Below are 57,671 nucleotides of genomic sequence, written 5' to 3'. Positions count from 1 at the left end.
GTCGCCCAGCCGGGCCGGCGGATCGGCCTGGTCGGCGAGAACGGCGCCGGCAAGTCCACCCTCCTGCGCGCCGTCGCCGGACGACTGCCGGGCCGGGCCCGCACCTCCGGCAGCATCGTCGCGCCCACCGACCTCGTGCTCCTGGGCCAGGAGCCGCCGTTCCGCGACGAGGCGACGGTCGCCGAGGTGCTCGCCCTCACGCTCGCGCCGCTGCGCCAGGCGGTCGCCGACGTCGAGCGCCTCGCCGCCCACCTCGACAGCGCGGAGGGCGCCGCGGCGTACGAGCGGGCGCTCGAGCTCGCGGTCGTCCACGACGCCTGGGACGCCGACCGTCGCGCCACCGTCGCGGCCGCGCGCCTGGGCCTCGACCACCTCGACCAAGGGCGACGGGTCCGGACGCTGTCCGGCGGCCAGCGCACCCGGCTCGCGCTCGCCACGATCATGACCACCCGACCCGGCTGCCTGCTGCTGGACGAGCCGACCAACCACCTCGACGACGACGCGATCGAGGTGCTCACCGGCTTCCTGCGCGACCTGCCCGGCGTCGTGCTGCTGGCCAGCCACGACCGGGTGCTGCTCGACGACGTGTGCACCGACCTCGTGGACCTCGATGCCGGCGAGCTCGGCACGGACGGCAGCGGCGGGCGACGGTTCGGCGGAGGTTGGAGCGCGTACGAGGCCGCCCGCAGCGACGCGCGAAGGCGCTGGCAGGAGACGTACGAGGCGCAGCAGGAGGAGATCGCCCGGCTCCGCGCGGCGACGAGGATCGGCACGGGCGCGATCGCCCACGACCGGGGGCCGACCGACGGGGACAAGTACATCTACGGGTTCAAGGGTGCGCGCGTCGAGCAGACGCTGTCGCGGCGCAAGAAGGACGCGCAGCGCCGCTTGGACGTCGCCGAGCGCGAGCAGGTGCGCAGGCCGCCGGTGCCCCTGCGCTTCCGGGGCGACCTCACGGGAACGGCGGCGGGCCGGCTCGTGCAGGCCCGCGACGTGGTGGTGGAGAGCCGGCTCCGCGTCGACCGGCTCGACCTCGCGGCGGGGGAGCACCTCCTGGTCACCGCGGCGAACGGCGCCGGGAAGTCGACACTGCTCGGCGTGCTCTCGGGCCGGCTGGCCCCGACCTCGGGCTCGGTCGACGTCACCGCGCGCACCGTGCGCGAGCTGACCCAGGACCCCGAGGTGGCCGACCCGACGCGCTCCGCGCTGGCGACGTACGACGACGCGGTGCGCGACCTGCCCGGGGCGCCGCCCCTGCGTGACCTCGGCCTGCTCCACCCGCGCGACCACCGCACGGCCGTGCGGAGCCTGTCGGTGGGCCAGCGGCGCCGGCTGCTGCTCGCCGTCGCGATCGCGGCCGCGCCCGACCTGCTGCTGCTCGACGAGCCGACCAACCACGTCTCGCTGGCCCTCGCCGGCGAGCTCGAGGAGGCCCTGGCCACGTCGCCCGGCGGCGTCGTGCTGGCCTCGCACGACCGGTGGCTGCGCCGACGCTGGGAGGGCCCGGAGCTGGCCCTCGCGCCGTGGTCGTGAGCGGTCGTAGGGTCGGCGGGTGGCCACCCCCTACGACGTCGTCCCCGGTGAGCGTGCCGGCACCGCGACCTTCCGCCTGATGCCCTCCGACGACCCGGCGTCCGGCCCGTCGACCGGCACGGTCGAGGTCGCGGCCGGCGGGCGCGCGCTCACCGTGACCTACACCTGGACCCACCCCGACGACGGCGAGCAGACCGGAACGCTGCTGCTCGGCGTGGCGGACGCCGGCGGCGACGTGACGGCCGGCTGGGTCGACACCTGGCACCAGCCCGACGTGGTGGCGCTCCGGGGCCACGCCACGCCCGTGGGCGCCGTCGTCGGCTACGAGTACGGCGACGGCTGGCGCTGGGAGGTCGAGCTCGAGGTCGCCGACGGCGTGCCGCAGCTCGTGATGCGCAACCTGGTGCCCAGCCACGACGGCGGCCCGGCGACGGCGTACGAGGTGTCGCGCACGAGCTGGGCGTGAGCGTCCGCGACGCGTCTCGACAGGCGTCATGCGATGCCGGGCACGGGCTGCTGCGCTGGTAGTGTCGCCGTCGGCTCGAACATCCTTTAACGATCCGTCCCGTGAGGCGGAGAAGGAGGTACGGCATGGCTCTGCCTGCCCACGCCCAGACCCGATCTGGCCCCCGACCGGCGCTGCTGGTCCTCGAGGACGGTCGCGCGTTCCGCGGCGAGTCCTTCGGCGCCGAGGGTGAGACCTTCGGCGAGGCGGTGTTCTCCACCGGCATGTCCGGCTACCAGGAGACGCTGACCGACCCCAGCTACCACCGGCAGGTCGTCGTGATGACCGCCCCGCACGTCGGCAACACCGGGATGAACGACGAGGACCCCGAGTCCTCGCGCATCTGGGTCGCCGGCTACGTCGTGCGCGACCCCGCACGCGTGCCGAGCAGCTGGCGCAGCACCCGCACCCTGGACGACGCGCTGCGCGAGCAGGGCGTGGTCGGGATCAGCGGCGTCGACACCCGCGCCCTGACCCGTCACCTGCGCGAGCGCGGCGCGATGCGGGTGGGCATCTCCACCACCGAGACCGACGCCGAGCGCCTGCTGGGGCGGGTGCGCGAGTCCGGCGAGATGGCCGGGGCCAACCTGAGCGAGGCGGTCACCACGACCGAGGCCTACGTCGTCCCGGCGGTCGGCGAGAAGCGGTTCACCGTCGCGGCCGTCGACCTCGGCATCAAGGCCAACACCCCGCGGATGATGAGCGAGCGCGGCATCGAGGTGCACGTGCTGCCCGCGACCGCCAGCCTCGACGACGTCCGCGAGACGGGCGCCGACGGGCTGTTCTTCTCCAACGGTCCCGGCGACCCGGCCGCGACGACCGGCCAGGTGGAGCTGCTGCAGGACGCCCTGCGCGCCGGCGTCCCCTACTTCGGGATCTGCTTCGGCAACCAGCTCTTCGGTCGCGCGCTCGGCTTCGGCACCTACAAGCTGAAGTACGGCCACCGCGGCATCAACCAGCCGGTGATGGACCGCACCACCTCCAAGGTGGAGGTCACCGCCCACAACCACGGCTTCGCGGTCGACGCGCCGCTGGAGGGCTCGACGACCACCGAGTTCGGCGAGGCGACGGTCAGCCACGTGTGCCTCAACGACGACGTCGTCGAGGGGCTCGAGCTCCGCGACGCCGACGGGGCGCTGGTGAGCTTCTCCGTCCAGTACCACCCGGAGGCCGCGGCCGGCCCGCACGACGCGGCGTACCTCTTCGACCGCTTCTGCGACCTGATGTCCGACCGGAAGGACGCCTGACATGCCCAAGCGCACCGACATCCAGAGCGTCCTGGTCATCGGCTCCGGGCCGATCATCATCGGCCAGGCGTGCGAGTTCGACTACTCCGGCACCCAGGCGTGCCGCGTGCTGCGCCAGGAGGGCCTGCGAGTCGTCCTGGTCAACTCCAACCCGGCCACGATCATGACCGACCCCGAGTTCGCCGACGCGACGTACGTCGAGCCGATCACCCCGGAGTACGTCGAGAAGGTCATCGCCAAGGAGCGCCCCGACGCGCTGCTGGCGACCCTCGGTGGCCAGACCGCGCTCAACTGCGCGATGGCCCTCGACAAGGCGGGCGTGCTCGAGAAGTACGGCGTCGAGCTGATCGGCGCGTCCATCGACGCGATCGAGCGCGGCGAGAACCGGCAGCAGTTCAAGAAGATCGTCGAGGAGCTCGGCGGCGAGTCCGCCCGCAGCGTCATCTGCCACTCCGTCGACGACCTGCTCGCCGCCGCCGGCGAGCTCGGCTACCCCATGGTGGTGCGCCCGTCGTTCACCATGGGCGGCACCGGCTCGGGCATGGCCTACGACGAGGCCGACCTCCGCCGCATCGGCGGCGCGGGCCTGGCGGCCAGCCCGACCACCGAGGTGCTCCTCGAGGAGTCGATCCTCGGCTGGAAGGAGTACGAGCTGGAGGTGATGCGCGACCGCGCCGACAACAGCGTGATCGTGTGCTCGATCGAGAACCTCGACCCGATGGGCGTGCACACCGGCGACTCGATCACCGTCGCTCCCGCGCTCACCCTCACCGACCGCGAGTACCAGAAGATGCGCGACCTCGCGATCGCCATCATCCGCGCCGTGGGCGTCGACACCGGCGGCTGCAACATCCAGTACGCCGTGAACCCCGCCGACGGCCGGCTCATCGTGATCGAGATGAACCCCCGCGTCTCGCGGTCCTCCGCGCTGGCGTCCAAGGCCACCGGCTTCCCGATCGCCAAGATCGCCGCGAAGGTGGCCATCGGCTACACCCTCGACGAGATCCGCAACGACATCACCGAGGAGACCCCGGCGTCCTTCGAGCCGTCGCTCGACTACGTCGTGGTCAAGGTCCCGCGGTTCGCGTTCGAGAAGTTCCCCGAGGCCGACCCGACGCTGACCACCCACATGAAGTCGGTCGGCGAGGCGATGGCGATCGGGCGCAACTTCACCGAGGCGCTGCAGAAGTCGCTGCGCTCCCTGGAGAGCAAGCACGCGCCCTTCGACTGGCACAAGGAGTTCGTCGAGCTCGACAAGGCCGCGCTGCTGGAGGAGATCACGGTCCCCCACGACGGCCGGCTGAAGAAGGTGATGGACGCGATCCGCGCCGGTGCTACGCCGGAGGAGATCTTCGACGCCACGAAGATCGACCCGTGGTTCCTCGACCAGCTCGCGCTGATCAACGAGGTCGCGATCCAGCTCATCGACGCCACGGAGCTCACGCCCGAGCTGCTGCGTCTGGCCAAGCGGCACGGCTTCTCCGACGAGCAGATCGGCAAGATCCGCGGGCTGAGCGCCGACGTCGTCCGCGGGGTGCGCCACGCGCTCGGGATCCGACCGGTGTTCAAGACCGTCGACACCTGCGCGGCGGAGTTCGCCGCCCGCACGCCCTACCACTACTCGTCCTACGACGAGGAGACCGAGGTCCAGCCCCGCACGGAGGGCAAGGAGGCGGTGATCATCCTCGGCTCGGGGCCCAACCGCATCGGCCAGGGCATCGAGTTCGACTACTCCTGCGTCCACGCCTCGCTCGCGCTGGCCGAGGCCGGCTACGAGACGATCATGGTCAACTGCAACCCGGAGACGGTCAGCACCGACTACGACACCTCCGACCGGCTCTACTTCGAGCCGCTCACGCTCGAGGACGTCCTCGAGATCGTGCACGCCGAGCAGCAGGCCGGTCCGGTCGCCGGCGTCGTGTGCCAGCTCGGCGGCCAGACGCCGCTCGGCCTGGCCCAGGGCCTCGCCGACGCCGGGGTGCCGATCGTGGGCACCACGCCCGAGGCGATCCACCTCGCGGAGGAGCGCGGCGCCTTCGGCCGCGTGCTCGCCGACGCCGGCCTGCCGGCGCCCAAGCACGGCACCGCGACGTCGTACCCCCAGGCGCAGCGCATCGCGCACGAGATCGGCTACCCCGTCCTGGTGCGGCCGTCCTTCGTGCTCGGCGGTCGCGGCATGGAGATCGTCTACGACGACGCTGCGCTCGAGGCCTACCTCGAGAAGTACGTCGCCAACGGGCTCATCAACGAGCGGCAGCCGGTGCTGGTCGACCGGTTCCTCGACGATGCCGTCGAGATCGACGTCGACGCCCTCTTCGACGGCGAGGAGCTCTTCCTCGGCGGCGTGATGGAGCACATCGAGGAGGCCGGCATCCACTCCGGCGACTCCTCGTGCGCGCTGCCGCCGATCACCCTGGGCCGCGAGGAGATCGACCGTATCCGGCGCTCCACCGAGGCGATCGCCCGCGGCCTGGGCGTGCGCGGCCTGCTCAACATCCAGTTCGCGCTCGCCTCCGACGTGCTCTACGTCCTCGAGGCCAACCCGCGCGCCTCGCGCACCGTGCCATTCGTCTCCAAGGCGACGGCGACGCCGCTGGCCAAGGCCGCGGCGCGGGTGATGCTCGGCGAGTCAATCGCCGACCTGCGCGCGGCCGGCGTGCTGCCGGCGGAGGGCGACGGCGGGCACCTCGCCGACGGCTCGCCGATCGCGGTCAAGGAGGCGGTCATGCCGTTCGACCGCTTCAAGACCGCCGACGGCCGCACCGTCGACGCCCTCCTGGGTCCGGAGATGCGCTCCACCGGCGAGGTGATGGGCTTCGACGCCTTCTTCGGCACCGCCTTCGCCAAGGCGCAGGCGGCCGCCTACGGATCGCTGCCCCTGTCGGGCAAGGTGTTCGTCTCGGTCGCCAACCGCGACAAGCGGCACATGATCTTCCCGGTCAAGCAGATCGCCGACATGGGCTTCGAGGTGCTTGCGACCGCGGGCACCGCCGAGGTGCTGCGCCGCAACGGCGTGGAGGCCACGGTCGTGCGCAAGCAGTCCGAGGGCGAGGGCCCCGACGGTGAGAAGACCATCGTCGGGCGGATCCTCGACCGCGAGGTCGACCTCGTGATCAACACGCCGCACGGCGCCACCAGCGGCGGCTCGCCGCGCGCCGACGGCTACGAGATCCGTACGGCGGCGGTGCTCACCGACATCCCGTGCATCACCACCATCCAGGGCCTCGGCGCCGCCGTGCAGGGCCTGGAGGCGATGCGGCGCGGCGACATCGGCGTGCGGTCGCTGCAGGACTGGGCGGCACGACTGACCACGACGCCCACCAGCCCGGTCGTCGGCGGCTGACGTGCGAGCGCAGCGAGCCTCGAAGCCACGCCCCTACGACATCCTGTTCGCCCACGGCCTCTCGCGGGTCGACCCGGAGCGGATCCACCACGCCGCGTTCCGGGCGATCCGCGGGGCCGCCCCGCTGACCTCACGGGCGGTGCGCATGCCGTCGGCCCCGGTGCACGCGCTCGGGCTCACCTTCCCGCACCCGCTGGGGCTCGCGGCCGGCTTCGACAAGAACGCCGTGGGGATCGACGGCCTGGCCGCGCTCGGCTTCGGGCACGTCGAGGTCGGCACCGTCACCGGGGAGCCCCAGCCGGGCAACCCGCGACCGCGGCTGTTCCGACTCACCGCCGACGGCGCGATCGTCAACCGGATGGGCTTCAACAACGACGGCGCGGAGGTCGTGGCGCGCCGCCTGGCGGCCTGGCGCACCTCGGGACGCTCGACGATCCTCGGTGTCAACATCGGCAAGACCAAGGTGGTCCCCGAGGAGGAGGCGGTGCGCGACTACGAGAAGTCCGCCGGGCTGCTCGCCCCGCACGCCGACTACCTCGTGGTCAACGTCTCGTCGCCCAACACCCCGGGCCTGCGTGACCTGCAGGCCGTGGAGAAGCTCGAGCCGCTGCTGGCCGCGGTGCGCCGGCGAGCCGACGAGGTCCGGCCCGACCACCGGGTGCCGCTGCTGGTCAAGATCGCCCCCGACCTGAGCGACGACGACGTGCTGGCCGTCGCCGACCTGGCCACCGCCACCGGCCTCGACGGCATCATCGCCACCAACACGACGATCAGCCGTGACGGCCTGGCGACCCGGGCCGCCGATGTCGACGCGGTCGGCGCCGGCGGCCTCAGCGGGCGGCCCCTGACGTCGCGGTCCGAGGACGTGGTCCGGCTGCTGCGCGAGCGGGTCGGCCCCGACCTCACGCTCGTCGGGGTCGGCGGCATCACCACGGTCGACGACGCGCGGCACCGGCTCGCCGCGGGCGCCGACCTGCTCCAGGCCTACACCGCCTTCGTCTACGAGGGCCCGCTGTGGCCGCGCCGGGTCGTGCGCGGGCTGGTCGCCGGTGCCTGACGCCCATGGGTGACACGGATGGCTGAGCCGCGCGAGCCGGTGCACGTGCACGGCGAGGTCGTCGCGACCAAGCGGGTCGGGGCCTACCGCCACCTCACGCTCGCCGCGCCCGGCGTGCCGCAGCGCTTCCGCGCGGGCACGTTCGTCGCGGTCAGCGTCGCCGGGCACGTCGCGCGCCGCGCCCTGTGGATCCACCGGGTGCGGGCGTCCAGCGCCTTCGGCCCCACCCTCGACGTGGTCGTCGACCCGGTCGGGCCGGGCACCCACTGGCTGGCCGCGCAGCCGGTCGGCGCCGCCGTGGAGGTCACCGGGCCCCTCGGGCGTCCGTTCGCCCTGCCGCGCGACCCGGTCTCGTGCCTGCTCGTCGGGGAGGCCTACGCCGCCGCGCCGCTCTTCCCGCTCGCCGAGCGGCTGCGTGAGCGCGGCTGCGCGGTGTCCCTCGTGGTGTCCGCGCCGGAGGAGTCACGCCTGCTCTCGGCGCTGGAGGCGCGTCGCTCGGCCCGCTCGGTGACGGTCCTGACCGCCGACGGCTCCGTCGGGCGGCGCGGCACCGTGCCCGACCACGTCGACGACCTCGTCGCCCGCGACGTCGACGTGGTCTACGCCGCCGGGCCGACCGCCGTGCTGCAGGCCACCGCTGCCGCAGCCGAGCGCCACGGCGCCTGGTGCCAGGTCGCGCTCGAGCAGCCCACGCCCTGCGGCACGGGGCTCTGCCACGGCTGCCCGCTGCCCGTCGTGGGGGAGGACGGCGTCGACCGGGTGGTCCGGGCCTGCACCGAGGGCCCGGTCGTCCGCGGCGACCGCGTCCGCTGGAGCGAGCTGTGAGCGCCGTCGTCCCCGGCCCGGTGATGACCGCCGCCGGCTGCGGCGGCACCGGGCGCGAGCTGGCGCCGTTCGCCGGCCCCGACGGTCTGGCCGGCCTCGCCTTCGTCACCCGCTCGATCACGCTCGACCCCCGCGCCGGCACCCCCGGACGACGGATCGCCGAGGTGCCGGGCGGGCTGGTCAACGCCGTCGGCCTGCCCAACCCCGGGCTCGAGCACTTCCTCGCCACCGAGCTGCCGTGGCTGGTGCGGGCGGGCGCGGAGGTGATCGTCTCGGTCGCGGGCGCCACGATGGGGGAGTACGCCGACCTCGCCCGCCGCCTCGCGCTCGCGCCGGGCGTCGCCGGTCTGGAGGTCAACGTCGGCTCCCCGGACGACGCCGGCAACGGGCTCTTCGAGACCCGAGAGCCCTTCCACGCCGCCAGCGTCGTGGCGGCCGTGCGGCGTGAGTTCCCGGCCGACCGGCCGGTGCTGGCCAAGCTGCGCCCCGACGTCTCACGCGTGGTCGAGGGCGCGCGCGCCTGCCACGAGGCCGGCGCGAGCGCGGTCGTGGTGGGCAACGCCGTGCCCGCGGCCTTCGCCGACGGCCGACCCGGCGGGTTGAGCGGTCCGGCCGCCGCGGCGGTCGCGCTGCGCTGCGTCGTGGCCGTGGCGCGCTCCCTGCCGGCCGTGCCCGTCGTCGCCTCCGGCGGCGTGCACGACGTCCGGTCCGCGCGGACCTACCTCGCCGCGGGCGCCGTCGCCGTGCAGGTCGGCACCGCGCTGCTCCACGACCCCACCACCGTGGCCCGGTTGCGGGCCGACCTCGCACCCTCCAGGGAGGACGCATGACCCCGTTCGGCACCCGGCTCGCCCGCGCCATCGAGGACCGCGGGCGGTTCTGCGTGGGGATCGACCCCCACGTCGGCCTGCTCCACGAGTGGGGACTGTCCGACGACGTCGCCTCGCTCGAGCGGTTCGCGCTGACCGTCGTCGAGGCGGTCGCGCCCGTCGTCGGGGTGGTCAAGCCGCAGAGCGCCTTCTACGAGCGCTTCGGCAGCCGCGGCGTCGCGGTCCTCGAGCGCGTCGTCGAGGAGTCGCGCGCGGCCGGCGCCCTCGTGCTGCTCGACGTCAAGCGTGGGGACATCGGCTCGACCAGCCAGGCCTACGCCGACGCCTACCTCGACCCCACCTCGCCGCTGGCCTGCGACGCGATCACCGCGAGCCCCTTCCTCGGCTTCGGCTCCCTCGACCCCATGGTCGAGGCGTGCCGCGCCCACGGCGCCGGGCTGTTCGTGCTGGCGCTGACCTCCAACAAGGAGGGCCCGGAGGTGCAGCACGCGCGCGACGGGGAGCGCACCGTGGCCGGCACGGTGCTCGATCACCTGCGTCGGCTCAACGACGGCGCCGACCCGGTGGGCTCCTTCGGCGCGGTCGTCGGGGCGACCATCGGCGAGACGGGCGAGGACCTCGACACCGGGGGGCCGCTGCTCGTCCCCGGGTTCGGTGCCCAGGGCGGCACGGTCGCCGACCTCGAGCGGATCTTCGGCCGTGCGGCCCGCTGGGCCCTGCCGAGCTCGAGCCGTGAGGTGCTCCGCGCCGGGCCCGACGTCGCCGCGCTGCGCGAGGCCGCCCTGCGCGGCAACGACGCCGTGCGAGGGTTGGGGGCGTGACCCGTGCCCGCCTGCTGCTCGCCGTGGCGCTGCTCCTCCCGGTCGCGCTGACCGGCTGCGGTCGCGACCCCCAGGACGTCTACTGCGACGCGGTGCGCGAGCACCAGGGCGACCTCAGCGACGTCGCCGCCTCCGAGGACCCCGGTGCGGTCCTCGGAGCCCTCGACGCCTACGACGACCTCGCCGACAAGGCGCCGCGCGACGTCGCGGACGACTGGGTGGCGGTCGTGGGTCCGCTGCACCGGCTCCGCGACGCGGTCGCGGACGCGGGCGTGGACCCCGCGACGTACGCCGCCGACGACCCGCCGCCGGGCCTCGCGGGCGAGGACCGCGCCGCCATCGAGGCGGCTGCCCGGGAGGTGGGGGCCGAGCGCACCGTGACCGCGATGGCCTCGGTGGAGCAGCACGCGCTCGACGTCTGCGGCACCCCGCTGGCCCGCTGAGCGCGCGCCGCGGGCGCCGCCCCATGGCGAAGATCACCCCCACGCCCGGGCGCCGCGGGCTCGATTGCCTGTGGGCGCGGGTCCTGACTAGATTGGCCCGCACGGTCGGCCCTCGGGGTCGGTCACCGAGCACCGCCGAGCCCCACCGACGAAGGACAGCTTTCGTGGCCTTGCCCCCTCTGACGCCCGAGCAGCGCCAGGCAGCCCTCGACAAGGCCGCGGCCTCGCGCCGTGAGCGCGCCGAGGTGAAGAACCGACTGAAGAACTCCGGGGGCTCGATCCTCGACGTGATCAGCGAGGGCCAGACCAACGAGGTCATCGGCAAGATGCGCGTGGTGGAGCTGCTGCAGTCCGTGCCCGGGCTCGGCCGGGTCCGCGCGCGCCAGGTGATGGAGCGGCTCGGGATCGCCGAGAGCCGCCGCGTGCGTGGGCTGGGCGTCAAGCAGGTCGCCGCGCTCGAGCGCGAGTTCGGCCCCGACGCGTCGTGACCGGACCTGCAGCAGGCACGTCACCGGGTCGTTCGCGGCTGATCGTCCTCGCCGGGCCCACGGCCGTCGGCAAGGGGACCGTCGCGGCCGCCGTCCGCGAGACCCACCCGGAGGTCTGGCTGTCGGTCTCCGCCACCACCCGAGCGCCGCGCCCGGGGGAGGAGAACGGCGTCCATTACTGGTTCGTCTCCGACGAGGAGTTCGACGCCATGGTCGCCCAGGGCGACCTGCTGGAGTGGGCGGTGGTCCACAAGGCCGCGCGCTACGGCACGCCGCGCGGCCCCGTCGACCTCGCCCTCGCCTCCGGCAAGCCCGCGATGCTCGAGATCGACCTCCAGGGCGCGCGGCAGGTCCGCGAGACCATGCCCGAGGCGCTCTTCGTGTTCCTCAAGCCGCCGTCGTGGGACGAGCTGGTCCGCCGGCTGGTCGGACGGGGCACCGAGACCGAGGCCGAGCGCGAGCGCCGGCTCGAGACCGCGCGCGAGGAGCTGGCCGCCGAGAGCGAGTTCGACGTGACCATCGTCAACCACGAAGTTCACGCTGCCGCCGACGAGTTGGTAGCCTTGATGGTTGGACCTGCATCACCCCCTTCTGACTAGCGAGGCACCTGCATCGTGGCTTCTCCCACCATCGCCGCCGAGGGCGTGACCAACCCCTCGATCGACGACCTGCTCAGCAAGACCGACAGCAAGTACAAGCTGGTGCTCTACAGCGCCCAGCGCGCCCGTCAGATCAACGCCTACTACTCCCAGCTCGGCGAGGGCCTGCTGGAGTACGTCGGCCCGCTCGTCGACACCCACGTGCAGGAGAAGCCGCTCTCGATCGCGCTCCGCGAGATCAACGACGACCTCCTCACCTGCGAGGACATCGACCCCGCCGCCGAGGCCGAGGCCGCCGAGGCAGCTGCCGGCGACGCCACGGAGTGACGCGGTCACCTCGATGACCGACGGACGCCGCGTCGTCCTCGGCGTCGCGGGCGGCATCGCGGCCTACAAGGCCTGCGAGCTCCTGCGGCGCTTCACCGAGTCGGGCCACGACGTCACCGTCGTCCCGACGGCGTCAGCGCTCGAGTTCGTGGGCGCGCCGACCTGGGCCGCCCTGTCGGGCAAGCCCGTCTCCACCGTCGTGTGGGACCAGGTGCACGAGGTGCCCCACGTCCGGATCGGCCAGGAGGCCGACCTGGTCGTGGTGGCGCCCGCCACCGCCGACCTGCTGGCCAGGGCCGCCCACGGCCTGGCCGACGACCTGCTCACCAACACCCTGCTCACCGCCCGGTGCCCGGTGGTGCTGGCCCCGGCGATGCACACCGAGATGTGGGAGCACCCCGCCACGCAGGCCAACGTCGCGACGCTGCGTGAGCGCGGCGTGGTCGTCGTCGAGCCGGCCGAGGGCCGGCTCACCGGGGCCGACACCGGCAAGGGCCGGCTGCCCGACCCGGCCGAGATCTTCGAGCTCGCGACCGGCGTGCTGGCGCGTGGCAGCGCCGCGCCGCAGGACCTCGCGGGGCTGGAGGTGGTCGTCTCCGCCGGCGGCACCCGCGAGTACCTCGACCCGGTGCGCTTCCTCGGCAACCGGTCCTCGGGCCTGCAGGGCTACGCCCTGGCCCGCGCGGCCGCCTCGCGCGGCGCGCGCGTGACGCTCGTCAGCGCCAACGTCTCGCTGCCGGACCCGGCCGGCGTGGCCGTCGTCCGGGTCGAGACCACCGAGCAGCTGCGGGAGGCCGTGGTGGCCGCCACGGCCACGGCCGACGCCGTCGTGATGGCAGCAGCGCCGGCCGACTTCCGCCCGACCTCGGTCAGCACCGCGAAGATCAAGAAGGCCTCGGACGGCTCCGCCCCGGCGATCGAGCTCGTCCAGAACCCCGACGTGCTCGCCGAGATCTCCCACGAGCGTGCCCGCGAGGGCGCGGTGATCGTGGGCTTCGCCGCCGAGACCGGCGACGACAGCGGCACGGTGCTCGAGCTCGGCCGCGCCAAGCTGGCCCGCAAGGGCTGCGACCTGCTGGTCGTCAACGACGTCAGCGGCGGCGCCGTCTTCGGCAGCGCCGACAACGAGGCGGTGGTCCTCGGCGCCGACGGTGCCGTCGTCGAGGTGCCCCACGGCAGCAAGAGCGCCCTCGCGCACGTCATCTGGGACGAGGTCGTCCGGCGGGTCGTGCGCTGAGACGTACGTCCCGGATCGTGGGCGGCTAGTAGGTTGGCACACTGCACGTGCGAACCGTTCGAGAGAAGAAGTGAGAGAGATCAACGTGGCTGGACGACTGTTCACCTCCGAGTCCGTGACCGAGGGACACCCCGACAAGATCGCGGACCGGATCAGCGACTCGGTCCTCGACCACCTGATGGCCGCGGACCCCGACCGCGCCAACCTGCGCGTGGCGGTGGAGACGCTGCTGACCACCGGCCTGGTGGTCGTGGCCGGCGAGGTGCGCACGGGGGCCTACGCCCCGGTCGCCGACATCGTCCGCAGGGCGATCCTGGAGATCGGCTACGACTCCTCCGAGAAGGGCTTCGACGGCACCACCTGCGGCGTGCAGGTCGCCATCGGCGCCCAGTCGTCCGACATCGCGGCGGGCGTCGACGCCGGCCACGAGTCGCGGGTGGGCTCGAGCGAGGACGAGCTCGACAAGCGCGGCGCCGGCGACCAGGGCCTGATGTTCGGCTACGCGTGCGACGACACGCCCGAGCTGATGCCCCTCCCGATCACGATCGCCCAGCGCCTCGCGCAGCGGCTGACCGAGGTCCGCAAGGACGGTGTGCTCGACTACCTCCGCCCCGACGGCAAGACCCAGGTCACCATCGAGTACGACGAGGACGACCGCCCGCTGCGCATCGACACCGTCGTGCTGTCCACCCAGCACGACCCGGGCATCGAGCACGCGACGCTCGAGTCCGACGTCAAGCAGCACGTCATCGACCCCGTGCTGGCGACCTTCGACATCCCGTCCGAGGGCTACCGCATGCTGGTCAACCCGACCGGCACGTTCGTCATCGGCGGCCCGATGGGCGACGCCGGCCTCACCGGCCGCAAGATCATCGTCGACACCTACGGCGGCATGGCCCGCCACGGCGGCGGTGCCTTCTCCGGCAAGGACCCGTCGAAGGTGGACCGCTCCGCGGCCTACGCGATGCGCTGGGTGGCCAAGAACGTCGTCGCCGCCGGTCTCGCGCGTCGCTGCGAGGCGCAGGTCGCCTACGCCATCGGCAAGGCCGCCCCGGTCGGCGTCTTCATCGAGACCTTCGGCACGGGCGTCGTGCCCGACGAGGCGATCCAGCAGGCGGTGCTCGAGGTCTTCGACCTCCGCCCGGCCGCGATCATCCGCGACCTCGACCTGCTGCGCCCGATCTACGCTCAGACCTCGGCCTACGGCCACTTCGGTCGCGAGCTCCCGGACTTCACCTGGGAGAACACCGACCGCGCCGACAAGCTGAAGGCCGCCGCCGGCGTCTGAAGCAGCGCACCGACAGCTCCACGACAGGACCCCCGCCACCCGGCGGGGGTCCTTCGCCTTTCGGACGAATCCGCGGACAGGCCGTTCCGCTGTGGCCCGGGTCACCCCTAGGCTGCCCGAGCGCACACGGGGGTGTGCTGCGTCGACGGAAATGGAGCCTCGATGAGGATGCACAGGAAGGCGACCGTGGCCCTGGCCGCGGCCGCCGTGGTGGCGGGCGGACAGCTCGCCTGGGCAGGGGCGCAGGCCGCGCCCACGGGACGGGACGACGGGGCGTCGCTGCTGCGCGCCGACGCGTCCTCCGGGCTGCGGCTCGAGCGCGACCCGCAGGGCGTCGTGGACTTCGTCGGGACGACCGACGGCGGCAGCGTGGTCAACCCGGGGGTGACGGGTGAGGAGTCGCTGCGCGACGCCGCACGGGCCCACCTGGACCGTTACGGCTCGGCGCTGGGCCTGACCCGCGCCTCGCAGCTCCGCGCCACCACGACCACGGCCACGCCCTCGGGCCAGGAGGCGGTCCGCTTCCAGCAGTCCGTCGACGGGGCGCCGGTGATCGGCGGCCAGGTCGTGGTCAGCCTGCGGCCCGACCACCAGCTCGGCTCGATGCTGGCGACGCTCTCGCGCACCCGCGCGCTGCCGTCCGCCACGGTGACCGAGTCCGCCGCCCGCACCACCGCCGCCCGTGCGGCGGCGCGCTCCGCGGACGCGAAGGGGCTCACCACCACCCCGCAGGGCCGGGCCGTGTGGGACCCCGCCGTGTTCGGTGGGGCCGGCTCGGCGCAGGGCGTGTGGAGCTTCGAGGTGGGCGACGGCGAGGCCGTGCGCCGCCTCGTCCTGGTCGACGACACCTCGGGCCGCGTCCTGCTCGACCTCGACCAGGTCGAGCACCTCGACCGCGTCGTGTGCGACGCCAACAACGTGGCGACCGACGCCGTCCCTTGCACGTCCGGCTTCGCCCGCACCGAGACCAGTGGCCCCAGCGGGGTCGATGACGTCAACTATGCCTTCGACCACGCGGGGGAGGTCGCTGCCGCCTACCAGGAGATCGCCGGGCTGGACCTGACCCAGGCGATCGGCATCGACGTCGGGGGCGTGAAGAAGCTCGCCTCGACCGTGCGTTACTGCGCGCCCGGGTATGACTGCCCGGTCAACGACCCCTACGAGAACGCGTTCTGGAACGGGACGCAGATGTACTACGGCGACGGGTTCGCCAATGCCGACGACGTGGTCGGTCACGAGATGACCCACGGCGTCATCGACCAGTACTCCGAGCTCTTCTACTGGGGCCAGAGCGGCGCGATGAACGAGTCGATCGCCGACATCATGGGCGAGGTCGTCGACCACCGCGCAGGTCTCGAGGCCGGGGACGCGGACTGGAAGCTTGCCGAGGACCTCTCGATCGGCGCGATTCGCGACATGAAAGACCCGACGTCGTTCGGCGACCCGGACCGGATGACCAGTCCGCTCTACACCGCGGACCTGACACGGTGGAACCTCTACGGCGCCTACCCCGACGGGGGCGGCGTGCACCAGAACAGCGGTGTCGGCAACAAGACCGCGTACCTGATCTCCCAGGGCGGCACCTTCAATGGTCAGACCATCGCTGGCATCGACGGCGGTGACACGGGACTGACCAAGACCGGCAAGCTCTACTTCGACGCGATCACCAGGCTCACGTCCGGCAGCGACTACGCCAACCTGGCCGCCGTCCTGGAGCAGAGCTGCGCCGACTTCGCCGCAAGCGGCACGGCCGGCTTCACGACTGCCGACTGCGACAACGTGAAGAAGGCGGTGCTGGCCACCGAGCTGCGCACCACGCCGACCAACGCGCCGCAGCCGGCCGATGCCGTCAGGGCGTGCCCGACCGGCACGACCCTGCGCGAGCTGTTCAACAGCGAGACCGGTGACCCCGCTACGAAGTTCACCACGACCTCGAGCGCGATCTGGGGCTACGGTGTCAACCCTGACTGGGACGCCAACGCCACCTCGGGCAAGACATCCTGGTTCGGCTACAACCCCGACCCCGACCTCTACGGGGACCCGACCTCGGCCTCCATCACCGCTGCGCAGGGCATCGCGTTGCCGGCTGGCCAGAAGTCGTTCCTCAGCTTCAACCAGTGGCGGCTCTTCGAGTGGTATCCGGAGGGTTACCTGCCGTCCGGGACGACCTACGTCGACGGGGGCACCGTCGAGGTGGACTCGGGAGCCGGCGCGGTGGACGCCTCGTCGCTGCCGTGGGTCAATGGCCCGCAGCAGACGCTAACGAATGGCCCGGCTGGCACGAATCCGTGGGCAGGTCGCCGGGCGTTCGCCGGCGACAGCTTCGGCTGGACCACCAGCCAGGTGGATCTGTCGTCGCTGGGCGGCAAGACCGTGAAGCCGTCGTTCACCAACCGGAGCGACGAGGCAAGCTCGTTCATCGGCTGGTTCCTCGACGACATCAGCGTCTACACGTGTGACGTCTTGCCGGTGGCCACCCCGTCGGCTCCGACCCCGCCTGCCCCGACGCCGACGCCGACTCCTCCTCCGGCCACCAAGGCACCGTCGACCACGAAGCTGAAGGTCACGAGCAAGGCCGGCAAGGTGACGGTCACCGCCAAGGTCAAGGCGTCCGGCGCCCGGGCCAGCGGCAAGGTCACCTTCAAGGTCTCCGGCAAGAAGAGCATCACCAAGGCCGTCAAGGTCAAGAAGGGCAAGGCCGTGCTGGTGCTCAAGGGCAAGGTGCTCGACAAGCTCGGCAAGGGCAAGCACAAGGTGAAGGCGACGTACAAGGGCTCCGACACCGTCGCCCGCAGCAAGGCACGGGCGAGCTTCAACCTGAGGTGACGTCCGTCCACAGGACGGGGCACACAGCCTGACGCCCCGTCGGAGGCCGCTGGTTGAATGCGGCCCATGAGCGAGCGCGAGGCCCCGGAAGCAGACATGCTCCCGGGGCTTCGTGCTGCCGTGGACGACGCCCGCGCGAAGGCGGCCGCGACGCGCAGGCGCAAGGCGGCCGCGTGGGAGCCCGCGGCGGTCGACCCGGTCGCCCGCGTGCTGGTCGACATCGCCCTCGCCCACCTCGACCGTCCCTTCGACTACGCCGTCCCGGTGGCGATGGCCGACACGGCGGTCCCCGGCGCGCGGGTGAAGGTGCGCTTCGCCGGGCAGGACGTCGACGGCTACCTCGTCGAGCGGGCCTCGACGACCGACCACACCGGCCGGCTCCAGCCGCTGCGGCGCGTGGTCAGCCCCGAGCCCGTGCTGGCCCCCGAGGTGGCCCGGCTCAGCGAGACCCTGGCCCACCGCTACGCCGGCGCCCGGTCCGACGTGCTCCGCCTGGCCGTGCCGCCGCGCCACGCGGCGGTCGAGAAGGCGGTCCTCGACCCGTCGCCGCCGCTCGCGGAGCCCCTGCCCACGACGTGGGGCGAGGTGGAGCACGCAGCCGCCTTCCTGAGGCGCCTCGCCGCAGGCGGGTCGCCGCGCGCCGTGTGGTCGGCCGCGCCGGGGGACGACTGGCCCGCGATGGTCGCCGAGGCCGTCGCGGCTACCCGAGCAGCGGGCCGCGGCGCGCTGGTGTGCGTGCCCGACAAGCGCGACGTGGACCGCGTCGACGCGGCGCTGCGCGAGCGTCTGGGCGCCGACCAGCATGTCTGCCTCACCGCGGACGACGGGCCCGCCGCCCGCTACCGGCACTTCCTGGCCGTCTCCCGCGGGGCGAGGCGCGTCGTGGTCGGCACCCGGTCCGCGGCGTTCGCCCCGGTGCACGACCTCGGCCTCGTCGTCGTCTGGGACGACGGCGACGACCTCCACGCCGAGCCACGGGCGCCCTACCCCCACACCCGGGAGGTGCTGCTCACCCGCGCCGAGCAGCAGGGCACGGCAGCGCTCGTCGGGGGAGTCGCCCGCACCCCGGAGGCGCAGCAGCTGCTCGTCTCCGGGTGGGCCCACGAGCTGGTCACGCCGCGGGACGCCCTGCGCCGGCGGGTCCGCGTCGAGGCCGTCCCCGCGGAGGACCGGTCCGTGGGCACCCGTGTCCCGCGGCCGGCCTACGACGCCATCCGGCGCGGGCTGCAGGACGGACCCGTCCTGGTGCAGACGCCCCGCGCGGGATACGCCGCCGCCCTCGCCTGCGACACCTGCCGCACCCCCGCCCGCTGCACGGTCTGCACCGGCCCCCTGACGATCGCCGGCCCCGCGGCGCCGCCGACCTGCCGCTGGTGCGGGCACGCGGACGAGGCCTGGTCCTGCCCCACGTGCGGCGGTCGCGGGCTGCGGGCGCCCGTGCGCGGCGAGGCACGCACGGCGGAGGAGCTCGGTCGGATGTTCCCGGGCACGACCGTGCGCAGCTCCAGCGGCGAGCGGGTGCTGGCCGAGGTGACCGACCAGCACGACCTCGTCGTCGCCACGGTCGGCGCCGAGCCGGTGGCCGAGGGCGGCTACGCGACCGTCGTCGTGCTCGACACCTGGCTCACCCTGGCCCGCGACGACATGCGCGCCACGGAGGAGGCGTTGCGCCGGTGGCTCAACGCCGCCGCCCTGGTGCGTCGTGGCGGCCACGTCGTCGCGGTCGGTGACCCCGCCCACCCGGTGCTCCAGGCCCTGGTGCGCTGGGACCCGGCCGGGTTCGCGCGCCGCGAGTCCGAGGAGCGCGCCGCCGCCCACCTCCCCCCGGCCGCCCGGATCGCGACGCTGACCGGGGACCTCGGCGCCCTCGACGACGCCCTCCACCTGATCGACCTGCCCGAGGGAGGGGAGTTGCTCGGGCCGGTGCCGGCGGGCGAGGAGCACCGCCTCGTGGTGCGGGTGCCGTGGGCCCATGGCGCCGCGCTGTCGCAGGCCCTCGGCGACCTGCAGCGGATGCGGTCGGCGCGCAAGCTCGACCCGGTCCGCGTCCAGGTCGACCCGCTGTCGATCTGACGGGCGGCTCCCGTCTGGGGCCACGGCGCGCGGCTCCCTAGACTGGGGCGTTCGCGTACCCGCCCCACGAAGGAGATCCGTGGCCGTCCAGCCGATCCGCCTCTTCGGTGACCCCGTGCTGCGCCAGCGCGCGGTCGAGGTCGACGACTTCGACAAGGAGGTCCGCCAGCTCGTCACGGACCTCACCGACACGATGCTCGCCGCCCCCGGCGCGGGCCTGGCTGCTCCGCAGATCGGCGTCGGGCTGCGCGTGTTCACCTGGAACGTCCACGGCGAGGTCGGTCACCTGGTCAACCCGTCGCTGGAGCTCTCCGACGAGACCCAGGACGGCGCCGAGGGCTGCCTGTCGCTGCCCGAGCTCACCTACGACTGCCTGCGGGCGCTGCGGGTGGTCGCCACCGGCTTCGACATGCACGGCGAGCCGCTGCGCATCGAGGCCTCCGACCTCCTCGCCCGCGCGATGCAGCACGAGACCGACCACCTCGACGGCATCCTCTTCATCGACAAGCTCGACACCGCCGCCCGCAAGGCCGCGATGAAGGAGATCCGGGAGTCGGAGTGGTTCGGCCTGGAGCAGCCGACCGTGCGGGTGAGCCCCCACGCGACCCACGGACTGGGGTTCTGATGCGCGTCGTCTTCGCCGGCACCCCCGAGGTCGCCGTCCCCGCCCTGGACGCGGTCGCGGCCAGCCGTCACGAGCTGGTCGGGGTGGTCACCCGTCCCGACGCCCCCAGCGGTCGCGGTCGCAGGCTGGTCGCGAGCCCGGTCGCGCAGCGCGCCGAGGAGCTCGGCGTACCGGTCCTCAAGCCCGAGCACCCGCGCGACCCCGCCTTCCAGGCCGAGCTGGCCGCGCTGCGGCCGGACGCCTGCCCGGTGGTCGCCTACGGCGCGCTGCTGCCGCAGTCGGCGCTCGACCTGGTGCCGCACGGCTGGATCAACCTGCACTTCTCGGTGCTCCCGGCGTGGCGCGGCGCCGCGCCCGTGCAGCACGCCCTGTGGGCGGGCGACGAGCTCACCGGTGCCAGCACCTTCCGGATCGTCAAGGCCCTCGACGCCGGCCCGGTGTTCGGCGTGATGACCGAGCGCATCCGGCCCGACGACACTGCCGGCGACCTCCTCGCCCGGCTCGCCGAGGGCGGCGCCGGGCTGCTCGTCCAGACCCTCGACGGCATCGAGGACGGCACCCTCGAGGCACGTGAGCAGACCGACGACGGCGTCTCGTTCGCCCCCAAGATCGTCGTGGACGACGCCCGCGTCGACTGGACGCACCCGGCCGTCGCGATCGACCGCCAGGTCCGGGCCTGCACCCCGGCGCCCGGGGCCTGGAGCACGTTCGAGGGGGAGCGGATCAAGATCGGCCCCGTCCGTCCGGTCACGGACCGCGAGCGCCTCGAGCCGGGTGTCCTGGAGGTCACCAAGAACGCGGTCCTCGTCGGCACCTCGACCGTGCCCGTCGAGCTCGGCGAGGTGAAGGCGTTCGGCAAGAAGCAGATGCGCGCCGCCGACTGGGCCCGCGGCGTCCGGCTCGAGTCGGGCACCCGGTTCGGCGACCCGGCAGGGGAGACCGGGCCCGAGAGCGAGACCGAGGCGGCAGGCACCGGTGACGACGCCCGCTGACCCGGCTGCCGACCGGCCCGCCCGTCCGGAGGACGTCGACGAGATCTGCGCGGCGCTCCCGGAGACCGAGCTGTCCACGTCGTGGGGCGACGTCCCCACCTGGAAGGTCCCGCGGGGCGAGAACGGGAAGGGTTTCGTGCTCTACCGCCACCCGCACCAGACCGCCGTCGACCCGGCGACGGGCGAGATGTACGACGACCTGCTCGTCATCATCACCCCGACCGAGGCCGACAAGACAGCGTTGGTCGAGGATCCGTCCACGCCGTTCTTCACCATCGACCACTTCCGCGGGCACAACGCGGTGCTGGTGCAGCAGTCCCGCCTGGGCGAGATGGGCCGCGCCGAGCTGGCCGAGGTGATCACCGAGGCGTGGGCCCACCGAGCACCGAAGCGGCTGGTCCGGGAGCACCTCGGTGGCTGAGCGCAGGCGCCCCGTCGACCGCCCCCGCCGCGCCGCGCTCGACGTCCTCACCGCTGTCCGGGCCGACGGGGCGTACGCCAACCTCGTGCTGCCCCAGGTGCTGCGCAAGCACCGCCTCGAGGGCCGCGACGCCGGGCTGGCCACCGAGCTGGCGTCCGGCGCCATCCGGATGCACGGCCTCTACGACGCGGTCATCGACGCCTGCCTGACCAAGCCGCGGCTGCAGCCGGAGGTGCGCGACGTGCTGCGTCTCGGGGTCCACCAGCTGCTGTCGATGCGGGTGCCCGACCACGCCGCGATCTCCACGAGCGTCGACCTGGTCCGGGCGGTCGTGGGCCAAGGCCCGTCGGGGCTGGTCAACGCGGTGCTCCGCAAGGTCAGCCGCCGCTCGCTCGAGGACTGGGTGGCCGACGTCGCGCCGGACCGCGCCGCCGACCTGCACGGCCACCTCGCCGTCGCACAGTCGCACCCGCTCTGGGTCGTCGACCTGCTGGCCGAGGCCCTCGGCTCCGACGACGAGCTCGAGGCGTTGCTGGCCGCCGACAACGCCGCCCCCCGGGTCACGCTGGTCGCGCGTCCCGGGCTCGCCGAGGTGGCCGAGCTCGAGGCGGCGGGAGCGGTCGCCACGGAGCGCTCGCCCTACGGCGCCGTGCTGGCCGGGGGCGACCCGTCGGCGGTCCCGGCCGTCGTCGAGGGGCGCGCTGGCGTGCAGGACGAGGGCTCCCAGCTGGTCGCCCTCGCGATGGCCGACGCGCCGATCGAGGGCCGCGACGAGCGGTGGCTCGACCTGTGCGCGGGTCCCGGCGGCAAGGCCGCGCTGCTGGGCGCGCTCGCGGCGCAGCGGGGGGCACGGCTCGTGGCGAACGAGCGCCAGCCGCACCGGGCAGCGCTCGTGGCCTCGGCGATGGCCGCCCTCCCCGACGGCGTCGTCGACGTCCTCGCCGGTGACGGCACCCGTCCTGCCTGGGTCCCCGGCACCTTCGACCGGGTGCTGGTCGACGCCCCGTGCTCCGGCCTCGGCGCCCTGCGCCGCCGGCCCGAGTCGCGCTGGCGCCGCACGCCCGCCGACGTCGACGTGCTCGTGGGCCTGCAGCAGGTGCTGCTCGACGTCGCGCTGGAGTCGGTGCGACCCGGCGGCCTCGTCGTCTACGCGACCTGCTCGCCGGTGCTGGCCGAGACCTCCCGAGTGGTCGAGGCCGTGCTCGGCCGTCGCGACGACACCGACCTGGTCGGCTCGTTCCAGCTCTGGCCCCACCGCGAGGGCACCGACGCGATGTACGCCGCCACGCTCCGGCGTCGCGCCACGGCCTGACCCGCAACCCGGCCCGGGTGCGTCACTCCTCGAGGTGGCGCAGGTAGGCCGACGGGTCGGCGAGGTAGCGGCGCCAGTGCTCGACGAGCTCGAGGTCGGCCCAGGTGGTCTCGCGCAGTCCCCACGGACCGGCCTCCAGGATGCGGGCGCCGGGCATCGCGGCGAGCACGGGGGAGTGGGTCGCGCACAGCACCTGACCGCGCCCGGCCACGACCCGCTGGAGCACCGCGACGAGCCCGAGCGTGGAGGAGAACGACAGCGCTGCCTCGGGCTCGTCGAGGCAGAAGAGGCCCGGACCGGTGAAGCGCCACTCCAGCACCTTGAGGAACGACTCTCCGTGGCTCATCTCGTGGAAGCGAGGCTCGGGCTCGGGGTCCTTGCTGCTGGACGGGTTGTCCTCGAGGTAGGAGTACCACCCGTGCATCGTCTCGGCGCGCAGGAAGAACCCCCACCGGCTCGACCCGACGCCCCGCACGAGGTGGAGCGCGTCGCCCAGCGTCGACTCGGTGGGCCGGGTGGAGTGGCGGCTCCCGCTGCTGCCCCCCTCCGGGGAGAGGCCGAACGCGGTGGCGACCGCCTCCACCACCGTCGACTTCCCCGACCCGTTCTCCCCGACGAGGAACGTCACGCCCGGCCCCAGGTCGAGGCCCTCCTCGAGGACGTGACGGACCGCCGGGATGCTCGCGGGGTAGGCCGCCGGGTCGAGCCCGTGGTCGGCGACCGCCTCGACCCGGCGTACGGGGTGGCGCGGCACCGGCGTGCTCCTCAGCGGCATGGACCGAACCTAGCCACCTGCCCCGACACCGCCCGTCCATCCCTCGCCCACCCAAGTTGGGGGTTCCGCCGCTGAGGGGGTGTTCCCATGCTGGGAGGGGTCGAGCATGATGGCGTCGGACGGCGCGCACCATCGGGGTGCGTCGACGTGACGGGGAGCAGGTCACAGGGATGGGCGAGGGATGAAGGCGTCGTTGGCGCGGACGGTGGTCGCAGTGGGCGGCCTGCTGGCGCTCGGCGTGGCGGCACCGGCTCAGGCGCAGGACACCCGCACCCTCACCGGGCCCTCGACCGGCGACCAGGGGGTCTTCCTGACCTACGTCGCCTGCGACGGCCTCTTCGGCGCGGCGACCGCGCCGGTCCCGCGGCTCAACCTCGGCCCCTACGCCGCGCCGATGGGCCGCAGGTCGCTCGGGCTGGTGCCGTCCGGCAGCGGCACCGCGTCGGGCCCCTACGTCCGCTTCGACTCGCTCACCGCGCTCGACACCTCGGTCTCCGTCGCCGCCACGAGCGGCACGAGCGGCGTGTCGCAGGTGCTCGCCGTGACACCCGCCAGCCCCGCCGGCACCGCCTGGTCCGGTCGCGCCACCCTGTCGGTGGCGCCGGGGTCGTGGTCGGACGTCGCGCCGTCCGCCCTGACCTACGACTGGTCCCTCGTCGACCTGGCCTCCGGTGCCACGGTCTCCCGGGCCGGGTCCGCGACCCCCGCCGCCTTCGCGGCCGAGCACGGAGACGGTGCCGGCTTCGTCGTGACCGGGTTCGGCTGCGACGGGCGCGCGTTCAACCTCGACGCGATCAGCGCCGGCGCCACCCGGTACGACTTCGAGGGCGTCACCTTGACGACGTCGGCCGCCCTGGCCGGGCCGCGTACGGGCGACGAGGTCACCGTGACCGGCCGGGTGAGCGACCCCGGTGGTCGCCTCACGGGCGACCCGCTCGTGCTCGAGCGACGCACCCCCGGCGGTGAGTGGCACGCCGACGGCGCGCCCGTGCTGGCCGACCCCGACGGCGTGGCGCGCGCGGTGGTGCGGGTCACCGAGACCACCGAGCTGCGCTGGCACCGCCCCGAGAGCCAGTACGCCGACGAGGGCTGGTCCGACCCGGTCACCGTCACCGTCGACCCGCAGCCCGCACCGAGCGGTCCGGCGCCCGCCGAGGTTGCGCCTGCCGCGAAGAAGTAGCGACCGGCGCTAGGGTCCACCTGTGGCGTCACCGTTCATCGAGGTCGAGGTCGACGACCGCGTCGTCAAGGTGACCAACCCCGACCGCGTCTACTTCCCCGAGACCGGCGCGACCAAGCTCGACCTGGTCGAGTACTACCTCGCCGTCGGCGACGGGATCGTCAACGCCCTGCGCGAGCGGCCGTGCATGCTCCACCGGTTCCCGAAGGGCCTGGCGGGCGACAAGGTGCACCAGAAGCGCCTGCCCGCCGGCGCGCCGCCGTGGGTCGAGACCGTGCAGCTGTTCTTCCCGCGGTGGAAGCGCACCGCCGACGAGCTCTGCGTCACCGAGCTCGCGAGCGTCGTGTGGGCCGTCCAGATGTCGACCGTCGAGTTCCACCCGTGGAACAGCCGTCGCGCCGACACCGAGAAGCCCGACGAGTGGCGCATCGACCTCGACCCCGGTGCGGAGTGCGACTGGGCCACGGTCCAGCGCGTGGCCCACGTCGTCCACGAGGTCCTCGACGAGCTCGGCGCGGTCGGGTTCCCCAAGACCAGCGGCGGCTCCGGGCTGCACGTCTACGTCCGGATCCCGCCCGACCACGGCTTCTCCGACGTGCGCCGCGGCGCGCTCGCGTTCGCGCGCGAGGTCGAGCGACGCGCTGGGGGAGACGTCACGACCGCGTGGTGGCGCAAGGACCGCGACCCCTCGCAGCTCTTCGTCGACTACAACCAGAACGCACGCGACCACACCATCGCGGCGGCGTACTCCGTGCGAGGGGTCCCGAACGCCCGGGTCTCCGCCCCGGTCCGGTGGGACGAGGTCGACGACTGCGAGCCCGACGACTTCACCATCGTCACGATGCCGCCGCGCTTCGCCGAGATCGGCGACCTCCACGGCTCCATCGACGACCACCCCTTCGACATCGCCCCACTGCTGCACTGGGCCGACCGCGACGAGGCGGAGGGCCGCGAGGTCCCGCCCGAACCCGACGACGCCTGACGCCCGTCGGCCGTGGGCCGTCCGACCACGGGGTGACTCGAGCGGACCGTTGTCCGCTCGACGCACGCAATATCGTGCGTCCAGCGTCAACGGCGTGCGTCCAGTCTAGCCCAGCACCCCCCGCGAGGACCGTGCCGACGCGACGACCGGGCCGGTCCCTAGGATCATGGCCGTGGGCATCCAGATCACTCCGAGCATCCTCAACGCCGACCTGTCGCGCCTCGCCGACGAGGTGGCGCGCATCCCGAGCGCCGACTGGGTGCACGTCGACGTCATGGACAACCACTTCGTGCCGAACATGACGCTCGGGCTCCCGGTCGTCGAGGCGCTGAGCAAGCACGCCACGCAGCCGCTCGACGCGCACCTGATGATCGAGGACGCCGACCGGTGGGCTCCGGCGTACGCCGAGGTCGGCTGCGGCTCGGTGACCTTCCACGCCGAGGCCGCCAAGGCCCCGGTGCGCCTGGCCCGCGAGATCCGCGCCCAGGGCGCCCGGGCGTCGATGGCGCTCAAGCCCGCCACCCCGATCGAGCCCTACGAGGCGCTGCTGCCCGAGCTCGACATGGTGCTCATCATGACCGTCGAGCCCGGCTTCGGCGGCCAGAAGTTCCTCGACCTGTGCCTGCCCAAGATCCGCACCGCGCGCGAGCTGATGCGCAAGCACGGCGTCGAGACGTGGCTCCAGGTCGACGGCGGGGTCTCCCTCGAGACCATCGAGCGGTGCGCGGAGGCGGGCGCCGACGTGTTCGTCGCGGGCTCGGCCGTCTACTCCGCCGACGACCCCGACGCGATGGTCGAGGCGCTGCGGGCGAAGGCCTCGAGCGCCTCCGCCTGACGCCGGGTCCCGCTGGGACCCGGGTGCTTGGATGGCGGCATGACCGAGTCCGTGTGGGACTACCCGCGACCGCCGCGGGTCGACCCGAGCAGCGAGCACGTCGTCGTCACGCACGCCGGGATCGTGCTGGCCGACACCACCGCCAGCCTCCGGGTGCTGGAGACCAGCCACCCGCCGACGTACTACCTCCCCGCGTCGTCGTTCGCCGACGGGGTGCTCCGCCCGGGCGAGGGCGCGTCGTGGTGCGAGTGGAAGGGCCAGGCGGCCTACTACGACCTCGTCGTCGGCGACGAGGTGCTGCCGGCCGTGGCGTGGACCTACCCGACGCCGTCGAAGGGCTTCGAGCAGCTCGTCGACCACGTCGCGCTCTACCCCGGCCGCGTCGACCGCTGCACCGTCGACGGAGAGGTCGTCGAGCCGCAGCCGGGCAGCTTCTACGGCGGCTGGATCACCTCGAGGGTCACCGGCCCGTTCAAGGGAGCGCCCGGCACCTCCGGCTGGTGATCGCGGGAGCCTGACGCGGGAGCGGTGCCGACCGGCGCTCAGCCGGCGAACAGCGTCAGCCGCTGGCGGATGATCTTGCGGCGCAGCACCACGCGGCGCTTGCCGTCGTTGCCGATCCGGAGCCGGTCGAGCTCCCAGCCGCCGTGCTCCGCGCGCTCGACGAGCATGCGGGTGACGACGTTGCGGGAGAAGTCCTTCGGCAGCACGAGCGTCTCGAACTCCCACTCGACGCCACGCCCCGGCGGGCGGCGGTGTGCCCTGGCCATCTCGGTCTCCTCTCGTCGGTGTTACGGCGGTGGTGCTGCGGTCGGCGGTCGGTCTCCGGCTCAGTCCGCCGAGACGTCGTCGAGGGCGTCGACGATCTCGGGCGGCAGGACGAGGTCCTCGACCCCGAGGGCGCCGTCGAGCTGCGCCGCGGTGCGGGCGCCCACGATCGGCGCGGTGACGCCGGGCCGGTCGCGGACCCACACCAGCGACACCTCGAGCGGGGACCAGCCCAGCCCGTCGGCCGCGCGGGCCACGGCCTCCACGATGCCACGGCCCCGGTCGTCGAGGTACGCCCCGACGAAGCGGCCGAAGTGCTCGCTGGCGCCGCGGGAGTCCGACGGCGTGCCGGTGCGGTACTTGCCGGTGAGCACGCCGCGGCCCAGCGGCGACCACGGGAGCACGCCCAGGCCGAGCGCGTGCGCCGCGGGGAGCACCTCGTGCTCGACGGTGCGGTTGAGCAGGGAGTACTCGACCTGCGTGGAGGCCAGCGGCACACGTCCGGGCACCGCGCGCTGCCACGTCGCGGCCTGCGCGGTCTGCCAGCCGGTGTAGTTGGAGATGCCGACGTAGGAGGCCCGGCCGGAGGTGACGGCGAGGTCGAGCGCGCTGAGCGTCTCCTCCACCGGCGTCTCGTCGGTCCACACGTGCACCTGCCACAGGTCGACGTGGTCGACACCGAGACGCTGCAGCGAGGCGTCGAGCGCGGTGAGCAGGTGCCCCCGCGACGTGTTCGTCACCCGCTCGCCGGTCCGGCGCGAGATGCCCGCCTTGGTGGCGAGCACGACGTCGTCGCGCTGCACCACGTCGCCGACCAGCCGGCCGATGAGCTCCTCGCTGGCGCCGTCGCCGTAGCCGGCCGCGGTGTCGAGGAGCGTGCCGCCCGCCTCCGTGAACGCCACGAGCTGGTCGCGGGCCTCGTGCTCGTCGGTGTCGCGACCCCAGGTCATCGTCCCGAGGCCGAGGCGCGAGACCTTGAGACCGGTGGCGCCGAGCGAACGCTGCTGCATGGGGTGAGGGTAGCCACGGGTCGTGCGCCGACCGGCACGGACTCGCCCGTAGGCTGACCTCCCGTGACGGATCTCCTCAAAGCGGTCGTGCTCGGCATCATCCAGGGGCTCACCGAGTTCCTGCCGATCTCCAGCAGCGCGCACCTGCGGATCTTCCCCGAGCTGCTCGGCTGGGGCGACCCGGGAGCCGCGTTCACCGCCGTCATCCAGATCGGCACCGAGCTCGCGGTGCTCATCTACTTCCGCAAGGACATCTGGCGCATTGGCAGCGCATGGGTGCGCTCGATGTTCCGCGCCGAGCTGCGCGGTGGCATCGACGCCCGGATGGGCTGGTTCATCATCGTCGGCTCGCTGCCCATCGTCGTGCTGGGCGTGCTGCTCAAGGACGTCATCGAGCGCGACTTCCGCAACCTCTGGATCGTCGGCACCACCTTGATCGTGATGGGTGTCGTGCTCGGCATCGCCGACCGCGTCGGGCGCACCGACCGCTCGCTCGGCAGGATCACGCTGAAGGACGCGGTCCTGATGGGCGCCGCGCAGGCGCTGGCCCTCGTCCCGGGCGTCTCGCGCTCCGGGGCGACGATCTCGATGGGCCGCTTCCTCGGCTTCGAGCGCGAGGCCGCGACCCGCTTCGCCTTCCTCCTCGCGATCCCCGCCGTCGTCGGCGCCGGCGTGTTCGAGCTCAAGGACATCCCCGACGGCCACAACGACTTCGGCTGGGGCCCCACCGTCACCGCGACCGTCGTGTCGTTCGTCGTCGGCTACGCCGCGATCGCGTGGCTGCTGCGCTACGTCAGCACCCGGTCCTACACCCCGTTCGTGGTCTACCGGATCGCGCTCGGCGCCGCCACCCTCATCCTGCTCGGCGCAGGCGTGCTGAGCGCCTGAGGGTGTCGGCGAGCAGCACCAGCGCCACGACCTGCGTGAGCGCGACCGCCACGACGAGCGCGACGAGCGAGCGCTCGTAGAGCCAGCCCGCCCCCACGCCGCCGATGATGGCCAGGAGGCCCTGGACGCCCGCGAAGACGCCGTACGCCGTCGCCCGCCGCGCCGGCTCGACGAGGTCGGCGACGACCGCCTTGACGGTCGAGTCCTGCACGCCCTGGGCGAAGCCCCAGGCGACCACACCGACGAGCACGGCGGCGAGCGCCGGGCCGAGCGCGAGCGCCGGCACCAGCGCCACGAGCACCGGAACGACCAGCAGCACCTGCGGGCCGGTGCGGTCGTAGGCCAGGCCGACCCCGAGGGCGGCGAGCGCCTCGACGGCCATGGCGCCGGCGTAGACGAGCGGGACGGACGCGACGGGCACCAGGCCCTCGGTCACCAGGTGGTAGCCGATGATGCCGAAGGTCACGAGCCCGCCGGTCGTGAGGGAGGCGGCGAGGGCGTAGCGGAAGAACACGGCCGGCAGCCCGGCCCCGACGGCCTGCGCCCACCAGCCGCTGCGGGGGGCCGGACCGGGCCGCTCCGGCGATGGCGGGGTGTCGTCGTAGACCGACGGGTCAGGGACCCGCCGCCGCAGGGTCAGGAGCAGCAGCATCGCGGCGGCACCGGGCACGGCCAGCACGGCCATGCCCCACCACAGCGAGGCGACGGCGACCACCGCGGCGACCACCAGCGGACCCGCGAACGCGCCGACCTGGTCGAGCGCCTTGTGGACGCCGAACCCTCGTCCGCGCCCCACCCCGGAGGCCACGTGGGCCAGCAGCGCCGACTTCGACGGCGAGCGCACCGCCTTGCCCAGCCGCTCGAGCAGGATCATCGTCGTGGCGAAGGCCAGCCCGGCCGCGCCCAGCCGCGGCGCGACCGCGAGCAGCGGCACGCACACGGCGGTGAGGCCGTAGCCGGCGATGGTGAGCGACCAGTACCGGCCCGTGCGGTCGGCCAACGGACCGAACGCGAGGCGGGCGACGAGCGCCACGGCCTCACCGGCACCGGTGACCAGCCCGACCACGACCGCCGACGCACCCAGCGCGGCGAGCAGCGGCCCGTAGACCGACCGCGCGCCCTCGTAGACCATGTCGGCGGCCAGGCTCACGAAGCCGAACCACCACACGACCCGCCAGGCCGGGGGAGGGGTGGCGCTCACAGCCACCCGGACTTCTTGAACCAGAACCACAGCGCGGCGACCATCGAGGCCATCAGCATCAGCGCGTAGGGGTAGCCGTACTGCCAGTGCAGCTCGGGCATGTGGTCGAAGTTCATCCCGTAGACGCCGGCGACCAGCGTCGGCACCACGACGAGCGCCGCGCCCGCGGAGATCTTGCGCATGTCCTCGTTCTGCTGGATCGAGATGCGGGCCACGTGGGCGTCGAAGGCGGTGGACAGCAGCTGGTCGAGGCTGTCGACGACCTCCGAGACCCGCTGGAGGTGGTCGGCCACGTCACGGAAGTACGTCGCTGTCTCGGCGGAGACGGCCGGGTGCACGCCCGTCGCGAACTTGCGCATCGGCTCGCGCAGCGGGAGCACCGCACGCCGCACCTCGGCGATCTCGCGCTTGAGGACGTAGATGCGGTCGGCGTCGTTGGTGCGTGCGGGGGAGAACACCGACGCCTCGACCTCGTCGACGTCCTCCTCCAGCGCCGCGCCGACCTTCTCGTACTCGTCGACGACGCGGTCGCAGATGGCGTAGAGCACCGCCATCGGCCCGTGCTCGAGCACCTGGGCGCGCAGCTCGAGGTCGCGGCGGGCGCTCGAGAGGTCGATGCCCTGGCCGTGGCGCACCGTCACGACGAAGTCGCGGCCGACGAAGATGTTGATCTCCCCGGTCTCGACCGCGTCCTCCTCGTCGACGTACCAGAGCGTCTTGAGCACCAGGAACAGCGTGTCGCCGTAGCGCTCGGCCTTGGGGCGCTGGTGGGAGTCGCCGGCGTCCTCGACGGCCAGCGGGTGGAGGTCGAAGGTGCGGGCGATCTCGTCGAGCTCGCTCGGCGTCGGGTCGTGGATGCCGACCCACTGGAAGTCGCCCGGGTCGCAGGGCACCCGCGCGTGCCCCAGGCTCTCGTGGCCCTCCTCGCCGAGCGCGACGCGCTGTCCACGGTGGTAGAGGGCGTTGTCCACGATCACCTCGTCAGGCTAGTCGCTCGGGGTGCCGCACTAGGGTCGTGACATGGCAACCGTGATCCTCGTCCGCCACGGCCGCTCGACGGCCAACGCGACCGGCGTGCTGGCCGGGCGCACGCCCGGGGTCCACCTCGACGACACCGGCGTCAAGCAGGCCGCGGCGGTGGGTGAGCGCCTCGCCGCCGTACGTCTCTCCGCCGCCGTGTCGAGCCCGCTCGAGCGCTGCCGCGAGACCGCACGGGAGGTGCTGCGCGGGCAGGCGCAGGCGATGCGCGCCACGACCGACAAGCAGCTCACCGAGTGCGACTACGGCGACTGGCAGGGCCAGGCGCTCAAGGACCTCGCCAAGGAGAAGCTGTGGAAGGTCGTGCAGACGCAGCCGTCGGCCGTCACCTTCCCCGGCGGCGAGTCGATGCGCACCATGCAGGACCGGGCGGTCGCCGCGATCCGGCGCCACGACGCCCGCGTCGCGGCCGAGCACGGCGACGACGCGGTGTGGCTGGCGGTCAGCCACGGCGACCTCATCAAGTCGATCCTCGCCGACGCCCTCGGCACCCACCTCGACCTCTTCCAGCGCATCCACGTCGACCCCGCGTCGGTGTCGGTCGTGCGCTACACCGACTCGCGGCCCTACGTCCTCGGCACCAACACCCACGCCGGTGACCTGTCCTGGCTCACGCCGCCGAAGAAGGCCCGCAGCCGTCGGCGCACCGACGCCGCGGTCGGCGGGGGCGCAGGCCCGGAGGCACCGACGAGCGGCCAGACAGGGAGGTCCTAGGGTGAGTGACATGCCCGTCGTGCACCGTTTCGACCCCCCTGAGCGCTTCGTCGCCGGCACCGTCGGCGAACCCGGTCAGCGCACCTTCTTCCTGCAGGCCCGCGAGGGCACGAGGGTGGTGTCGGTGGCGTTGGAGAAGCAGCAGGTCGAGGCCCTCGCCGAGCGCGTCGACGAGCTGCTCGACGAGCTCATGACCGCCGCCGGCGACGACGTGCTGATCCCGGCGATCGCCCCGCGCGACATGCTCGACAACCGACCGCTCGAGCAGCCGATCGACGAGCAGTTCCGCGCCGGCACCATGACGCTGTCGTGGGACGCCGCCGACGAGCGCGTGGTGATCGAGGTCTTCCCGTTCACCGAGGCCGCGGTCGTCTCCCCTGAGCAGCTCCAGGAGGACCTCGAGGACCTCCTCGAGCCCGAGCCGGAGGAGATCTTCCTCGTCCGCCTCACCGCGGCGGCCGCCCGCTCGTTCGTCGAGCGCTCGCGCAGCGTGATCGGCGCCGGTCGCCCCGACTGCCCGTTCTGCGGGGAGCCGGTCGACCCAGACGGCCACCTCTGCGTCCGCGCCAACGGCTTCCGCCGCCGTGAGCCCTGACGGTCCCGTCCCGGCACGCGTGCCCGAGGGCGACCTGACGCTCCACGGCCGGGTCATGCCCGCCTCCAACGCGACGTTCGTCGGCGAGGCCGACGGCGTCCGCGTGGTCTACAAGCCGATCGCGGGGGAGAAGCCGCTGTGGGACTTCCCCGACGGCACGCTCGCCGCACGCGAGGTCGCGGCGTACGCCGTCTCGGAGGCGCTCGGCTGGGACGTCGTGCCGCCGACGGTCCTCCGCGACGGCCCCCACGGACCGGGCATGGTGCAGCTGTGGCGTGACGAGGACGAGGAGCAGGCGCCCGTCGACATCGTCCGCGAGGGCCGGGTGCCCGACGGGTTCCGCCACGTCTTCGACGGCCTCGACGCCCACGACCAGCCGGTGTCGCTGGTCCACGAGGACACCCCCGCGCTGCGCCGCATGGCGCTGTTCGACGTGGTGGTCAACAACGCCGACCGCAAGGGCGGCCACGTCCTGCCGATGCCCGGCGGCCACCGCCACGGCGTCGACCACGGCCTCACCTTCCACGTGGAGTCCAAGCTCCGCACGGTGCTGTGGGGCTGGGTGGGGGAGCCGGTGACCGGCGAGGAGGTCGAGGGCCTGGAGCGGCTGCGCGCCGCCCTCGACGGCGACCTGGGCGCCACGCTCGCCGACCTGCTCACGGACGACGAGGTCGCCGTCACCGTGCGGCGCGTCTCGCGGCTGCTCGCCCGCCGCACGTTCCCCGCCCCGCCGTCGTCGGCCTACCCCGTCATCCCCTGGCCGCCCTTCTGACCCGGGCTGCAGGTCGGTCGATAGGCTGCGCGTCATGCGCGCCTGGACGTCCCCCGAGGTTCCCGAGCTCCCTGTCACCGGCCCGGCGGTCCGGGTGCACGACACGTCGACGGGGTCGCTCGTGGAGACGCAGCCCGAGGGCCCGGCGCGGCTCTACGTGTGCGGCATCACGCCCTACGACGCCACCCACATGGGGCACGCCGCCACCTACGTCGCCTTCGACCTGCTCCACCGCGCCTGGCGCAACGCCGGGCACCAGGTGACCTACGTCCAGAACGTGACCGACGTCGACGACCCGCTGCTCGAGCGGGCGGCCAAGGTCAAGGTCGACTGGGTCGAGCTCGCCGAGCGCGAGACGCAGCTGTTCCGCGACGACATGGTGGCGCTGCGCGTGCTGGCCCCCCACCACTACACCGGTGCCGTCGAGTCGATCCCCCAGGTGATCGCGCTCATCCAGCGACTCGAGCAGACCGGCTCGGTCTACCGCGTCGACGACGACCTCTACTTCTCCGTCACTTCCGACGACGCCTTCGGGACGGTCTCGGGCTGGGACCGCGAGACGATGCTGCGGATCTTCCCCGAGCGAGGCGGCGACCCCGACCGTGCCGGCAAGAAGGACTCGCTCGACTGCCTGCTCTGGCGTGCCGAGCGTCCCGGCGAGCCGTCCTGGGACAGCCCGTGGGGCCCGGGTCGCCCGGGGTGGCACATCGAGTGCTCCGCGATCGCCCTCGACCACCTCGGCACGTCGTTCGACGTCCAGGGCGGCGGCAGCGACCTGGTCTTCCCGCACCACGAGATGTCCGCCGGCCACGCGCAGGTGGCGCACCCCGGCGAGCGCTTCGCCCGGGCGTACGCCCACGCCGGCATGGTCGCCTACGACGGCGAGAAGATGTCGAAGTCGAAGGGCAACCTCGTCTTCGTCTCCGCGCTGCGGATGAGCGACGTCGACCCGATGGCGATCCGCCTGGTCCTGCTGCGCCACCACTACCGCAGCGACTGGGAGTGGACCGACGACCAGCTCTGGGACGCCGTCGACACCCTCGCGGCGTGGCGCCGCGCGCTGTCGCTGGGCGCCGGCGCGCCCGCGGCCCCGGTCGTGGAGCGCGTGCTCGCCGCCCTCGCCGACGACCTCGACGCCCCCACGGCGGTCGCGGCCGTCCAGCAGTGGGTCGACGCCACCCTCGGCACCACCGGCCTGGCCGACACCTCCGACCGCGACGCCGCGGCCACGGTCCACCGCCTCCTCGACGCCGCGCTCGGCCTCGGGCTCTGACGTACGCCGCTCGCGGCGGGCCGTCGGGCCTCCTGGTCCGCTCGAGTGCACCCGTGGACGCGCGTCAGTCGGTGTCGCGACGCTTGAGGTAGCGCTCGAACTCCCGGGCGATGGCCTCGCCGCTGGCCTCGGGGAGGTCGGCGGTGTCGCGGGTCTCCTCGAGGGCGCGGACGTAGTCGGCGACGTCCTCGTCCTCGGCGGCGAGCTCGTCGACGCCGCGCTCCCACGCCTTGGCGTCCTCGGGCAGGTCGCCGAGCGGCATGGGCGACTCGAGCAGCTCCTCGAGACGGCCGAGGAGGGCGAGGGTGGCCTTCGGGCAGGGCGGTTGCGCGACGTAGTGGGGGACCGCGGCCCAGTAGGACACCGACGGGATGTCGAGCTGGGTGCACGCGTCGTTGAAGACCCCGAGGATCCCGGTGGGTCCCTCGTACGTCGACTGCTCGAGGTCGAGCCGGTCCACCAGGTCGGGCTCGCTGGCCGTGCCGGACACCGGGATCGGGCGGGTGTGGGGCGTGTCGGCCAGCAGCGCACCCAGGGTGACGACCAGCTCGGCACCGAGGTCGTCGCAGGCCGCGAGCAGCTCGGCGCAGAACTGCCGCCAGCGCATGTTGGGCTCGATGCCGCGGACCAGGATGACGTCGCGGTCGAGCTCGGCCGGGCGGGCGACGGCGATGCGGGTGGTGGGCCAGGTGAGGCGACGGTGTCCGTTCTGGTCCGTGCCGACCATGGGCCGGTTGACCTGGAAGTCGTAGAACTCCTCGGGGTCGACCGCCCCGATGACCTCGGCCTTCCACTCCTCCATCAGGTGGTCGACCAGGCCCGAGGCCGCGTCCGCTGCGTCGTTCCAGCCCTCGAAGGCGGCGATCACCACGGGGGAGGTGAGGTCCTTGACGTCGTCGAACTCGATCACCCGCCCAGCCTAGGCGCAGGCCCGGAACGGCGGCCGGAGATTTCGCCGGGGTCGTGGCGGGTGCCACCATGTGGAAAGCCGGTCCGCAGGTCGGACACCCTTCCTAGGCTGGCCGTACCGCCCGCCCGAGAGGACCCACCCACCCGTGAAGCCGCAGCACCGCCCCGACGCCGCCGCCGCCCTGACGGCACTCCTGGGCGAACGGATCATGGTGCTCGACGGCGCGATGGGCACGGCGATCCAGCGCGACCGCCCGGACGAGGCGGGCTACCGGGGCGAGCGCTTCGCGGACCACCCGAGCGACCTGGTCGGCAACAACGACCTGCTCACCCTCACGCAGCCGCAGGTCATCCGCGCCATCCACGAGGAGTACCTCGCGGCCGGCGCCGACGTGATCGAGACCAACACCTTCAACGCCAACGCCGTCTCGCTGGCCGACTACGGCCTCGAGGAGCTCGCCTACGAGCTGAACTACGAGTCCGCGCGCCTGGCTCGCGCCGCCGCCGACGCGGTGGCCACCGACGAGCACCCCCGGTGGGTGGCCGGTGCGCTCGGCCCCACGACCCGCACCGCCTCGATCTCCCCGGACGTCAACGACCCCGGTGCGCGCAACGTCTCCTTCGACCAGCTCGCCGAGGCCTACCTCGTGGCCGCCCGCGGGCTCGTCGACGGCGGCGCCGACCTGCTGATGATCGAGACGATCTTCGACACCCTCAACGCCAAGGCCGCGATCTTCGCGGTCGAGACGCTCTTCGAGGAGCAGGAGCGTCGCTGGCCGGTCATCATCTCGGGCACCATCACCGACGCGTCCGGTCGTACGCTCTCCGGCCAGGTCACCGAGGCGTTCTGGGACTCCGTGCGCCACGCGCGTCCGCTCGCCGTCGGCCTCAACTGCGCCCTCGGTGCGCGCGACATGCGGCCCTACGTCGCCGAGCTGAGCCGCCTGGCCGACTCGTTCGTCAGTGTCTACCCCAACGCCGGGCTGCCCAACGCCTTCGGCGAGTACGACGAGACCCCCGACCAGACCGCGGCGGTGCTCGCGGAGTTCGCGGACGCCGGCTTCCTCAACGTCGTCGGCGGCTGCTGCGGCACCACCCCCGACCACATCGCCGCGATCGCTCAGGCCGTGGCCGGCAAGCCCCGCCGCGAGCCGGCCGCCCACCAGCCGGTGATGCGGCTCTCGGGCCTCGAGCCGCTGACCATCACCGACGACAGCCTCTTCGTCAACGTCGGCGAGCGCACCAACATCACCGGCTCGGCCCGCTTCCGCAAGCTCATCAAGGACGGCGACTACGACGCCGCGCTGGCCGTCGCCGCGCAGCAGGTGGAGGCCGGCGCGCAGGTCATCGACGTCAACATGGACGAGGGCATGATCGACGGCGTCGCCGCGATGGAGCGCTTCCTCAAGCTCATCGCCGCCGAGCCCGACATCAGCCGCGTCCCGGTGATGGTCGACTCCTCGAAGTGGGAGGTGATCGAGGCCGGGCTGAAGTGCGTGCAGGGCAAGGCCATCGTCAACTCCATCTCGATGAAGGAGGGCGAGGAGCCGTTCCGCGCGCACGCCCGCCTGTGCCGCAAGTACGGCGCCGCCGTCGTGGTGATGGCCTTCGACGAGGACGGGCAGGCCGACAACCTCGAGCGTCGCAAGGCGATCTGCGAGCGGGCCTACCGGATCCTGGTCGACGAGGTCGGCTTCCCGCCCGAGGACATCATCTTCGACCCCAACGTCTTCGCCGTCGCCACCGGCATCGAGGAGCACGCCTCCTACGGCCAGGACTTCATCGAGGCCACCCGCTGGATCAAGCAGAACCTCCCCGGCGCCAAGGTCAGCGGCGGGATCTCCAACGTCTCGTTCTCGTTCCGCGGCAACAACCCGGTCCGCGAGGCGATCCACGCGGTCTTCCTGTTCCACGCGATCCGCGCCGGGCTCGACATGGGCATCGTCAACGCCGGCGCGCTCGTCGTCTACGACGAGGTCGACCCCGAGCTGCGCGAGCGCATCGAGGACGTCGTGCTCAACCGGCGTCCCGACGCCGCGGAGCGGCTGCTGGAGATCGCCGAGGCCCACAACCGCTCGGCCGAGGCCGTGGAGGTTGCCGAGGACGAGTGGCGCGCCCTGCCGATCGGCGAGCGGATCACCCACGCGCTGGTCAAGGGCATCGACGCCCACGTCGAGGCCGACACCGAGGTCCTGCGCCGTGAGATCGCCGAGCGGGGCGGCCGCCCGATCGAGGTGATCGAGGGGCCGCTGATGGACGGGATGAACGTCGTCGGCGACCTGTTCGGCGCCGGCAGGATGTTCCTGCCCCAGGTGGTCAAGAGCGCCCGCGTGATGAAGAAGGCCGTGGCCTACCTCATCCCGTTCATCGAGCAGGAGAAGCTCGACAATCCCGAGCTCGCCACCGCCAAGGACACCAACGGCACGATCGTGATGGCGACCGTGAAGGGCGACGTCCACGACATCGGCAAGAACATCGTGGGCGTGGTCCTGCAGTGCAACAACTACGAGGTCATCGACCTCGGCGTGATGGTGCCCGCCCAGAAGATCCTCGACACCGCCCAGGAGGTCGGCGCCGACATCATCGGGCTGTCCGGGCTGATCACGCCGTCGCTCGACGAGATGGTCAACTTCGCCACCGAGATGCAGCGCCAGGGCCTCACCATCCCGCTGCTCATCGGCGGGGCCACGACCTCGCGCGCGCACACCGCGGTGAAGGTCGACCCCAGGTACGACGGGCCGGTGGTCTGGGTCAAGGACGCGTCGCGCTCGGTGCCCACGGCGGCCGCGCTGCTCCACGAGACCGGCCGCGCCAGGCTGATGGCCGACGTGCAGGCCGACTTCGACTCGCTCCGCACCCGCCACTCGGCCAAGAACGACCGCCCGCTGACGACGCTCGAGCAGGCGCGCGCCAACGCGACGCCGATCGACTGGAGCGACTACCACCCGCCCCGCCCGCGGATGCTGCTGCGCCAGGACCACGCCGTGTCCCCGGTCATCGGGACCCGCGTCACCGACCACGTCCGGGTGCTGCGCGACCAGGACCTGTCGGTGCTGCGCCGCTACATCGACTGGCAGCCGTTCTTCAACGCCTGGGAGATGAAGGGCGCCTTCCCCGACATCCTCAACAACCCGAGCTCGGGCCCTGCGGCGCGCAAGCTCTACGACGACGCGCAGGCGATGCTCGACACGATCATCGAGGAGCGCTGGATCCGCGCCCACGGCGTGGTCGGCTTCTTCCCGGCCGCCTCCGTCGGCGACGACGTCGAGCTCTACCTCGACGCCGGGCGCAGCGAGGTGCACGCCACGCTCCACCACCTGCGCCAGCAGGGCCAGCACCGCGAGGGCGTCCCCAACCGCTCGCTCGCGGACTTCGTCGCACCCAAGGGGTCCGGTCTCGCCGACCACGTCGGCGCGTTCGCGGTGACCGCCGGCGACGGCGTGACCGAGCGCGTGGAGGCGTTCCGCCGGGACCTCGACGACTACAACGCGATCCTGCTCGAGTCGCTGGCCGACCGGCTGGCCGAGGCGTTCGCCGAGCGGCTGCACGAGCGGGTGCGCAAGGAGCTGTGGGGCTACGCCCCCGACGAGGACCTCGACAACGTCGGGCTCATCAAGGAGCAGTACGACGGCATCCGTCCCGCGCCCGGCTACCCCGCCTGCCCGGAGCACACCGAGAAGCAGACGCTGTGGCGCCTCCTCGACGTCGAGCAGCACACCGGCATCCGCCTCACCGAGTCGATGGCGATGTGGCCGGGCGCGTCGGTGAGCGGCTTCTACTACTCCCACCCCCAGTCGCAGTACTTCGTCGTGGGGCGCGTGGCGCGCGACCAGGTCGCCGACTACGCCGAGCGCAAGGGCTGGACGCTGGCCGAGGCCGAGCGCTGGCTCTCGCCCAACCTCGGCTACGACCCGGAGGACTGACCCCCCAGGGCCGGCCCCTTGGCGGCCCCGGCCGCCGTCCGGGGGCCTGTCCGGGACCCGGCGGCAGGTGTATCGTGCGACGCCGCTCAGGCAACCGGCCCGGTGCAGGTGGGCCGGCGAGGTGAGGAGGGTCGAGGTGCAGGACTCCCGGGTGTCGGTGGTGCTGATCGACGACTCCGTCGACGTCCGCACGCTCGTCCGGCTGCGGCTGGAGGCCTCGGGGGCCTTCGACGTCGTCGGGGAGGGTGCCGACGGGACGGATGCGGTCGAGCTGCTGCTGGTCCACGAGCCCGACCTCGTCCTGCTCGACGTGTCGACACCGGTCATGGACGGGCTCGAGACCCTGTCGGCCGTCCTCGCCATCCGCCCCGAGACCCACGTGGTGATGTTCACCGGCTTCGGGGGAGCAGACCTCGTCGCGAAGGTCCGCGAGCTCGGCGCCCTCGACCTCGTCGAGAAGTCCATCCCCCTGGACCAGCTGCCCGACCGGCTCCTGCAGGTCCTGCACGAGGCCGTCCACGCGCCGGACGGGGAGCCGGGGCCTGCTCCGGCACCCGCGTCGCCGCCTCGCGCCCTCCGCCTCGTCGAGGACCCCGACCACGAGGTCATGGACCTGGCCGCGGTCGAGCAGGAGGTCCTCGACGAGCACGTGGAGGGGTTCCGCGCCCTCTTCGAGCGGGCCGCCATCGGGATGGCCACCCTCACCGTCGACGCCACCATCGTGCGCGCCAACGCGGCCCTCGCCCGGCTGATGTCCTGCGAGCCCGCCGACCTCGTGGGGGTCGACTACGGCCGTCTGGCCGGGGGCCAGGGTCACGTGCTCGACCACCGCCTGGAGTCGCTGCGGCTCTCCGACGGCGCCGTCGCCACGTTCGAGCACCCGCTCCCCGTGGCGCCCGGGGCGGGCGCTGCGCGCACCGCCCTGGTGACCCTCGTCCCCATCCGCGACTCGCACGGCCAGGTGCTCTACGTCTTCGCGCAGGTGCAGGACATCACCGCGCAGCGCACGGCCGAGACCGAGCTGCACCGCAGCGAGGAGCGGTTCCGGCTGCTGGTCGACGTGGTCGAGGAGTACGCCATCTACATGCTCGACACCGACGGCGTCGTCCTGAGCTGGAACGCCGGCGCCCGGCGGATCAAGGGCTACCAGGCCCGCGACGTCGTCGGCCGGCACTTCCGCATCTTCTACCCCGTCGAGGACCAGCTCACCGGCCACCCGGAGCGCAACCTCGAAGCAGCCCTGGAGCACGGCTCGTACGCCGAGGAGGGCTGGCGCGTGCGCCAGGACGGGACGCGGTTCTGGGCCAGCGTCGTCATCACGGCCATGCGCGACGACCGGGGCACGCACGTCGGCTTCACCAAGGTCACCCGCGACCAGACCGAGCAGCGCGAGAACGCGGAGCAGCGCTCCGAGGCCATGGCGGAGCAGTCGCGGCTGCTCGCGCTCACCGCCCACGAGCTGCGCAACCCCGTCGCGGTCATCGACGGCAGCGCGCACGCCCTCATGGACGCCACCAGCCTCACTCCCGCGGAGCGCGGGCAGCTCCTGCGGGGGATCCGCAGCAGCGCCGACCGGCTCCGCCGGTTCGCCACCGACCTCGCGACCACCTCCCAGATCCAGGGCGCGGGGATGCACTTCCGCCGCCGCACCTTCTCGTTGACCGACCTCGTGCACGCCACCGCGGCCCGCCGGCGCAGCGCCATCCCGTCGGTGCACGTCGACGTCGACGCGCCCGAGGAGGTCGTCGTCCACGCCGACGAGGTGCGTCTCGGGCAGGCGCTCGACAACCTGGTCGACAACGCGGTCCGCCACGGTGCCGGGCCGGTCCGCCTCGCTGTCCGGGCCGAGGGCGAGCAGGTCGCGGTCGAGGTCACCGACGGGGGCGACGGCGTCCCCGCCGAGCTCGTCCCGCGCCTCTACGACCGCTTCGCGACGGCGGGCCCGAGCAGCGGCACGGGGCTCGGGCTCTACCTCGTGCGCGAGATCGCGGCACGCCACGACGGCGAGGTGGCCTACACCGCACCGGGGGAGGGCAGGCCCACCACCTTCACCGTCCGGATCCCGCTCCCCGCGGACACCTGACGGCGTGGCCGGCCGCGTCGCCTAGGCTGGCCGGACAGGCCGGTGCGCCGGCGCCTGCCCGATCCCGATGTTCCCGACGTCCTCGCCCAGGAGCACCCGCTGACCTCCACGACCCTCTCCGCCGTCCTGTGGGACATGGACGGGACGCTCGTCGACACCGAGCCCTACTGGATCGACACCGAGTACGCGATGGCGGACAAGTACGGCGGGACCTGGTCGCAGGAGCACGCGATGAACCTCGTCGGCAACGCGCTCCTCGAGTCCGGCGACTACATCCGCGTCCACATGGGCATCGACCGCACGCCGCAGCAGATCGTCGACGAGCTCCTCGACGGCGTGGTCGCGCGGGTCCAGGAGGAGGTGCCCTGGCGCCCCGGTGCGCGCGAGCTGCTCACCGACCTCCACGAGCACGGGGTGCCGTGCGCCCTCGTCACGATGTCGTGGCAGCGCTTCGTGACGCCGATCCTCGCCCAGCTCCCGGCCGACACCTTCGCCAGCGTCGTGACCGGTGACCGGGTCGAGTTCGGCAAGCCGCACCCCGAGCCCTACCTCACCGCCGCGGCCGAGCTCGGCGTGACCCCGGCCGACTGCGTGGCCATCGAGGACTCCAACACCGGCGCCAAGTCCGCTGTGGCGGCCGGGTGCACGGTGCTCTGCGTCCCGCACCACGTGCCGATCCTCGAGGGAGAGCGCCGCGTGTTCGCCGACACCCTCGCCGGCCTCGACACCGCCGCCCTGCGCACGCTGACCGCGGGCTGACGGGCCGCGGGTCGCAGCGGTCGGCGAGGGCCCGGACCCGATCTGGTAACGGATCGGCGACTCCCGGTCGGGGGAGTGGCGCGGGCCACACCTCGCGGAGTACGTTCCCAAGCCGGAGCGAACACCGACGTCCGCGATGCGGACGAGAAACGAGGGAAGATGCGGCGGAACACCCTGGTCCGGATCGGGGCGACGGCCCTGCTCGCCACCAGCCTGGCAGCCTGCGGCGGCGGTGACTCGGACGACGGCGGCAGCGGTGGCAGCGGTGGCAGCTCCGGCGGCGGGGGTGGCGCACCCTGGATCCTCGGCACCACCGACACGGTCACGGCCCTCGACCCGGCCGGGTCCTACGACCTCGGCTCGTCGACGCTGGAGTACAACCTCTACCAGACCCTCCTCACGGTCCCGGCGAACTCGACCGACATCGTCGGCGACGCCGCGGAGTCGTGCGACTACGACGACCCGCAGACGCTCACCTGCACGCTGAAGGACGGGCTGAAGTTCTCCAACGGCGACGACCTGACGTCGTCGGACGTGAAGTACAGCTTCGAGCGCGCGATCAACATCCAGGACGCCAACGGGGCCGCGATCTACCTGCTCGGCAGCATCACCAGCACCGCCGACGACGGCACGGTCACCCTCGACGACGGCGCGATCGAGACGCCCGACGACACCACGGTCGTGTTCCACCTGAACAAGCCCGACACGACGTTCCAGTACGTCCTGACCTACCCGGGCGCGGCCGCGATCGTCGACGAGGACGTCTTCCCCGCCGACGAGAAGCAGGCCGACGAGGACATCATCGGCTCCGGCCCCTACAAGCTCAGCCAGTACAAGGCCGGCGAGCAGGCCGTGCTGGAGATCAACGACCAGTACACCGGCGACAACGTCGGCAAGTCCGACCAGGTCTTCGTGAAGTACTACTCCGAGCCGTCCGCGCTCAAGCTGGCCGCGGAGAACGGCGAGGTCGACGTGGCGTGGCGCAGCCTCAGCCCGACCGACATCGCCGACCTCAAGGACAACGACGAGGTCACCGTCGCGACCGGCAAGGGCTCGGAGATCCGCTACTGGACGTGGAAGGTCGACGGCACGGTCGGCAAGCAGAAGCCCGTGCGCCAGGCCGCTGCCCAGCTGATCGACCGCGACGCGATCGCCCAGGACGCCTACGACGGCACCGTCGACCCGCTCTACTCGATCGTCCCGCCCGGCTACGCGGGCCAGAAGGACTCCTTCCAGGAGGCCTACGGCGACCCCGACCCGGCGAAGGCCAAGCAGATCCTCGACGACGCGGGCATCTCCACCCCCGTCGACCTGACGGTGGGCTGGACCCCGACGCACTACGGGCCCAACACCGAGGACGAGGCCAACGAGCTCAAGCGCCAGCTCGAGGACGGCGGCCTGTTCGACGTCACCCTCAAGAGCACCGAGTGGGAGCAGTACCAGACGATCTACAAGGAGGGCGCCTACGACCTCTTCGTCCTCGGCTGGTTCCCCGACTACCCGGACACCGACGACTACCTCTCGCCCTTCATGGTCGACGGTGGCTTCTTCCAGAACGGCTACCAGAGCGACGAGGCCAACAAGCTCGTCGACGAGGAGCAGGGTTCCGACGACCCCGCCACCCGCGAGAAGGCCTTCGGCCAGCTCCAGGACCTCGCCGCCGAGGACGTGCCCTTCATCCCGTCGTGGGTCGGCCAGAACACCGGCGTCTACGGCGCCGGCATGGAGGGGGTCGAGGACACGCTCGACCCGACGTTCATCTTCCGCTTCTGGCTCGTCAGCAAGAGCTCCTGACCGACGCAGTGACCGTGGGGTGCGGCCGTTCGCGGCCGCTCCCCACGGCGCATGCGTGGAGAGCAGCACATGTCACGTTCCGGCTCCGGCTCCCTGCCGCGCTACATCCTCCAGCGGGTGCTGCTGGTGATCCCGATGATCTGGGTCATCCTCACCCTCGTCTTCCTCGTCCTCCGCGTCGCTCCCGGCGACCCGGTGTCGGCGGCCCTCGGTGGCAAGCTCAACGAGGACGCCCTCGACCAGCGCCGTGAGGCGCTCGGCTTCAACCGCCCGCTCCTCGAGCAGTACTGGGAGTACCTCTCCTCGGTGATCAGGCTCGACTTCGGCACGACCTTCAGCGACAACCAGCCCGTCCTGCACGTCGTGCGCGACAAGGGCGGCGCCACGCTGAGCCTCACCCTGGCGGCGTTCGCGGTCGCGCTGCTGGTGGGCATCCCGCTCGGCCTGCTGGCCGGGCGCTACCGCGACTCGGTGGGCGACGTGGTGATCCGGGTCTTCGGGATCCTCACCTACGCCGCGCCGATCTTCTTCATCGGCTTCCTGCTCCAGGTCTACGTCGCGCAGCCGCTGGGGCTGCCGACCTCGGGGATGGCCAGCCCGATCACCGTCTTCACGGTGCAGCCGACCACCCACATCCTGCTCGTCGACGTCTTCCTCAGCGGCGACGGCACGGCCATCACCGACGTGCTGAAGCACCTGCTGCTCCCGGCCGCGACCCTCGGGCTGCTCATCTGCGGCGTCTTCATCCGGCTCGTGCGGGTCAACATCCTCCAGACCAGCCAGGCCGACTACGTCGAGGCGGCCGAGGCGCGCGGCATCTCGCCGGGCAGGGTCACGCGCAACCACGCGTTCCGCAACGCCCTGGTGCCCGTCATCACCGTCATCGGCCTGCAGTTCGCGCTGCTCCTCGGCGGGGCGGTGCTGACCGAGTCCACCTTCAACTGGCCGGGGCTGGGTCAGGAGCTGGTGAAGTACATCAACGACCGCGACTACGGTGCCGTGCAGGGCATCATCACGATCTTCGCCGTCGCCGTCGTCCTGATCAGCCTGGTGGTCGACATCGTCAACGCCCTCGTCGACCCGCGAGTGAGGTATTGATGTCCGGGGTTCTCAAGATGCTGGCCAAGCCGTTCACCGACACGGTGGGCCTGGCCCGGTGGATGCTCGTGATCGGGGTCGTGCTGACGGCCGTCTTCGTCGTCTGCGCGCTCTTCGCGCCTTGGCTCGCGCCCTACGGCTTCGCCCAGTCGGCGGCCGACGGGACACGCTTCCCGAAGGTCGGCGCGCCCAGCGCCGAGCACTGGTTCGGGACCGACCGGCTGTTCTTCGACGTGTTCTCGCGGGTCGTGTGGGGTGCGCGCACGGCGATCCTCGTCGTGGTGCTCTCGATCCTGTTCTGCGTCGTGATCGGGGTCCCGCTCGGTCTCGTCTCCGGCTACTTCGGCGGCTGGCCAGACCGGATCCTCGTGCTCGTCATGGACGCCGTCTTCGCCTTCCCGTCGTTCCTCCTCGCGATCGTCTTCTCGTTCCTGCTGACCGGCATCATCGGGGGCAGCGTGATCGCCGTGGCGCTGTCGCTGACCGCGATCTACATCCCTCAGTACTTCCGCGTCGTGCGCAACACGACGGTCAGCGCCAAGGAGGCGACCTACGTCGAGGCGGCGCGGGCCATCGGCGCCACCGACGGGGTCGTGATGCGGCGCTACCTGCTCGGCAACGTCGTGCAGAGCGTCCCCGTGCTGGCCACGCTCAACGCGGCGGACGCGATCCTGACCCTCGCCGGCCTCGGCTTCCTCGGCCTGGGCATCCAGTCCACCGACGCGGCCGAGTGGGGCCACGACCTCAACCGCGCGCTGGCCGACGCCGGCGCCGGCGTGTGGTGGACGGGCCTGTTCCCGGGCCTGGCGATCGTGCTCCTCGTCACGGGCCTGACCCTGGTGGGCGAGGGCCTCAACGAGACGCTGAACCCGACCCTGCGTCGACGCCGGCTGCTGCCGGTCGTGCTCCCGGCGCGCCAGACGATGGACGAGGTGCGCTGACATGGACGCCCAGAGGGACCTGGTCGACGCACCGGGCACGACGACGTCCGAGGGTCCGGTGATCTCCGCGCGCGACGTCCGTGTCTGGTACGGCACCACGCGCGGCGCCATCCGGGCCGTCGACGGCGTCAGCTTCGACCTCGCGCCGGGGGAGACGCTGGGGCTGGTGGGGGAGTCCGGCTGCGGCAAGTCGACGCTCGGACGCGGCCTGATCGGGCTGCTGCCCGACGGGGCCAAGCGCGACGGCGAGGTCGTCTACCACGGTCGCGACGTGCTGGCGATGAGCCCCAAGGAGGCCTACCGGCTGCGTGGCAGCGACCTGGGGATGATCTTCCAGGAACCGCTGACCCGGCTGAACCCCCTGATGCGGATCTCCGAGCACTTCGAGGAGACCATCCGCCAGCACGAGCCCCGGCTGGGCAAGGAGGAGGTCCGCCGGCGCGGCCTCGAGGCGCTCCGGCACATGGGCATCCCGCCGACGCGCTACCGCTCCTACCCCCACGAGTTCTCCGGCGGCATGCGGCAGCGGCTCATGATCGCCCTCGCGCTCGTGCTGCGGCCGGCGTTCGTGGTGGCGGACGAGCCGACCACGGCGCTCGACGTGCTGGTCGAGGCGCAGATCGTGCAGATCCTCAACGACCTCCGCAAGAACTTCAACACCGCCCTCCTGCTGATCACCCACAACGTCGGCATCGTCGCCGAGGCGTGCGACCGCGTCGCGGTGATGTACGCCGGACGCATCGTGGAGCAGGGTCGCGTCGAGGACGTGTTCAAGAACCCGCAGCACCCCTACACGCGCGAGCTGCTGCGCTCGACGATCAGCCTCGACACCACCGGCCTCGACTTCATCCCCGGGTCACCGCCCGACCTGGTCGACCCGCCCGACGGGTGCCGGTTCCACCCCCGCTGCCCCGACGCCATGCAGGTCTGCGCGACCCGCAACCCGATCGAGGTCGAGCGGGTCGGAGGCGGTCGGGTCGAGTGCTGGCTGCGGGGCCCCGAGGCCGCGATCCCCGAGGGCGGGACCGCGCCGTTGAAGCAGGAGGAGCTGGGCGTTGCCGACGAAGCCTGAGACCCGCACCACGAGCGACCTGATCGTGGACGTGCGCGACCTGTCGGTGCACTTCGACCTGCGCGGGGGCAGCCTGTCGCGCCTCCTGGGCCGTGACACCGGGACGGTGAAGGCCGTCGACGGCGTCGACCTGACGCTGCGACGCGGCGAGGTCGTCGGCGTCGTGGGCGAGAGCGGGAGCGGGAAGTCCACGCTCGGCCGCGCGCTGCTCGGCCTGGTGCGCGCCACCGGCGGGAGCATCGAGTTCGACGGGCGGGACGTCGCCGGCCTCAGCCGTCGCGAGCTGCGGGAGGTGCGCCGCCACATCCAGATGGTCTTCCAGGACCCCAACGCCGCGCTCAACCCGGCGATGACCGTCGAGCAGGCGATCGGCGACGCCCTGCGCGTGCAGGGGGTCAGGTCGGCCACCGAGCGGCGCACGCGGGTGGTCGAGTCGCTCGAGCGCGTCGGGCTCTCGCCGGTGGAGCTGTTCCTCGACAAGTACCCGCGCGACCTCTCGGGCGGGCAGAAGCAGCGAGTCGTGATGGCGCGGGCGATCATCAACGGCCCGAGCGTGCTCGTGGCCGACGAGCCCATCTCGATGCTCGACATGTCCGTGCGCGCCAAGATCCTGCAGCTGATGCTCGACCTCAAGCAGCAGCTCGACCTCAGCTACGTCTACATCACCCACGACCTGGCGAGCGCGAAGTTCTTCTGCGACCGGATCGCGATCATGTACCTCGGCCGCATCGTCGAGATCGGCGACACCGCGGAGATCTTCGCCCACCCCCGACACCCCTACACCCAGGCGCTGCTCAAGGCGATCCCCAACCCCGACCCGTCGGTCTCCGTCGCCCGCGACCTGCCACGGGGAGAGATCCCGGACGCGGCCAGGCCTCCGCTGGGCTGCGCGTTCCACCCGCGCTGCCCGCTCGCCACCGCGACCTGCGGCTGGGAGTCGCGCGACCTGCGGACCGTGCTGGAGGAGCACTGGCTGCGCCGGGGTGCCGACGTCTACGCCGAGGAGTCGCGGATCCTCGGCGACCTCTCGGCGCTCGACGAGCCGGCCACGACGGCCGTCCTGGGCAAGGCCGACCCGGCTGCCGCGACCGAGCTGGTGGAGCGGATCCGCGCGGAGAACCCGGACGAGCCGATGTGGCGGGGAGTCACCTCGATCGACCAGACCGACGCCGGGGTGGCCATCGCCTTCCACGACGGCACCGACCCCGCGCTGCGGCGCGACGGGGGCGTCGAGGTGGCGTGCGTCCTCTACGGCGACGAGGGCCCGGACGGCGCGGAGGCCGGGACGGGCGCTGCGGCGGTCTGAGCCTCCGGGCGCTCCGGCAACGGCGGGAGCGTGCCGCCCTTGGCGGGGCAGAGCTGGTGGAAGGAGCACCAGTCGCAGAGGCGCGAGGGGCTGGGCTGCCAGTCGCCGGTCTTCCGGGCCAGCGTGATCGCCCGGTGGATCGCCTCGACCTTGCGCTCGGTGGCGCGCAGGTCGTCCTCGTCGGGCTCGTAGCGCAGGATCTCGCCGTTGCCGAGGTAGACCAGCTGCAGCACCGAAGGGACGACGCCGCGCAGCCGCCAGATGACGAGCGCGTAGAACTTCATCTGGAACAGCGCCTTCGCCTCGTAGCCCTCCTTCGGGGCGCGTCCGCTCTTGTAGTCCACCACCCTGATCCGGCCGTCGGGCGCGACGTCGATGCGGTCCACGAAGCCCCGCAGCAGCAGGCGGGAGTCGAGCACGGTCTCGACGTAGAGCTCCCGCTCGGCGGGCTCGAGCCGCGTCGGGTCCTCGAGGTCGAAGTAGCGCGCGAGGACGTCGCGGCACGACTGCATCCAGGCCACGACGTCGGGGCCCTCGTCGCCGAACATCGCCTGCAGCCCGGGCTCGGCCTCGAGCAGCGCCTCCCAGCGCGGCGCGAGCATCGCGGCGGCGCGGTCGGGGGTGCGGTCGGCGGCCGGCAGGTCGAAGAGGTCCTCGAGCACCTTGTGCACCAGCGTGCCGCGCGTGGCGTCGGGCGAGGGCTCCTCGGGGAGCCGGTCGAGGGTGCGGAAGCGGTAGAGCAGGGGGCAGGCCAGGAAGTCGCTGGCCCGGCTCGGCGACAGGGAGCCCACGACCTCGACACCGTCGACCGGCGTCGAGAGCCGCTCGGCGGGAGAGGCCGCCGGGTCAGCCGCCGGGTCAGCCACCGGGTCAGCGGCCGGGTCGGGGAGCGAGGTCGTCATGTCGCGGCCACCCTAGGCGGCCCCACCGACAGCCGTCGGGACCTCTGGGCCGTGGGCGGTGTTCGTTAGGGTCGAGGAGTGTCCACCCCCGCCCCACGCCAGCCCGGCACGCTCCGGATCGGCTCGATCTCGGGCATCGACGTGCTGGTCACCAGCTCGTGGTTCGTGGTCGCCCTTCTCATCTCGCTGACCTTCGCGCCGCGCATCGAGCAGGTCGAGCCCGGCCTGGGCGTGTGGAAGTACGTCGCGGGGTTCGTGTTCGCCGTCGTGCTCTACCTGTCCGTGCTGCTGCACGAGGCGTCCCACGCGGTCACCGCGAAGCGGCTCGGCTACGGCGTCACCTCGATCACGCTCCACTTCCTCGGCGGCATGACCGAGATCGACGGCCAGTCCCGCCGGCCGCGCCACGAGTTCTGGATCGCCGTCGTCGGGCCGTTGACCTCCATCGCCGTCGGCGCGGTGGCCTTCGCCCTCGGGCTCGTCGTCGAGGGTGAGCTCCTGAGGCTCGCGGTCGAGGGCCTCGCGGGCGCCAACCTCGTGATCGGCGTGCTCAACCTGGTCCCCGGCCTGCCGCTCGACGGCGGTCGCGTGCTCAAGGCGTTGGTGTGGGGCGCCTCGGGCAACGAGCACCGCAGCACGGTCGTCGCGGCCTGGGGCGGTCGCGTCGTCGCGCTCGCGCTGCTGGCGTGCCCGCTCGTCCAGGACCGGGTCATCGGTGAGCCCCCGACGATCGTCGACCTGGTGCTGGTCTTCATCCTCGGCCTGTTCCTCTGGACCGGGGCGACCGCCCAGCTCGCCCACGCCCGGGTCCGCCAGCGCCTCCCGCTGCTGGTCGCGCGCCCGCTCGCCCGTCGTACGCTCACCGTCCCCGAGGACCTCCCGCTCGCCGAGGCCGTGCGTCGCGCCCAGGAGGCGCAGGCCGGGAGCATCGTCACCGTCGCCCCCGACGGCACCCCGCTCGGCATCGTCAGCGAGGCGGCCGTCACCGCGACGCCGCCCGAGCGGCGCCCGTGGGTCACGGTCTCCGCCGTCGCCCGCTCGATGGAGGAGGGGCTCACCCTGCCCGCCACCGTGGCCGGCGAGGAGCTGATCGCCGCGATCAGCAGGCGCCCCGCGGAGGAGTACCTCCTCGTCGAGGACGACGGCCGCATCTACGGCGTCCTGTCGACCGCCGACGTCGACCGGGCCTTCCGGGCCAACGCCGCCGGCTGAGTGGATCGGCGCCCGGGCCACTAGGGTCTGCGCCATGTCGGAGCGCCCCACAGAAGACCGAGCAGACGTCCCCGCCGAGGCCTGGTCCGGTGTCCACCGCGGGCCGCTGCGCGAGGGGGAGTGGGTGCGCCTGGTCGACAACAAGGGCCGCAAGCACAACTTCGAGCTCGTCGCGGGCAAGCGCTTCTTCTCCAACAAGGGCCACCTCGACCACGACGACATGATCGGTCGCGAGGAGGGCTTCACGCTCACGTCCTCGGCCGGCGGCCAGTACCTCGTCTTCCGCCCGCTCCTCAACGAGTTCGTCGTGTCGATGCCGCGGGGTGCCGCCGTGGTCTACCCCAAGGACGCGGCCCAGATCGTCGCGCTTGCCGACATCTACCCCGGCGCCCGCGTCGTCGAGGCCGGGGCGGGGTCGGGCGCGCTGACCTGCTCGCTGCTGCGCGCGGTCGGCCCGTGGGGCCGCGTGACGTCCTTCGAGCTGCGCGAGGAGTTCGCCGACGTCGCGCGCCGCAACGTCGACCAGTTCTTCTCCGCCCCCGCCGGCCAGACGCACCCCGCGTGGGACCTGAGGCTCGGCGACCTGAAGGAGGGCCTGCCGACGCTCGACCACCCGGTCGACCGGGTGATCCTCGACATGCTCGACCCCTGGAGCTGCATCGACGTCGTCGCCGACGCGCTGGTGCCCGGCGGGATCGTCTGCGCCTACGTCGCCACCACCACCCAGCTCTCCCGCGTGGTCGAGACGCTCCGCGTCCACGGGGGCTTCACCGAGCCCCAGCCGTGGGAGTCGCTGGTGCGCGACTGGCACGTCGAGGGCCTCGCCGTGCGTCCCGGCCACAAGATGATCGGTCACACCGCCTTCCTCGTCACCGCCCGCCGGATGGCACCCGGCGAGGCCCCGCCGCGCAAGACCCGCCGACCGGCCCCGGGGGCGTACGGCCCCGACTACACCGGGCCCCGCCCGGCTGACGTGCCCACCCTCGAGGCCGTGCAGCCCGACCCCGACCAGTGAGCACCATCGAGGTCGTCGACTGGTCGCCGCAGTGGGCCGAGCAGTTCGAGGAGCTCGCCGCCCGGCTCCGCGACGCCCTCGCGGCGGTGCCGTCGGCGCGGGTCGAGCACGTCGGGTCGACGTCCGTGCCGGGGCTCGCAGCGAAGCCGGTCCTCGACGTCGACGTCATCGTCGGGCCCGAGGACGTCGCGGCCGCGGTGGCCGCGCCACGTCGCTGGGCTACGTCCACCGAGGCGACCTCGGCGTCGCCGGACGCGAGGCCTTCCGCGCACCCGACGACGACCCGCGACGCCACGTCTACGTCTGCACCGCCGGCACGGCCAGCGTCCGCAACCACCTCGCCGTGCGTGACGTGCTGCGCCGCGACCCGCACCTGCGCGACGCGTACGCCGCGGTCAAGCGCGCGCTGGCCGACGACCCACAGATGGACATCGACACCTACCTCGCCGGGAAGACGGCCGTGCTGCAGCAGGTGCTGGCAGCCTCGGGCGCCTTCGAGGAGGCCGAGCTCGAGGCGATCAGGCGGCTCAACGACCCGGCGTGAGCGCTCGGTGACCAATCGGTGACCAACACTCGCGGACATCCGCTTCCGTCCGTGCGGCGAATGGGTAGTGTCGTGTGACAGGAGGTGCGAGATGACCGACATGTCCGAGCCCACCCGGGAGCAGCTGGCCACCCAGGTGCGCTACCTGGAGGCCGAGGTCACCGACCTGCGCCGCCGTCTCGACGACGCACCGGGGACCGCACGCGGCCTGGAGAGCAGGCTGGCCGACGCCCAGCGCTCCCTCGCCGCCGTCTCCAGCCAGAACGAGCGGCTGGCCCAGACGCTGCGTGACGCGCGCGACCAGATCACGACGTTGAAGGAGGAGGTCGACCGGCTGGCGCAGCCCCCGGCGGGCTTCGGCACCTTCCTCGGCCGCAACGACGACGACTCCGTCGACGTGTTCACCGGCGGCCGCAAGCTGCGGGTCAGCGTCAGCCCGGCCGTCGACCTCGACGCGCTCGTGCGCGGCCAGGAGGTCATGCTCAACGAGGCGCTCAACGTCGTCGCCGCGCTCGACTTCGAGCAGGTCGGCGAGGTGGTGATGCTCAAGGAGATCCTCGCCGACGGCGAGCGGGCCCTCGTGATCGCCAACGCCGACGAGGAGCGCGTCGTGCGCCTCGCCGAGCCGCTGCGCGCCGAGGACGTGACGATCCGCGCCGGCGACTCGCTGCTGCTCGACACGCGGGCCGGCTACGTCTACGAGGTCGTGCCGAAGTCCGAGGTGGAGGAGCTCGTGCTGGAGGAGGTGCCCGACATCGAGTATGGCTCGATCGGCGGCCTCACCGCGCAGATCGACGCGATCCGCGACGCCGTCGAGCTGCCCTACCTGCACCCCGAGCTGTTCAGGGACCACGAGCTCAAGCCGCCGAAGGGCGTGCTGCTCTACGGTCCGCCCGGCTGCGGCAAGACCCTCATCGCCAAGGCGGTCGCGAACTCCCTGGCCAAGAAGGTCGCGGAGAAGACCGGCGCGTCGGGGAAGTCGTACTTCCTCAACATCAAGGGCCCCGAGCTGCTCAACAAGTACGTCGGCGAGACCGAGCGGCACATCCGCCTGGTCTTCCAGCGGGCCCGGGAGAAGGCCTCGCTCGGCACGCCCGTGATCGTGTTCTTCGACGAGATGGACTCGCTGTTCCGCACCCGCGGGTCGGGCGTGTCCTCCGACGTGGAGAACACCATCGTGCCCCAGCTGCTCAGCGAGATCGACGGCGTCGAGGCGCTCGAGAACGTCCTGGTCATCGGTGCGTCCAACCGCGAGGACATGATCGACCCGGCGATCCTGCGCCCGGGCCGGCTCGACGTGAAGATCAAGATCGAGCGGCCCGACGCGGAGTCGGCGCGCGACATCTTCTCGAAGTACCTCACGCCGACGCTGCCGCTGCACGCCGACGACCTCGCCGAGTTCGGCCAGGACCGAGCGGCCACGGTCAACGCGATGATCCGCGCCACCGTCGAGCGGATGTACACCGAGTCGGAGGAGAACCGCTTCCTCGAGGTGACCTACGCCAACGGCGACAAGGAGGTCCTCTACTTCAAGGACTTCAACTCCGGTGCGATGATCCAGAACATCGTCGACCGGGCCAAGAAGATGGCGATCAAGGACTTCCTCGACAGCGACCTCAACCCCGCCCAGCGCGGGCTCCGGGTCCAGCACATGCTCCAGGCGTGCGTCGACGAGTTCAAGGAGAACGAGGACCTGCCCAACACGACCAACCCCGATGACTGGGCGCGGATCTCGGGCAAGAAGGGCGAGCGCATCGTCTTCATCCGCACGCTCATCACGGGCAAGCAGGGCACCGAGCCGGGGCGGTCGATCGACACGGTCGCCAACACCGGCCAGTACCTCTGAGCCGCCGGCACTGTCTCCGACCGCGCAGGGTCGGGCACCCCTCGGGAGGGGGTGCCCGGCCCTGCTGCACGACTAGGTTGGCGGGATGAAGACCATCCTGATCCTCGTCATCATCGTCGTCGTCGTGCTGTTCCTGATGGGCTTCCTGCGCCGCGGGCGCCGCTGACCCACCCGCCCGTGCGGGTCCGGGCCCGTCAGGACGCCAGCACCCGGCTGACGTGCACCCAGGGCCGCGACAACGCCGGCCCGGGAAGGTACGCCTGCTCGAGCTCGTCGACGTGCCACCCGGCGGCCCGCACGACCTCGGGCACGTCCCTGGTGAGGTGGCAGCCGCCGGCGACCGCACGCTGCAGCGGCTCGAGCCGGCGCTGCCAGCGGCGTACGGACGCGTCGGGTGCGGCACCGTGCTCGAGCACGTGCAGCCGGCCGCCGGGGCGCACGACCCGCCGCGCCTCGCGCAGCGCGAGCACGGGGTCGGGGATCGTGCACAGGCTGAACGTGACCAGCACGACGTCGTGCGAGGCGTCCGGGAGGTCGAGGCGCTGGCCGTCGAGGCCCGCCCGCTCGACCGGGACCGCCGACCGCGCGCGCCGGCGCTCCGACAGCCTCCAGCCCACGTCGGACGGCTCGATCGCGGTCACGGAGGTCACCTCCGGCGGGTACCAGCGGACGTTGAGGCCGCTGCCGAAGCCGATCTCGAGCACCCGGCCTGCCAGCCCGCGGCAGGTCACCGCGCGCAGGTCGCCCACCTCGTGCCCGCGCAGGCTGGCGTCGACCAGTCGGGGCACCACCCGTTCGTCCCACAGCCGTAGGCTCACGCCATGAGCGTACGACGCGTGATGGGCACGGAGGTCGAGTACGGCATCTCGGTCCAGGGACAGCCGACCGCCAACCCCATGGTCGCCTCGTCGCAGGTCGTCAACGCCTACGCCTCGTCCACCGTGCGGGCCCGCCGTGCGCGCTGGGACTTCGAGGAGGAGTCGCCGCTGCGCGACGCCCGGGGCTTCGACATGGCCCGCCAGGTCGCGGACCCCACCCAGCTCACCGACGAGGACCTCGGCCTCGCCAACGTCATCCTCGCCAACGGCGCGCGCCTCTACGTCGACCACGCCCACCCGGAGTACTCCTCGCCCGAGGTGACCACGCCGCTCGACGTCGTGCGCTGGGAGAAGGCGGGGGAGCAGGTGATGCTCGACGCGTCGCGGATGGCCGCCCAGGTGCCCGGGACCGTGCCGATCCTGCTCTACAAGAACAACACCGACGGCAAGGGCGCCTCCTACGGCGCGCACGAGAACTACCTGATGCGGCGCTCCACGCCGTTCGCGGAGATCGTGCGCCACCTGACGCCGTTCTTCGTCTCCCGCCAGGTCGTCACCGGCGCCGGCCGGGTCGGCCTCGGCCAGGACGGGCGCGACACCAGCCCCGAGCGCGGCTTCCAGCTGAGCCAGCGCGCCGACTTCTTCGAGGTCGAGGTCGGCCTCGAGACCACGCTGAAGCGCCCGATCATCAACACCCGCGACGAGCCCCACGCGGACCCCGCGGTCTACCGGCGCCTCCACGTCATCATCGGCGACGCCAATCTCGCCGAGGTCTCGATCTACCTCAAGGCCGGCACCACCTCGCTGGTCCTGGCGATGATCGAGGACGACTTCATCGACGCCGACCTGTCGGTCGAGGGCGCGGTGCGGGCCCTGCGCGAGGTCTCGCACGACCCGACGCTCCAGCACCTCATGACCCTGCGCGACGGCCGGCGGCTCACCGCCGTCCAGCTGCAGATGGAGTACCTCGACCTGGCCCGCTCCTACGTCGAGGACCGCTACGGCGCCGATGCCGACGAGCAGACCCGCGACGTGCTCCAGCGCTGGGAGTCGGTGCTCACCCGCCTCGAGCGCGACCCGATGGAGTGCGCCACCGAGCTCGACTGGGTCGCCAAGCTCAAGCTGCTCCAGCAGTACCGCGACCGCGACGGCCTGGCGTGGGACGACGCCAAGCTGCACCTGATCGACCTGCAGTACTCCGACGTGCGCCCCGACAAGGGGCTGTACCACCGCCTCGCCCGCGCCGGGCGGATCGAGCGCCTCCTCGACGACGCCGCGGTCGAGACCGCGATGCACGAGCCGCCGGCCGACACCCGCGCGTACTTCCGCGGTCGCTGCCTCGACAAGTACGCAGACGCCGTCGCCGCCGCGTCGTGGGACTCGGTCATCTTCGACCTCCCCGGGCGCGAGTCGCTGCAGCGGGTGCCGACGCTCGACCCGCTGCGCGGCACCCGGGCGCACGTCGGCGCACTCATCGACCGCAGCGCCACCGCGCAGGAGCTGGTCAGCGCGATCACCCGCTGAGGGCGACTCCCGGCCGACGCGGGTTGCGACGAGCGGTCGCGCGCCGGCTCGACCTCCCGCCCCACGCCGTCCCCTCCTTCGTCGGGCTCGGCTAGGGTCGTGACATGGCCCAGGAGCAGAAGCAGCCGCGCAGGTCCACGCAGGACGAGACGGCGACCGAGGAGGTCGTCGAGAGCGACGTGGCCGAGCGCAAGGAAGTCATCGACGAGGACGTCGACGCGATCCTCGACGAGATCGACGAGGTGCTCGAGACCAACGCCGAGGACTTCGTGAAGTCGTTCATCCAGAAGGGCGGCGAATGAGCGACCCGCGCCTGCCCACGGCCTTCATGGCGCCGGGCACGTCGAGCTTCGCCGACTTCCTCGGCACCCAGGCGCCCGACCTGCTCCCGGGGCGCCGCTCGGTGCCCACCGGTGACGCCGGCGACCTCGCCCCGCACGGCACGACGATCGTGGCCGCCACGTTCGACGGCGGTGTCGTCATGGCCGGCGACCGCCGCGCCACCATGGGCAACATCATCGCCCAGCGCGACATCCAGAAGGTGTTCCCGGCCGACGAGTTCTCCGTGGTCGGCATCGCCGGCACGGCCGGGCTCGCGGTCGAGATGGTGCGCCTGTTCCAGACCGAGCTCGAGCACTACGAGAAGATCGAGGGCACGACGCTGTCGATGGACGGCAAGGCCAACCGGCTCGCCGCCCTCATCCGTGCCAACCTCGGCCTGGCCATGCAGGGCCTGGCCGTCGTGCCCCTCTTCGCCGGCTACGACCACGCTGCCGGCCAGGGCCGGATCTTCAGCTACGACGTCACCGGCGGCCGCTACGAGGAGACGGCGTTCCACTCCGTCGGCTCGGGATCGCTGTTCGCGCGCGGCTCGCTCAAGAAGCTCTACCGCGACGACCTCGACGAGACCGGCGCGGTGACCGCGATCGTGCAGGCGCTCTACGACGCCGCCGACGACGACTCCGCGACGGGCGGGCCCGACATCACCCGCCGGATCTTCCCGGTCGTCCACGTGATCACCCCTGCCGGCGGCCGCCGCATGCCTGACCCGGAGGTCTCGGCCATCGCCGATGCGATCATCGCCTCCCGCATGCAGCGACCC

The 57,671-nt window shown here is 72.8% G+C and carries 52 protein-coding genes and 1 pseudogene (2 of these 53 only partly in view); 45 read left to right on the top strand and 8 right to left on the bottom strand.

The annotated features are described in order from the left end of the window. The 20 genes from ACFFJG_RS19510 to ACFFJG_RS19415 form a co-directional block, all read left to right on the top strand. Positions 1-1,533, top strand: partial view of an ABC-F family ATP-binding cassette domain-containing protein gene (locus ACFFJG_RS19510; protein ID WP_378520464.1) — the 3' portion only. The gene continues 114 nt to the left of window position 1, outside the view; the window shows 1,533 of its 1,647 coding nt (coding positions 115-1,647); its start codon lies beyond the left edge, outside the window; the stop codon is at positions 1,531-1,533. Positions 1,534-1,552: 19 nt separating this feature from the next. Beyond that, the gene (locus ACFFJG_RS19505) at positions 1,553-1,999 is read left to right on the top strand and encodes a hypothetical protein (protein ID WP_378520463.1); all 447 of its coding nucleotides are present in this window, start codon (positions 1,553-1,555) and stop codon (positions 1,997-1,999) included. 125 nt (positions 2,000-2,124) lie between these two features. Then, positions 2,125-3,285: a glutamine-hydrolyzing carbamoyl-phosphate synthase small subunit gene (gene carA, locus ACFFJG_RS19500; RefSeq protein ID WP_378520462.1), complete on the top strand. Its 1,161-nt coding sequence runs from the start codon at positions 2,125-2,127 to the stop codon at positions 3,283-3,285. A 1-nt stretch (position 3,286) separates the two neighbouring features. Beyond that, on the top strand, positions 3,287-6,628 hold the full coding sequence (carB, locus tag ACFFJG_RS19495) for a carbamoyl-phosphate synthase large subunit (protein WP_378520461.1): 3,342 nt from the start codon (positions 3,287-3,289) through the stop codon (positions 6,626-6,628). Position 6,629: 1 nt separating this feature from the next. After that, a complete protein-coding gene (locus ACFFJG_RS19490) occupies positions 6,630-7,685 on the top strand; it encodes a quinone-dependent dihydroorotate dehydrogenase (protein WP_378520460.1) in 1,056 nt (351 codons plus the stop codon). A gap of 18 nt (positions 7,686-7,703) precedes the next feature. Further along, on the top strand, positions 7,704-8,510 hold the full coding sequence (locus ACFFJG_RS19485) for an iron-sulfur cluster-binding protein (protein WP_378520459.1): 807 nt from the start codon (positions 7,704-7,706) through the stop codon (positions 8,508-8,510). Beyond that, on the top strand, positions 8,507-9,340 hold the full coding sequence (locus ACFFJG_RS19480) for a nitronate monooxygenase (protein WP_378520458.1): 834 nt from the start codon (positions 8,507-8,509) through the stop codon (positions 9,338-9,340). Before ACFFJG_RS19485 ends, ACFFJG_RS19480 begins: the two co-directional genes overlap by 4 nt. Continuing rightward, entirely contained in the window at positions 9,337-10,161 is an 825-nt protein-coding gene (gene pyrF, locus ACFFJG_RS19475) for an orotidine-5'-phosphate decarboxylase (protein ID WP_378520457.1), read from the top strand. Before ACFFJG_RS19480 ends, pyrF begins: the two co-directional genes overlap by 4 nt. Then, a complete protein-coding gene (locus ACFFJG_RS19470; RefSeq protein ID WP_378520456.1) occupies positions 10,158-10,604 on the top strand; it encodes a hypothetical protein in 447 nt (148 codons plus the stop codon). The genes pyrF and ACFFJG_RS19470 overlap by 4 nt, the downstream gene beginning before the upstream one ends. A 164-nt stretch (positions 10,605-10,768) precedes the next feature. Beyond that, positions 10,769-11,092 (top strand): integration host factor, actinobacterial type, encoded by a 324-nt coding sequence (gene mihF, locus ACFFJG_RS19465; RefSeq protein ID WP_378520455.1) that lies wholly within the window; start codon positions 10,769-10,771, stop codon positions 11,090-11,092. Beyond that, positions 11,089-11,691, top strand: a complete 603-nt coding sequence (gene gmk / locus ACFFJG_RS19460) for a guanylate kinase (RefSeq protein WP_378520454.1) — start codon at positions 11,089-11,091, stop codon at positions 11,689-11,691. Before mihF ends, gmk begins: the two co-directional genes overlap by 4 nt. A gap of 15 nt (positions 11,692-11,706) precedes the next feature. Then, entirely contained in the window at positions 11,707-12,018 is a 312-nt protein-coding gene (gene rpoZ, locus ACFFJG_RS19455; RefSeq protein WP_378520453.1) for a DNA-directed RNA polymerase subunit omega, read from the top strand. Between the two features lie 13 nt (positions 12,019-12,031). Next, positions 12,032-13,255, top strand: a complete 1,224-nt coding sequence (gene coaBC, locus ACFFJG_RS19450; protein ID WP_378520452.1) for a bifunctional phosphopantothenoylcysteine decarboxylase/phosphopantothenate--cysteine ligase CoaBC — start codon at positions 12,032-12,034, stop codon at positions 13,253-13,255. Between the two features lie 85 nt (positions 13,256-13,340). After that, positions 13,341-14,543 (top strand): methionine adenosyltransferase, encoded by a 1,203-nt coding sequence (gene metK, locus ACFFJG_RS19445; protein WP_378520451.1) that lies wholly within the window; start codon positions 13,341-13,343, stop codon positions 14,541-14,543. A gap of 162 nt (positions 14,544-14,705) precedes the next feature. Then, entirely contained in the window at positions 14,706-17,369 is a 2,664-nt protein-coding gene (locus ACFFJG_RS19440; RefSeq protein ID WP_378520450.1) for a M4 family metallopeptidase, read from the top strand. Between the two features lie 66 nt (positions 17,370-17,435). Continuing rightward, positions 17,436-19,442, top strand: coding sequence for a primosomal protein N' (locus tag ACFFJG_RS19435; RefSeq protein ID WP_378520449.1), 2,007 nt, complete (start codon positions 17,436-17,438; stop codon positions 19,440-19,442). A gap of 79 nt (positions 19,443-19,521) precedes the next feature. Further along, on the top strand, positions 19,522-20,067 hold the full coding sequence (gene def / locus ACFFJG_RS19430) for a peptide deformylase (RefSeq protein ID WP_378520448.1): 546 nt from the start codon (positions 19,522-19,524) through the stop codon (positions 20,065-20,067). Then, positions 20,067-21,059, top strand: a complete 993-nt coding sequence (gene fmt, locus ACFFJG_RS19425; protein ID WP_378520447.1) for a methionyl-tRNA formyltransferase — start codon at positions 20,067-20,069, stop codon at positions 21,057-21,059. Before def ends, fmt begins: the two co-directional genes overlap by 1 nt. After that, positions 21,043-21,480: an MmcQ/YjbR family DNA-binding protein gene (locus ACFFJG_RS19420; protein WP_378520446.1), complete on the top strand. Its 438-nt coding sequence runs from the start codon at positions 21,043-21,045 to the stop codon at positions 21,478-21,480. Before fmt ends, ACFFJG_RS19420 begins: the two co-directional genes overlap by 17 nt. After that, positions 21,473-22,792: an RsmB/NOP family class I SAM-dependent RNA methyltransferase gene (locus ACFFJG_RS19415; RefSeq protein ID WP_378520445.1), complete on the top strand. Its 1,320-nt coding sequence runs from the start codon at positions 21,473-21,475 to the stop codon at positions 22,790-22,792. The genes ACFFJG_RS19420 and ACFFJG_RS19415 overlap by 8 nt, the downstream gene beginning before the upstream one ends. A 22-nt stretch (positions 22,793-22,814) precedes the next feature. On the opposite strand, the gene ACFFJG_RS19410 is transcribed toward ACFFJG_RS19415, so the two are convergent. Then, on the bottom strand, positions 22,815-23,567 hold the full coding sequence (locus ACFFJG_RS19410) for an AAA family ATPase (protein WP_378520444.1): 753 nt from the start codon (positions 23,565-23,567) through the stop codon (positions 22,815-22,817). Positions 23,568-23,748: 181 nt separating this feature from the next. On the opposite strand from ACFFJG_RS19410, the gene ACFFJG_RS19405 reads away from it, so the two are divergent. From ACFFJG_RS19405 to ACFFJG_RS19390, 4 genes are all read left to right on the top strand, one after another. Next, a complete protein-coding gene (locus tag ACFFJG_RS19405) occupies positions 23,749-24,747 on the top strand; it encodes a hypothetical protein (protein WP_378520443.1) in 999 nt (332 codons plus the stop codon). Positions 24,748-24,769: 22 nt separating this feature from the next. Continuing rightward, positions 24,770-25,729 carry a non-homologous end-joining DNA ligase gene (gene ligD, locus ACFFJG_RS19400; protein ID WP_378520442.1) on the top strand — a complete coding sequence of 320 codons (960 nt, stop codon included), beginning with the start codon at positions 24,770-24,772 and terminating at the stop codon, positions 25,727-25,729. 172 nt (positions 25,730-25,901) lie between these two features. Continuing rightward, positions 25,902-26,564, top strand: a complete 663-nt coding sequence (gene rpe, locus ACFFJG_RS19395) for a ribulose-phosphate 3-epimerase (protein WP_378520441.1) — start codon at positions 25,902-25,904, stop codon at positions 26,562-26,564. Between the two features lie 39 nt (positions 26,565-26,603). After that, a complete protein-coding gene (locus ACFFJG_RS19390; RefSeq protein WP_378520440.1) occupies positions 26,604-27,068 on the top strand; it encodes a DUF427 domain-containing protein in 465 nt (154 codons plus the stop codon). 38 nt (positions 27,069-27,106) lie between these two features. Here the strand turns inward: ACFFJG_RS19390 and ACFFJG_RS19385 are convergent, their stop codons facing one another. Together ACFFJG_RS19385 and ACFFJG_RS19380 are read right to left on the bottom strand one after the other, a co-directional pair. Continuing rightward, positions 27,107-27,334 carry a DUF5703 family protein gene (locus ACFFJG_RS19385; protein WP_378520439.1) on the bottom strand — a complete coding sequence of 76 codons (228 nt, stop codon included), beginning with the start codon at positions 27,332-27,334 and terminating at the stop codon, positions 27,107-27,109. Positions 27,335-27,394: 60 nt separating this feature from the next. Further along, positions 27,395-28,342 carry an aldo/keto reductase gene (locus ACFFJG_RS19380; protein ID WP_378520438.1) on the bottom strand — a complete coding sequence of 316 codons (948 nt, stop codon included), beginning with the start codon at positions 28,340-28,342 and terminating at the stop codon, positions 27,395-27,397. Positions 28,343-28,405: 63 nt separating this feature from the next. Here ACFFJG_RS19380 and ACFFJG_RS19375 point away from each other — a divergent pair, with 63 nt between their 5' ends. After that, positions 28,406-29,230: an undecaprenyl-diphosphate phosphatase gene (locus ACFFJG_RS19375; protein WP_378520437.1), complete on the top strand. Its 825-nt coding sequence runs from the start codon at positions 28,406-28,408 to the stop codon at positions 29,228-29,230. Here the strand turns inward: ACFFJG_RS19375 and ACFFJG_RS19370 are convergent. Then, positions 29,196-30,431: an MFS transporter gene (locus tag ACFFJG_RS19370; RefSeq protein WP_378520436.1), complete on the bottom strand. Its 1,236-nt coding sequence runs from the start codon at positions 30,429-30,431 to the stop codon at positions 29,196-29,198. The two genes, ACFFJG_RS19375 and ACFFJG_RS19370, sit on opposite strands and share 35 nt — an antisense overlap. Next, on the bottom strand, positions 30,428-31,408 hold the full coding sequence (gene corA / locus ACFFJG_RS19365) for a magnesium/cobalt transporter CorA (RefSeq protein ID WP_378520435.1): 981 nt from the start codon (positions 31,406-31,408) through the stop codon (positions 30,428-30,430). Before corA ends, ACFFJG_RS19370 begins: the two co-directional genes overlap by 4 nt. A gap of 43 nt (positions 31,409-31,451) precedes the next feature. Here corA and ACFFJG_RS19360 point away from each other — a divergent pair, with 43 nt between their 5' ends. Genes ACFFJG_RS19360 through mshC form a run of 4 tightly spaced genes read left to right on the top strand, consistent with a single transcriptional unit; the run spans position 31,452 to position 34,823 of the window. Further along, positions 31,452-32,183: a histidine phosphatase family protein gene (locus ACFFJG_RS19360; RefSeq protein ID WP_378520434.1), complete on the top strand. Its 732-nt coding sequence runs from the start codon at positions 31,452-31,454 to the stop codon at positions 32,181-32,183. A 10-nt stretch (positions 32,184-32,193) separates the two neighbouring features. Further along, entirely contained in the window at positions 32,194-32,778 is a 585-nt protein-coding gene (locus ACFFJG_RS19355; protein WP_378520433.1) for an Rv2134c family protein, read from the top strand. Next, positions 32,768-33,550: an Rv2133c family protein gene (locus tag ACFFJG_RS19350; protein ID WP_378520432.1), complete on the top strand. Its 783-nt coding sequence runs from the start codon at positions 32,768-32,770 to the stop codon at positions 33,548-33,550. Before ACFFJG_RS19355 ends, ACFFJG_RS19350 begins: the two co-directional genes overlap by 11 nt. A gap of 34 nt (positions 33,551-33,584) precedes the next feature. Further along, the gene (gene mshC, locus ACFFJG_RS19345; RefSeq protein WP_378520431.1) at positions 33,585-34,823 is read left to right on the top strand and encodes a cysteine--1-D-myo-inosityl 2-amino-2-deoxy-alpha-D-glucopyranoside ligase; all 1,239 of its coding nucleotides are present in this window, start codon (positions 33,585-33,587) and stop codon (positions 34,821-34,823) included. Between the two features lie 64 nt (positions 34,824-34,887). Here the strand turns inward: mshC and ACFFJG_RS19340 are convergent, their stop codons facing one another. Continuing rightward, complete coding sequence (locus tag ACFFJG_RS19340; RefSeq protein WP_378520430.1) at positions 34,888-35,733, bottom strand: PAC2 family protein; 846 nt, start codon at positions 35,731-35,733, stop codon at positions 34,888-34,890. A 208-nt stretch (positions 35,734-35,941) separates the two neighbouring features. Between ACFFJG_RS19340 and metH the strand changes: the two genes are divergently transcribed. The 8 genes from metH to ACFFJG_RS19300 all read left to right on the top strand — a co-directional run bounded on the left by metH (position 35,942) and on the right by ACFFJG_RS19300 (position 48,708). Then, entirely contained in the window at positions 35,942-39,655 is a 3,714-nt protein-coding gene (metH, locus tag ACFFJG_RS19335) for a methionine synthase (RefSeq protein WP_446686243.1), read from the top strand. A gap of 136 nt (positions 39,656-39,791) precedes the next feature. Continuing rightward, positions 39,792-41,738 (top strand): hybrid sensor histidine kinase/response regulator, encoded by a 1,947-nt coding sequence (locus ACFFJG_RS19330; protein ID WP_378520428.1) that lies wholly within the window; start codon positions 39,792-39,794, stop codon positions 41,736-41,738. Between the two features lie 42 nt (positions 41,739-41,780). Then, entirely contained in the window at positions 41,781-42,497 is a 717-nt protein-coding gene (locus ACFFJG_RS19325; protein WP_378520427.1) for an HAD family hydrolase, read from the top strand. Positions 42,498-42,656: 159 nt separating this feature from the next. Then, complete coding sequence (locus ACFFJG_RS19320) at positions 42,657-44,291, top strand: ABC transporter substrate-binding protein (protein ID WP_378520426.1); 1,635 nt, start codon at positions 42,657-42,659, stop codon at positions 44,289-44,291. Positions 44,292-44,342: 51 nt separating this feature from the next. Then, positions 44,343-45,389, top strand: coding sequence for an ABC transporter permease (locus ACFFJG_RS19315; protein WP_378520425.1), 1,047 nt, complete (start codon positions 44,343-44,345; stop codon positions 45,387-45,389). Then, positions 45,389-46,330 carry an ABC transporter permease gene (locus tag ACFFJG_RS19310; protein ID WP_378520424.1) on the top strand — a complete coding sequence of 314 codons (942 nt, stop codon included), beginning with the start codon at positions 45,389-45,391 and terminating at the stop codon, positions 46,328-46,330. The genes ACFFJG_RS19315 and ACFFJG_RS19310 overlap by 1 nt, the downstream gene beginning before the upstream one ends. Position 46,331: 1 nt before the next feature. Further along, positions 46,332-47,402: an ABC transporter ATP-binding protein gene (locus tag ACFFJG_RS19305; RefSeq protein WP_378520423.1), complete on the top strand. Its 1,071-nt coding sequence runs from the start codon at positions 46,332-46,334 to the stop codon at positions 47,400-47,402. Continuing rightward, positions 47,386-48,708 (top strand): ABC transporter ATP-binding protein, encoded by a 1,323-nt coding sequence (locus ACFFJG_RS19300; RefSeq protein ID WP_378520422.1) that lies wholly within the window; start codon positions 47,386-47,388, stop codon positions 48,706-48,708. Before ACFFJG_RS19305 ends, ACFFJG_RS19300 begins: the two co-directional genes overlap by 17 nt. On the opposite strand, the gene ACFFJG_RS19295 is transcribed toward ACFFJG_RS19300, so the two are convergent. Next, complete coding sequence (locus ACFFJG_RS19295; RefSeq protein WP_378520421.1) at positions 48,651-49,610, bottom strand: RecB family exonuclease; 960 nt, start codon at positions 49,608-49,610, stop codon at positions 48,651-48,653. The two genes, ACFFJG_RS19300 and ACFFJG_RS19295, sit on opposite strands and share 58 nt — an antisense overlap. Before the next feature lie 78 nt (positions 49,611-49,688). Here ACFFJG_RS19295 and ACFFJG_RS19290 point away from each other — a divergent pair, with 78 nt between their 5' ends. From ACFFJG_RS19290 to arc, 5 genes and pseudogenes are all read left to right on the top strand, one after another. Further along, positions 49,689-50,822 carry a site-2 protease family protein gene (locus ACFFJG_RS19290; protein WP_378520420.1) on the top strand — a complete coding sequence of 378 codons (1,134 nt, stop codon included), beginning with the start codon at positions 49,689-49,691 and terminating at the stop codon, positions 50,820-50,822. A gap of 34 nt (positions 50,823-50,856) precedes the next feature. Then, positions 50,857-51,837 carry a tRNA (adenine-N1)-methyltransferase gene (locus ACFFJG_RS19285; protein WP_378520419.1) on the top strand — a complete coding sequence of 327 codons (981 nt, stop codon included), beginning with the start codon at positions 50,857-50,859 and terminating at the stop codon, positions 51,835-51,837. Then, positions 51,834-51,974, top strand: a pseudogene (locus tag ACFFJG_RS19280) (GrpB family protein); the annotation flags it as partial. The gene ACFFJG_RS19285 and the pseudogene ACFFJG_RS19280, both read left to right, overlap by 4 nt. Before the next feature lie 77 nt (positions 51,975-52,051). Then, the gene (locus tag ACFFJG_RS19275; RefSeq protein WP_378520621.1) at positions 52,052-52,381 is read left to right on the top strand and encodes a GrpB family protein; all 330 of its coding nucleotides are present in this window, start codon (positions 52,052-52,054) and stop codon (positions 52,379-52,381) included. 91 nt (positions 52,382-52,472) lie between these two features. Next, positions 52,473-54,227 carry a proteasome ATPase gene (arc, locus tag ACFFJG_RS19270; protein WP_378520418.1) on the top strand — a complete coding sequence of 585 codons (1,755 nt, stop codon included), beginning with the start codon at positions 52,473-52,475 and terminating at the stop codon, positions 54,225-54,227. Between the two features lie 194 nt (positions 54,228-54,421). On the opposite strand, the gene ACFFJG_RS19265 is transcribed toward arc, so the two are convergent. Further along, positions 54,422-55,045, bottom strand: coding sequence for a class I SAM-dependent methyltransferase (locus ACFFJG_RS19265; protein ID WP_378520417.1), 624 nt, complete (start codon positions 55,043-55,045; stop codon positions 54,422-54,424). Between the two features lie 3 nt (positions 55,046-55,048). Here ACFFJG_RS19265 and dop point away from each other — a divergent pair, with 3 nt between their 5' ends. The 3 genes from dop to prcB form a co-directional block, all read left to right on the top strand. After that, a complete protein-coding gene (gene dop / locus ACFFJG_RS19260; RefSeq protein ID WP_378520416.1) occupies positions 55,049-56,569 on the top strand; it encodes a depupylase/deamidase Dop in 1,521 nt (506 codons plus the stop codon). Between the two features lie 104 nt (positions 56,570-56,673). Then, complete coding sequence (locus ACFFJG_RS19255; RefSeq protein WP_378520415.1) at positions 56,674-56,871, top strand: ubiquitin-like protein Pup; 198 nt, start codon at positions 56,674-56,676, stop codon at positions 56,869-56,871. Beyond that, positions 56,868-57,671, top strand: partial view of a proteasome subunit beta gene (prcB, locus tag ACFFJG_RS19250; protein ID WP_378520414.1) — the 5' portion only. 27 nt of this gene lie beyond the right edge of the window; only the first 804 of its 831 coding nucleotides appear in the window; it begins with the start codon at positions 56,868-56,870; its stop codon lies beyond the right edge, outside the window. Before ACFFJG_RS19255 ends, prcB begins: the two co-directional genes overlap by 4 nt.

The organism is Nocardioides zeicaulis, assembly GCF_042432345.1.
Classification (GTDB): domain Bacteria; phylum Actinomycetota; class Actinomycetes; order Propionibacteriales; family Nocardioidaceae; genus Nocardioides; species Nocardioides zeicaulis.
This window is presented reverse-complemented; position numbering and strand designations above follow the sequence as displayed.

Coding starts and splice junctions, on each gene's coding strand:
- arc (WP_378520418.1), top strand. CDS start 52,473: ATGACCGACATGTCCGAGCCCACCCGGGAGCAGCTGGCCACCCAGGTG.
- ACFFJG_RS19405 (WP_378520443.1), top strand. CDS start 23,749: ATGAAGGCGTCGTTGGCGCGGACGGTGGTCGCAGTGGGCGGCCTGCTG.
- ACFFJG_RS19380 (WP_378520438.1), bottom strand. CDS start 28,342: ATGCAGCAGCGTTCGCTCGGCGCCACCGGTCTCAAGGTCTCGCGCCTC.
- carA (WP_378520462.1), top strand. CDS start 2,125: ATGGCTCTGCCTGCCCACGCCCAGACCCGATCTGGCCCCCGACCGGCG.
- ACFFJG_RS19305 (WP_378520423.1), top strand. CDS start 46,332: ATGGACGCCCAGAGGGACCTGGTCGACGCACCGGGCACGACGACGTCC.
- ACFFJG_RS19310 (WP_378520424.1), top strand. CDS start 45,389: ATGTCCGGGGTTCTCAAGATGCTGGCCAAGCCGTTCACCGACACGGTG.
- ACFFJG_RS19435 (WP_378520449.1), top strand. CDS start 17,436: ATGAGCGAGCGCGAGGCCCCGGAAGCAGACATGCTCCCGGGGCTTCGT.
- ACFFJG_RS19410 (WP_378520444.1), bottom strand. CDS start 23,567: ATGCCGCTGAGGAGCACGCCGGTGCCGCGCCACCCCGTACGCCGGGTC.
- ACFFJG_RS19285 (WP_378520419.1), top strand. CDS start 50,857: ATGTCGGAGCGCCCCACAGAAGACCGAGCAGACGTCCCCGCCGAGGCC.
- metH (WP_446686243.1), top strand. CDS start 35,942: ATGGTGCTCGACGGCGCGATGGGCACGGCGATCCAGCGCGACCGCCCG.
- fmt (WP_378520447.1), top strand. CDS start 20,067: ATGCGCGTCGTCTTCGCCGGCACCCCCGAGGTCGCCGTCCCCGCCCTG.
- coaBC (WP_378520452.1), top strand. CDS start 12,032: ATGACCGACGGACGCCGCGTCGTCCTCGGCGTCGCGGGCGGCATCGCG.
- carB (WP_378520461.1), top strand. CDS start 3,287: ATGCCCAAGCGCACCGACATCCAGAGCGTCCTGGTCATCGGCTCCGGG.
- ACFFJG_RS19390 (WP_378520440.1), top strand. CDS start 26,604: ATGACCGAGTCCGTGTGGGACTACCCGCGACCGCCGCGGGTCGACCCG.
- ACFFJG_RS19360 (WP_378520434.1), top strand. CDS start 31,452: ATGGCAACCGTGATCCTCGTCCGCCACGGCCGCTCGACGGCCAACGCG.
- mshC (WP_378520431.1), top strand. CDS start 33,585: ATGCGCGCCTGGACGTCCCCCGAGGTTCCCGAGCTCCCTGTCACCGGC.
- dop (WP_378520416.1), top strand. CDS start 55,049: ATGAGCGTACGACGCGTGATGGGCACGGAGGTCGAGTACGGCATCTCG.
- ACFFJG_RS19295 (WP_378520421.1), bottom strand. CDS start 49,610: ATGACGACCTCGCTCCCCGACCCGGCCGCTGACCCGGTGGCTGACCCG.
- ACFFJG_RS19315 (WP_378520425.1), top strand. CDS start 44,343: ATGCGTGGAGAGCAGCACATGTCACGTTCCGGCTCCGGCTCCCTGCCG.
- ACFFJG_RS19440 (WP_378520450.1), top strand. CDS start 14,706: ATGAGGATGCACAGGAAGGCGACCGTGGCCCTGGCCGCGGCCGCCGTG.
- ACFFJG_RS19385 (WP_378520439.1), bottom strand. CDS start 27,334: ATGGCCAGGGCACACCGCCGCCCGCCGGGGCGTGGCGTCGAGTGGGAG.
- ACFFJG_RS19320 (WP_378520426.1), top strand. CDS start 42,657: ATGCGGCGGAACACCCTGGTCCGGATCGGGGCGACGGCCCTGCTCGCC.
- ACFFJG_RS19355 (WP_378520433.1), top strand. CDS start 32,194: ATGCCCGTCGTGCACCGTTTCGACCCCCCTGAGCGCTTCGTCGCCGGC.
- ACFFJG_RS19255 (WP_378520415.1), top strand. CDS start 56,674: ATGGCCCAGGAGCAGAAGCAGCCGCGCAGGTCCACGCAGGACGAGACG.
- ACFFJG_RS19485 (WP_378520459.1), top strand. CDS start 7,704: ATGGCTGAGCCGCGCGAGCCGGTGCACGTGCACGGCGAGGTCGTCGCG.
- pyrF (WP_378520457.1), top strand. CDS start 9,337: ATGACCCCGTTCGGCACCCGGCTCGCCCGCGCCATCGAGGACCGCGGG.